Origin of the sequence: Alistipes sp. D31t1_170403_E11 (genome assembly GCF_015553985.1) — a bacterium.
GTDB lineage: Bacteria > Bacteroidota > Bacteroidia > Bacteroidales > Rikenellaceae > Alistipes > Alistipes montrealensis.
The window spans coordinates 148739-206409 of record NZ_JADNHQ010000004.1; the positions used below are offsets into that span (position 1 = coordinate 148739).

Below are 57671 nucleotides of genomic sequence, written 5' to 3' on the forward strand. Positions count from 1 at the left end.
GCGGAGGTTGCCCTCCTAAAACTACTAACCCAAACTTAAATAAATGAAGAAACCTCACTGCGGTTGCTGTTCCGCAGTTGACTGAAGCAAGTACAAAGTGCGTGCCGAACCCGTAGCCGGGGCGTGCCGCAGACCGTTTGGTCGATTATCGGGACTTGTAATGGAATTTTCACCGGAATAATTTTGTTTTTATTTCTTTTATTGTTTTATTTGTGACGGATATTCAATGATAATAGCTATAAAAGAAAATATATAGCATCCTGATATGGAAGATGAGAAAGATATTTTACGGCGGATGAGCGGCGGGGACAGTGATGCCTTCCGGCTTGTCTTCCTGAAATACGCCCCGCGTGTGGAGGCCTTCGCCATGAAGATGCTGAAGAATATCCACGAGGCGCAGGACGTGTCGCAGAATATCTTCACCAAACTGTGGATGCAGCGCCGTGAACTGGCCCAGGTTCAGTCGCTCAACGCTTACCTGTTCCGCATGACGCGCAATGCCGTGCTGGACATCTGTAAGCACAGCCGGATCCGGATGCAGTTCGAAAACAGCGCCCGGGTCGACGGGCAGATTCTTTGCGACGACGTTACGGAACGGATCGACACGGCCGAACTGTCGCGCCAGATCGAAGCCGCCGTCAGCAAGATGCCTGCCCGGAGGTATGAAATCTACCGCCTGTCGCGCGAGTGCGGCAAGAACAACCGTGAAATTGCCGAGGAGTTGAATATCAGCCCCAAAAGCGTTGAAAACCAGATTACGAAAGCGCTCGGCAGCATCAAAAAGGAAATTTCCTGAATTTTATTTTCATTTCGGCGTAGGGGTGTTGCGCCGCTGGATCGTCTAGTATGTGTAAGAGGATGACAGCGGACTGCGGCGCCCCGGCATTTTGCCGCACGATGCTTCCCCACGGAAAAAAGCCATGACTAAAAAGACCAAGAACATAGTTTCCGATTTCGCGAACAACGACATGCCCGCCGAGGTGCAGGAGCAGTTCCGCTGCTGGCTGGACGAGCATGCGGGCGGCGAGGCTGCGGAGGAACAACTGCTCGAGGAGTGGAACGCGGCGAAGCTCGGCCCGGTGAACGGCGCTGCCTATGAGCAGTCGTTCGAGCGGCTGATGCAGTCGATGCCGGCGGTTTCGTCTGCCGCGGCTCCGAAAAAGGGCCGCATTGCCCGTCTGGCTGCATCGTGGCGGCGTATGGCGGCCGTTGCAGCCGTCTGCGGGGTGGTGCTGGGACTCGGCGCCCTCGGCGCCCGCCTGTTCCTGAAACCCGAAAACGGGGTGTTTGTGGTTACGGGCGAGGACAGCAAGGGCCGCTTCGTGCTGCCTGACGGTACGCAGGTCTGGCTCAACTACGACAGCCGCCTCTACTATCCCGAGTCGTTCGACGGCGATTTGCGCTCCGTACGGCTCGAAGGCGAGGCGCTCTTCAACGTCGTGCGCGATGCTTCGAAACCGTTCCGTGTCCGGACTTCGCTGATGGAGGTCGAGGTGCTGGGGACGGTCTTCGACCTGAAATGTTACGAGCACCTGGACTATGCCGAGTTGGTGCTTGTCTCCGGCTCGGTCAAAGCCACCTGTGCCGGGCAGTTGCCCGTCACGCTCTGTCCCGACGAGCGGCTGGTCGCCTACCGCAATTCGAAAAAGATCGACTACCAGGCTGTCGATGCCAATAATTACAATAAGTGGATGTTCGAAACGCAGAAACTCGATGAGATGCGTCTCGACGCCGTTTTCGTCAACCTCGAACACCGCTATAACGTCGAGTTCGACATCGCGGACGATGTCGGGCTCGAGGCGCGGCTCACGCTTTCGCTGCGCAGCGAGCCGCTCGAGGAGATTCTGGATGCCATCGCACTGGTGGTTCCGATCCGTTACGAATCCTCCGGGGGAACAATTTTCATAACACGCAGATAGACCGTTTTGTACGATGTCCTCTTTGGGACAACGTGGGATAACTCATTTATTGCTGAAATGTAATATGCTGATAGTCAATATTATATAAAATAACTCTAAAACTTTCATCGCTATGACAAGACCTTTACGCATTCCTGCTTTCGATTGTTAGGCCTTCTCCGGCGGCCGCAACCGACGGTTGTCCGGAACGTGTGAACCTTTTTTCGTGCATTCAAAAACCTTATTGCCTTGAAACTTCAAACTTCCATTCAGAAACGGGCGTACCGTGCCCGTTGCGGTCTGCGGCGTGTCCTGCCGGTTTTGCTGGCGTTGGTGGTCGCTACTGCTGCCGTTGCAGTGCCTCCTTCCTCTTCGCGCGACGGTAAACTGACGCTTAACGTCAAGAATATTACGGTAAAAGAGCTGCTGCAAACCATCGAAAAGCAGAGCCGCTACACTTTCGTGTATAACATTTCGGATCTCGATCCCGCCCGCCGGGTCTCGCTCAGCGTGACCGACGCCTCCGTCGAGGCGGTCATCGCGCAGGCGATCCCCGAGGTGACGGCTACGGTGCGGGGAACACAGGTCGTGCTCGTGCGCAAGGCGGCCGACAAGGCCCGTCCCAATGTGAAAATAACCGGTACGGTGCGTGATGCCGACGGCGTGCCGCTCGTCGGTGCGACGCTGATCGTCGAGGGTACGACCCTCGGTACGAGCACCGGCGCCAACGGCGAATATACGCTGAATGTTCCGGCAAACGGCAAAATTGTCTGTTCCTATCTGGGTTACGATTCGGTGACGGAGACGGTGAACGCCCGTACGCGTATCGACTTCCAGCTCCGGGCGGCGGCCAACAGCATCGAGGACGTGGTGGTGACGGCCCTCGGTATCACCCGTAAGGAGAAGAGCCTCGGCTATGCCGTCTCGAAGATCGGCTCCGACGACATCACCAACAATGCCAGCGGCAGTTGGCTGAGCGGTATGGCCGGTAAGGTTGCCGGTCTGAATCTCGACCAGTCGGCCGCAGGACCCGGCGGATCGGTCCGTGTCACGCTGCGCGGCGAGGGCTCGCTCTCGTATAACAACAATACGGCCCTGTTCGTGGTCGACGGCGTGCCCATCGGCAGCGGCATGGATTCCAATACGTCGTCGGGTTCTTACGAATCGGACGATGCCCCGATCGACTACGGCAATGGCGCCGGTGACATCAATCCCGACGACGTGGAGTCGATCTCGGTGCTGAAGGGCCCGGCTGCAACGGCGCTTTACGGATCTCGCGCCGCCAACGGCGCCATCATCGTTACGACCAAGTCGGGGCGCAAGCAGAAGGGCATCGGGGTTACTTTTACCACCTCGGTAACCTTCGACAAGGCGGGTTACTGGCCCGATTTTCAGAATATATACGGCGCCGGCGACTTCCGCAAGACGACCATCAATACGGGGCATATGACCAACGGCCTGAATCCCGACGAATATTCGTTCTACACGGTCGATGCCGATCATTCGGACACCGGCAAAAAAATCAATGCATTCCATTCGCGTTACCAGTTCGGCGAGAAAATCCAGGGGCAGATGCGTTACATGTATGCCTCGTTCGATCCGGCGACGGGGACCTATACGCGGCTTCCGTACGAAGTATGCGACTGGTACAAGGGATTCTTCCGGACGGGCGTCACCTACACCAACAGTCTGGCGGTGGACGCCAGCGACGGCCATGGCTCGTCGCTGCGCGTGTCGGTCAAGGATACGCGCAACGACTGGATCGTGCCCAATACGGGTTTCAGTACCCAGAACTTCACGCTTTCGGCTATCAGCAAGCGGAACAAATACATCGAGGCCGGATTGAAACTGAGCTACTACCGCAAAAATTCGGACAACCTGCCCGTGGGCGGATACAGCAATTCGTCGCCCCTGAAAACGTTGCTCTGGCAGCCTGTGAGCGCTTCGGCCCGCGATGCATACAACGAATGGAACAGCGGCCGGCTGGTCGACTACTATTCGGGCAGCGATTCTTCGGTGAAGTTGATTAACGGATCGATGGACAATCCTTATTTCATTGTTTACGAATGTCTGAATACGCAGGCCAAAGACCGTGTTTACGGCAATGCCAGCGTGACGGGGCATATTATTCCCGAGAAACTGTCGCTGACCGTGCGTTCGGGCATCGACTTCAGCAACGATTTCCGTACGCAGCAGAAACCGCAGTACACGCATGCCTACCTCGACGGAATGTACCGCGAACAAACGATCCGCAACATCGAGCTCAACAACGACTTTCTGCTGAGCTACCGCGATACGTTCGGCGATTTTTCGCTCAACGCGTCGCTGGGCGGTAACAACATGCTCTATAAGTATCATTCCGTGCGGTTGACGGCCAATATGCTCGAAGAACCCAACGTGTTCATTTTGCAGAACGTCAACGGAAAACTCGATGTGGACAACCTGCGCAAGACCAAGTCGATCAATTCGTTCTACGGGTTGGTTTCGCTCAGTTGGCGCGACATGCTCTTTCTCGATGTTACCGGCCGCAACGACTGGTCGAGTACGCTGGCTCCCGGTTACAACTCCTATTTTTACCCCTCGGTGAGCGCCAGCGTGCTGCTCGACGAGGTGTTCAATCTGCGCAACAAGGCCAAGTGGATCGACATGCTCAAGATTCGAGGTTCGTGGGCTAACGTGGGTAACGATACGGAGCCTTACCAGCTCCTGGGTTCCTACTCCAATTCATCGGTTTTCACCGGGGCTTACAAACTGCCCGGATCGACCAAAAACTACCGGCTCAAACCCGAAAATGTCGAGAGCTGGGAGGTCGGTTTCGAAGGCCACTTCCTGCAAAACCGCATCTCCTTCGACTTTGCCTATTACAGTTCGGAGACGACGAACCAGATCATCAACGTCCCCTCCGACTGGGCGACCGGCGCTTCGTCGATGGTCATCAACGCCGGCTGCGTGCGTAACGAGGGTATCGAACTTTCGGCGCGGTTCCAGCTTGTGAAAACCAAAAACTGGCGTTGGAATATCGATGCCAACTGGTCGAAGAACTGGAATGAACTGGTCGAATTGGCGCCGGGCGTCAATGTCTGGCAGCTCAACGCGAGCAATACCATCGGCAGCAAAGTCTTCATCTACGCCTATCCGGGCGGAGAGTTGGGGCGTATCTACGGATACGGGCTCGAAACAGCGCCCAAAGGTGCTTTTTACTACGATGCAGACGGGCATAAGATCGACTGTTCGGGACAGCATATCGTCGATGCCTCGACCGGAAATCCCATCCTCGACGCTACCAACCTCAAGGACCTGGGCAGTATTTACCCCCAGTGGAAGGCCGGCCTGACGACGACGGTGAGTTATAAAAGCCTGACCGTTTCCGCTTCGTTCGCCGCCTCGTATGGCGGCAAAGCCTACTCGCTGACCAATTCGATCCTCTCCTACATGGGTAAGCTGACCAATTCGCTCGAGGGACGTTACGACGGCCTGATTCATCCGGGCGTCAACGTCTCCGCCGACGGCGTCTATTCGCCGAACAACACCATCACCACCGATGCGGTCGATTACTACAATACGGTCATTTATCCGCGCGGCAACACCGAATCCAATGTTTTCGACACCTCGTATCTGAAAATGAAGGAACTGCGGGTCGAATATTCGCTGCCGAAGAAACTTTGCTCCAAGACCAAGGTGTTCCAGAACGTCTCGCTGTCGTTCTTTGCCACGAACCTGTTCTGCATCACGAATTTCCCGCAGTTCGATCCGGAGGTGGCTTCGCTTTCGGGATCGTCGCTCTACCGCGGCGTCGAGACGGGCGCTTACCCGATGACCCGTTCCTACGGATTCAGTCTCAAACTCGGATTCTAAAACTGACGCGATTATGAAAATGCTGAAATATATCTTGATCCCGGCCCTGCTGCTCACGGCGGCAAGCGCCTGTATGACCAAATTCGAAGAATACAATACCAATCCCAACGAAATGGAACAGTGGAAGATATCCCCTGCGGGCATGATCCAGGAACTGCTCTATTCGGGGACCGAGGTATTCCTCTACCGGACCTGGCAGCTCAACGGCGAGCTGATCCAGTATACGATCGCCGGCTCGGGCAACAACACCTACCACCGTTATGTGATCGAGAATTCGGTGGGTGCGTCGGCCTGGAGCAATCTCTACATGCAGGCGGCCAATGCCGACCACATGCGCCAATTGGCTGTCCGGAAAGAAGACCCCAATTACGAGGCTATTGCACTCACGTTGCGGACGCTGTTCCTGCAGAACATTGCCGACCTGTTCGGCGACGCTCCCTATTCGCAGGCTTTCAAAGGTTCGTCCGAGGGTATCAAACAGCCGGTGTTCGACTCGCAGGAGGCGGTCTACCGGGCGCTGCTTGCCGACCTGGAGCATGCCAATTCGCTTTACGACAGTTCGTTGAAACTACCCAGCGCCGAGCGTGACCTGCTCTACAAAGGCGATATTTCGAAATGGCGCAAGTTCAACAATTCGCTCTACCTGCGCCTGCTCATGCGGTTGAGCAACCGCAATGCGGCCATGGGCGTCGCCGCGAAGATCGCCGAAATCTTCAATAATCCGGACCGGTATCCGGTTTTTGCAAGCAACGGCGACAATGCCAAAATGTCTTATGAAAGCGTGGAGCCTTTCGTCAACTACTGGGGCACGAAGCTGAATACGCAGTTCACCACCTCGACCGGACGCCGCCCTGCGGAGCAGATCGTCGACATGATGAATCATTCGGGCGATCCGCGCATCGGTATCTGGTTCCAGCAACCGTCGGGCGCCGAGGGTTGGAAAGGCGGCCAAAGCGGTATCGAATCGCAGGAGGCCGATTTTACGGGTATCGCAAACCTCAACAAAGCCAATCTGGGCGATTATGCTTCGCCTTACGCGCTGATGAAGTACGACGAAGTGCTGTTCATCCAGGCCGAAGCCATCCAGCGCGGCTGGATCGCGGGGGATGCCGCCGCCTGTTACCAGAACGCCATCCGGGCTTCGATCAATTACTGGAAAGAGGTGGATACGACGGGACTGAACATCACCGACAAGGTGATCGAGAATTTCCTGGCGAATGTCCCCTACGACGGAACGCTCGAATCGATCATCAACCAGAAATACGTGGCCCTGTTCTGGGTCGGTTACGAGGCGTGGGCCGATTATCGCCGCACGGGGTATCCGGTGTTGACGATCGGCAGCGGTACGTTCAACGACCACATCCTGCCGACGCGTCTGGTCTATCCGACCAATACGATGGAGACCAACAAGGAGAATTACAATGCGGCCGTCGAACGCCTGAGGACCTACTACGGCGGCGCCGACGACATGAAGACCCCCGTCTGGTGGAGTAAGGCCGCCGTCGACAAAGGAATCAAATAACCGAAAAAGACTGGACTATGAAAACGATGATAAAACGTCTTTGCATCTTTGCCGCCGGGGCGGCCGCCTTGGTTTCGGCGGCACTGGCCACGTCGTGCGAAAAGGACGAGACGCAGGAGAAATATGTCTATATCCTCGATAACGACAAAAACGGGATTCAGGAGGTGTCGTTCAATACGGCGGGCGGGACACAGGATTTTCTGATGTACTCCAACTACGGAAGCTGGAAACTCGTACCCACCTACGAAGAGGACCTCGAATGGCTGTCCTACTGGCCGACGGAGGGTGTCGGCGACGCCCGTTTCTCGGCCATGGTCGAGAAGAATACGACGGCCTACCAGCGCCACGGGACATTGAATATCGTGGTCGACGGCCTTTCGGTGGCGACGATCCGGTTCAACCAGGCGGGCGACGAGCCCAAACTGAAGGTCAACGTCAAGGAGTCGGGCAAGACCGTTTCGGTCAAGGGCGAGACCTTCACCGTGGGCGTCGAGTCGAATATCGACTGGGTGGCCGAACTGGTCGATCCGGCCGATGCCTCGTGGGTTACGATCGGCGACTTCACGCCTGTGAGCCAGACTTTCACCTGTGCGGCGAATCCGGGCTCCGAGCCGCGTGAAGCGCAGGTGCGTATCCGGGCTTACGGCACTTCGGTGTCGTGTGTGTTTGCCATCATGCAGGCCGACCGGTCGAGCGCCTTCGAGGAGGCCGAAAAGATCACGGTTGCCGACCTGCTGGCGATGGGCGAGGGTAAGATCGCGCGCAACGTCTATGTCGCGGGCAGCGTGATCAGCGACCGCACGACGCGCAACTATCCGGTGGCCTATTCGACCGGAGGCGGCGAGCAGGTGAACAACACGATGTTCATCCAGGACGAGACCGGAGGCCTGTGGATCGAATTCGACGATGCGGCGGACAATACCTGCGACCTGAACCAGGTCGTTACGCTCCACATGTACGGACAGCATATCGAACGCGACGCCTATACCAACGGATTGAAGATCGCCGGGCTCTCCTCGACGGCCGTACAGAGCGCCGTGGCGGGAACACCCGTCGAACCGGTCGTGATCGACGACCTGACGAAGCTGCCGGCGTATGAGAACCGGCTGGTGACGCTGCGCAACGTTGAATTCGCATTGCCTTACGGGACGCTGGTCAACATCAACGAAGGGGTGTCGTACCTCGGTATCAAACAGGGAGCCGCCTATCAGGCTTCGGCGGATTACAACGACCTGACGATCGAGTACGGCCATTACCTGCGCGACGCCAAGGGCAATACGGCTAAACTCTACACCACGTGGTCGTTCACCGAGCGGGCGCTTTCGATGATTCCCGAAGGGGCCGGCGATATCACGGGTATCGTCAACAAGCGTTACAAATGCGACGTTTACGATGGCCGCGACCAGATGCGCCGTCCGGTCGAGAGTTGGTGCGTGCGCATCCGCCGCGAGTCGGACATCACCAACTTCAAGGCCCCGGCCGCAAGCCGCCTTTCGAAGACCGTCATGCAGATCGGTCCGTGGACCGACAATGCAGGCGCCATGCAGTCGGTGACGGCGTCCGTCGGACAGGGACAGCTCAAACATTCGGTCGGCGAGGACGTGCTGGGATCGACTTCGGGAAATACGCAGCAGATGTACCTGGCGTGGGCGCATGCCCGTTGTACGGCGGCGACATGGGATGCGGTGAAGAATGCATGGCTCCCGGCTTACGGCAACACCAAGGGGGTACAGTATGTCGCCGTGATGGCGCAGGGGTGGTGGAAAAATACCGCTGCGGTCAATACCGATACGGACGGTTGCTGCTGGATTCTCTCGAACCTCTCGACGAAAGGCTTTACGGGGCAGATTTCACTCCAGTTTACGGCCTCGAGCAACACCGCAGGCCCGATGTACTTCCAGATGGAGTGGGCCGATACGGACAATGCCAAAACCTGGACGCCGATCGGCAACGAATACGTGGCTTCGAACTGGCACAACAGCATCGCAGCGCCCGAATACCTCTTCGTGCTGCCCGACGAGCTGAAAGACCGCGAAAGTTTCTCGATCCGTCTGCGGGCTACCCGCCAGCGCAATGCCAGCGACACGGAGAACACCGCTTCGGGAACCAGCCGCATCGGTGTCGTACGCATGTCGTGCCTCGATTTATAAACCGTTAAAAATCCGAACGATGAAAATAGGTCAATTCAAATTGAAAATGCTCTTCGTCCTGTTCGCGGGCTTCCTGCTCGCGGCAGGGTGCTCGGAGAGCGATTCCCCGGAGTTCGAACAGTCCCGGAGGCTGGTGCGCAATCTCTACCTCGCGCCCGTTATGAGCGTGTATGCCGGGCAGACGCTGACCCTGCAGGGAGTGGGCTTCGAGGCGGGCGACGTGGTTTCGTTCCGGGCCGACGCCGCTGTGCTCGACCTGCCGGTAAGCGGCGTTACGGTCAAGACGGCCCGTGTGGTGATACCTGCGGCGATCGCCCGGGAGAGCTACGACGTTTATGTGGTTCGCGGTGCGCAGGAGCAGTATGTCGCCACGGTGAAAATCTACCTTACGACCGACCAGGAAGTTCCCGACAAGGAGGGCATGAACATCAAGGGCATTGTTTTCTGCGGTGACAAAGGCGTGCCGGGCGTCCGCGTGTCGGACGGGTTGCAGACGGTCACCACCGATGAGAACGGTTACTACTGGATTCCGTCGCTCAAGACGCTGGGGTATGTCTTTATCACGATTCCCCAGGGTTACCTGCCCGCTGCGCTCGATAACAATATGATGGGCTTCTGGGCCGGACTGACCGACGAGGCCGGGGTGTGCGAGACGCATAACTTCGAGCTGGTGGAGGCCGATACCGAAAACCACGTCATGCTGGTGGGCGCCGACCTGCACCTGGCCGACAAGCAGAACGACCTGCGCAATTTCAAAAACGGGTTTATCGCCGAAACGCAGGCTTTTGCCGATGCCAGCTCCGTGCCGGTTTTCTGCCTCATGGCGGGCGACATGACCTGGGACAGGTATTGGTACGACCGTAATTTCCGGCTTCCGCACTACCGGCAGTGGCTTTCCCGGAACGGATATTCCGTGCCCGTATTCCACGCGATGGGCAACCACGATAACGACCCCTATGTGCAGGGCGACGCCCCGGGGCAGCTTTCCTATTGCAGGACGCTGGGGCCGAACTACTATTCGTTCAACCTCGGCAAGGTGCACTACGTGGTACTCGACGACATTGACTGGATCAATACGGGCGGCAGCGACGGCGTGCTGGGCAGCCGCGACTACAACCGCGTCGTGTCGCTGGCGCAGATGACTTGGCTGGCCGAAGACCTGGCTGCCGTCGAGGATAAGACGGCGCCGCTGGTGGTCTGCCTGCATGTCCAGCTCTACGAAAATTACAACGCTTCGTTCGCCAACACGGCCAAGATGCCGAGCGCCACGGGTGGAACCGGGGCGCTGATGAATGCCGTCCGGGATTTTTCCGAGGTGCATTTCATAACGGGGCATACGCACCACAACTCCACGATGGTCATCAACGACAAGGTGATCGAACACAACACGGCCGCCGTCTGCGAAACATGGTGGTGGAGCACTTTCTTTTCCGACCGGGCCATCTGCGTCGACGGGTCGCCTGCCGGTTACGGAATCTATACGGTCAATTCGACCGACGTGAAGTGGAGCTACAAGGGCATCGGCGAACCTGCCGGATACCAGTTCCGCACGTACGACATGAACACCGTGAAAAAGCACCTCGACAACAGCACCTACAAGGCACTGCTGGCCCAGTATGCGAGCCGTGACAACAAGGGCGACGACTATGGAAAAGTGGGCGATAACGTTGTTTATATCAATGTCTGGAACTACGATCCGGCCTGGAAGGTCGAGGTGCGGGAGGATGGCTCGCCGCTTGAGGTGAAGCGTGTCTTCGACCGCGACCCGCTGCACACGATCACCTTCGACATTCCCCGCGTGGAGGCCAAATACGAAGCCAATGCCGACTGGGCGTCGTGCTGCTCGTCGCACATGTTCAGCGTGACGGCGTCGTCGCCCGTGTCGGAACTCGAAATCACGGTCACCGACCGTTTCGGCAATGTCTATTCGGAACGGATGAAGCGGCCGAAGGCCTTTGTGAAGACCTCGAAATAACCTGAAAAACGAAGAGCATGAAAAAGTACAGTATATGGCTGTTGGGACTCGCGGCGCTGGTCGCCGGGGCCTGCAGTACGGACCGGACCGGGGATGAGACGCTCGCACTCAGCGCTTCTTCGGTCAGCGCCAACAAGCGTGGAATGACCTACGAAGGCGGCGATGTCACGTTCGATGTCCTGTCGAATGTCTATTGGGTGATCAACCTCGACGAAGATGCCGACTGGCTGACCGTCGCGCCCCGTGCGGCGTACGGCAACCAGACGGTGAAGGTCACCGCGGCCGTGAATCCCGGGGGCAGGCGTTCGACGACGCTTCGGTTCGATTCGCTGGACGGCGTGACCGCACAGATCGAGGTGACGCAGGGTTCCTCCGATGAACTTATCTACTACATCCGCACCGGGGCCGGGGCTTCGGCCGTTGCGGAGCCGGTCGCCGTGGGCGGCTATACGGCGTGGGAACCGGAAGGCGTCGGCGCTTCGGCGGTGGGATTCTCCGGCGTAAACGCTTTCGTGTCGGCCGACACGCCTTCGTCGGGCTACGACGAGGCTTCGGGCGGTAACAATATCGTGCTGGAGGCTCCCGGAGAGGGCCCGGAAACTGTGACGCCCTCGTTTTCCGTGCGCGACGTGGCGACCCGGGACGACTCCTATTTCCGTCTGAAGATGGGCGTGCTGGCTCCCGGCGGCGAACTGACGCCCGACCGGTTCCGGGTGCTCGTTGGGAACGGCGGCGACGAACTGATCGCCCTGCAATACGAAGTGATCGACGGCGCAGGCGACTGGAAAGAGGTCCTGGCGCGGTTCTGGGTCGGCGAGGACAATCCCACGCTCGATTTTAAGGTCGAAGCCCCCGCAGGCGGTTACCGCATCGACGACTTCCGCCTTTACGAGGGCAACTTCGGAGAGGGACAGGAGGTTGCTTTCCAGGTCGGCGGCGACGACGGCAAGCCGGAAGGTTACGTCTATTTCGAGGACGATTTTTCGTGGGTGACCGACGTATACGGCGGAACCGATTACATCGGGACGTATCCTACGCCGCTTACGGCAGAAACCTACTGGAACGGCATAACGGCGGCAAGCCACGGGCAGGAGGCCTATAACACCCTCGTCGGATCGGGGTGGAAGACCGATGACAACAAACTCAAGGAGCGCGTTTACCTGCGTATCGGCTATGTCAAGATGGGGCGCGGTTCCAATGCGGCGGGTTGCGGCGGAGGCCTGGTAAGCCCGACGCTGGACATCCGGAAAAACCGTGCGGCGGATCTCAAGGTTACTTTCAAATGCTGTATTTACGTCGCTGCCAACGGCACGTGGGATCCCTCGACCATGCAGGTGCGGGTGATCGGTCCGGGTACGGTCAACGACGGTGTGTCGACCGAGAAGGTGCTCGTCATGCAGACCGAAACGCCGGTGCAGTGGGAAGAGAAGACGCTGATCGTCTACGGCGCGACCGACGCCACACAACTGGTCTTCGAATCGGTGGAGGAAACCAAGGCCAACCGCTGGTTCCTGGACGACGTGCGGATCGTCAAGGCGGGCCCGGACGACAAACCTTCGGTAGACCTGATACCGCTGGCGGTTCCTGCGGTGACGTTCGACCAGGATGCCGCTACCGAAAGTTCCGTGAAGTTCACCTGGACCGAGGTTCCGCAGGCTGCGGAGTACGAGTATTCCTACACCTGTCTCAACTGCGGCGAGGTGGTCGCCTCGCGCAGCGGCAAGACGACGGAGCTGTCGGCCGAATTTACCGGACTGATCGCCGGGACTTCGGCCCGCCTGACGGTCCGCGCCCTGCCCGCCGAAGGCGACAAGACCTATAAGGAATCCGCCTGGAGCGATCCCGTCGAGGGCGATGTAAAGTCGTCCGGAGGCGGATTGCCCCAGCTCGCGACGCCTTCCGGTGTGACCGTTTCCGCCAACAGCGCCTATGGTTTCGAGGCTTCCTGGGCCGAGGTGTCCGATGCGACGGATTACACCTATTTCGTGGAACTGCCGAACGGACAGGTGGTCGCTACGGGTAAAACGTGGGAACCCCGCGTACATATCGGCGGGCTGGCCGGGAAGAATTTCGGCAATTACCCCTATTTCAATTTCCGCGTGGTGGCCAACCACATGAACTACAACAGTTCGAAGGTGGAGATTCCGCAGACGTTCCGCTCGTCGGAGCCTTCGGCGGCGGTCCGGGCCGATATCCTTCCTTCGACGGCCACGGTCTACTTCCAGGACGATTTCTCCTGGGCCGATCCCTGGAGCGGCAGTGCCCTGCTGGCGACCAACACCGACTGGATCAACACCTATTGTACGGTGGATACGATGGTGCGCCTCGACCTGCTGGAAAAGGAAGGGACCGTGTCGCTCAACGGCTGGGGTTACGATGCGACCAACAAGAGCGTTTACACCCGTCCGGGGTATATTCACCTCAATTCGTCGTCGGCGTTGGGCAACCTGATCACCCCGGCATTCACCGGCATTACCGGTACGGACGACGTGAAGGTCAGCTTCGACGCCACCTATTTCTTCCAGTATTTCTCCGGTGCGGCCGATACGAACAAGACCCTGACGGCCAGCCTGAAGGGCGCCGGGACCATCGAAGGCGCTTCGGGCGGAATCATTTCGTTCACCTTGTCGCGCGGCAATGCGTGGGAGGGTTTCTCTTTCACGATCACGGGAGCCGATGCTACGACCCGCGTGGTGTTCGCCCCGGCGGTCAAAAGCAAGAACCGCGTGCAGTTCGATAACTTCCGCGCCGAATCGTTAACCCGTTAATTTGAAAGACAATGAAAAACCTGAAACTGTTTTTGTTGAGCCTTATGCTCTGCGCGGCGCTGCCGTCGCAGGCATGGGACCGCACACGCCACGACGCCATTGCGTATATCGCCGAATGCAACCTGACGCCCCGGGCGAAGAGGAATATCGCCCGCTACCTCGACCATTCGATCGTTTACTACGCATCGTGGATGGACAAGTACCGCGATACGCCCGAATTCCGAAACGTCGAGCATGTGAGTTATGTGGATGCCGGCATGCAACTGGTCGACACCCTGCGCAAGGGGAAGACCAATTGCGTCGTCGAACTGATGCACGCCGTCGACCGGCTGAAAGACTACCGGAATATGAGCGATTCGCTCGTGCGGCTGAACCTGATGTATGTGATCCACATCGTGGGTGACATGCACTGTCCCTCGCATGTCAAATACGCCGGTTGCAAGAGCGGCCGCGCGGACCTCAACGGCAGGAAGATGTCCTACCATGCGATGTGGGACTGGGGTGTGCTGGACGGGGCCCACGGCTGGAGTTACAGCGAGTATCAACAGTTGCTGGACACCTTCTCCAAGCGCGAGAAGGCCGCCATGGCCAAGGGTACGCCCCGCGAATGGCTGCACGAAACCGCCGTCGCGTGCCGGGTGATCTACGACTGGCAGCGGGCCGACGAGACCTACGACAAGCAGTTCGTGCTGGACACCTACCTGCTGCCCGAAAGCCAGTTGATCAAGGCCTCGTACCGCCTGGCTGCGGTGCTCAACGAATTGTTCGGTTAGTAGGAGGACCTCCGGGGACAAAAAAACAGCAGGGAATCTCACGATTGCCTGCTGCCCCCGGGAGGTTGCCTTTCGAAACTGATTTTCGGTTGTAAACTGCTAACGACCGCAGGAGCAGGGCAAAGGCTCCGGCGTGTGCGGGATGCTGCGCAGCAGCAGGGTGCTAACGGCACTTCGCGTCCGGTTTCCGGGCAGGCGATGTGCCGTTTGCGCACTGTCGGCCTTCGTGCCGTTCTGCATGCGTGGGGAGGGTTGTTGCGTGAACCGGTTGAAAGGAGTTTTCGGAGGGCCGCGCGGGCACATACAAAAACAGCAGGGAATCTCACGATTGCCTGCTGCCCCCAGGAGGTTGCCCTCCTAAAACTACTAACCCAAACTTAAATAAATGAAGAAACCTCACTGCGGTTGCTGTTCCGCAGTTGACTGGAATAAGTACAAAGCGCGTGCCAGAGTTGCTGCGGTGTCAGTCGGGAAAAGGGCGCATTTTGGTCGAAACGGTCCGGCCTGTTGTGCAGAAGCGGTTTTCGTATCCTGTGCAAATAATCCGCCGGATCGTTTGCATCCTGCCGATAAAAGCTGTACCTTCGCGGTGCAATGGTTTCCCCATGGAGGGGAATTAAAAGGGAATGCCGTGTGAATCGGCAACAGTTCCCGCTGCTGTGAGTCCCGCCCGAAAGGGCATTTTCGTCGCGACAATCTGAGCCACTGGTCCTCCGGGACCGGGAAGGCGTTGCGCCGGGGGACAAGTCAGAAGACCTGCCTTGCGAGATAGGGTGTTTGCTCCTGCGGAGAAAGGGAGCGCCTGAAGTCGTTACCGGCGGTTTTCCGTACGTACTTATTTACTTCAGCCTTCTTTTTCCATTGGGAGCGAACCTCTTCGGACAGACTTTTTTACGGTCGGATGAGGAAGTCGTCGCCATGCTTTGCCGGGTCATTATGCCTGTTTCTGCCTGTGCGGTATCCACCGTGATGTTTGTCCGTTACGGACGAGACAGAACAGATGGAACCATTAACTGAAAAACAAAGCATGATGAAAAAGTTACTTATGATCTGCTCCTGGGCACTGCTCCTGGGCGGCTGCAAGAGCGAATCGGGCCCCTCGGACCCGGACGGAGACAAACCCGTACCCCCTCCCTCGGCTGAACTGTTACAGAAAATCGAAGACCTGAACGCCGGACTGGTCTCGCTGAAAGCGCTGGCTGAAGCCGTGTCGCGTTCGGAAGTGCGGGCGCTGGACGAGGCCGAAGGCAGCGTGCTGCTTACGTTTCGCGACGGTACGCAGATTACGGTAGCCTGCGATGCAGAGGCCGCGGCGGCGCCGCTGGTGGGCATTGCCGCCGACGGAGACGTTTATTACTGGACGCTGGCCGCGGAGAAGGATACTCCCTGGCTGAAAGATGCCGCCGGAGCGAAAATGCCTGTTTCGGGACCTGTTCCCGTCATGGGGCGCGATGATAAAGGTTTCTGGACCGTGACGACGGATGCCGCCGCAACGCCGTGGCAGATCGTGAACGCCGCCGGAAACCCGATCGAAACCACGGGCGACGAGCGGGTGGCCCTGTTCCGGTCGGTAACGGCCGGGGACGGCAAGGTGGAGATACTGCTGGCGGACGGCGGGACGCTTTCGGCTGCGCAGGTCAACGACCTGAGTGCCGCGGGAACGGCCAACTGCTATGTGGTTCCGGCTCCCGGAAAGTATGTTTTCAATGCCAAAGTGCGCGGAAACGGCGCCGGTGAGGGTGTCGGTTTCGAGCCGGCGATCTCCCTGACGGACGGCATGACGGCCGACTGGCTGTGGACCGATTCCGAGGGGCTTGTTTCGGACGTTGCCTTCGACAAGACCTCCGGCGACATCTCCCTGACGGTCGGCGACGGCAGGGGCAACTCCCTCGTCGCCCTGATGGAAGACGGCGTAATTGTATGGAGCTGGCACGTCTGGGTAACGGATGCCCCGCAGACGATGACCTACAAGAACGGCACGGTGTTCATGGACCGCAACCTGGGCGCCGTTGGCACGACCGTCGGCGGTACGGATGCCTACGGCATGTATTACCAGTGGGGCCGCAAGGACCCGTTCTACGGCGGCAAAAAAGCCGAGGCTTCGGCCAACGCTTTCCTCGAGGCGAAAAACGGCACGGTGCTGAATCCGGCCTATCCAGCCTTGGGCTGGGCTTTCAGCAAAAGCACGACGACGACAGCCGGGGCTGCGGCCAATCCCATGACATTCTATAACAATACGGTCGGAACCGGCTACAACTGGCTCGCCTCGCCGAATCCGAAACTCTGGGGCGAAAGCAAGACGCTCAACGATCCCTGTCCTCCGGGATATAAGGTTCCTAAAACCGATGCCTGGGAAGATATGAGCGCAGGCCGCCAGTATATCGACGGCGTTTCCGTATGGGACGGGGCGAATTACGGCATGACCTACACCCACGAGGGGCAGACGGCCTGGTATCCGGCGCAGGGTTATCGCAATTACAGTTCGGGCGCCATTGTGGGCCTGCGTGCCTCGACCGGCGGTTCGGGCGCTTACTGGTCGGTGGAAGCATCTTCGGTGAAGTCCTATCACCTCTTCTTCCGCAGTAAGTTGTCGAGCGGAACCGGCTCGATCAATATCGAACTGGACAAGGAGCGTTCCTACGGCTACACGGTGCGTTGCTGCAAGGAGTAACGAACCGTTCCGAATAAACGAAGGCAGGACCCGTCGGGTCCTGCCTTTAGTTTTCGGTGTATATGCCGGCCTACCGGAATACACCCGTATAGGTCGAGGGCGAAAGCGCACGCAGTTCCTCTTTGACGCTTTCGGCGACGTTGAGCGTCTCGATGAACGCTGCGATCGACTCGCGGGTGATGTGGGTGTTGGTGCGCGTGAGGGCCTTCAGCGCCTCGTAAGGCTTGGGAAAACCTTCGCGGCGCAGGATGGTCTGGATGCCTTCGGCTACGACGGCCCAGTTGTTCTCAAGGTCGCGCGCCAGCGCTTCGGGGTTGAGGATTACTTTGTTCAGCCCCTTCAGCAACGACTGCAAACCGATCACCGCGTGGGCCATGGGCACGCCGATGTTGCGCAATACGGTCGAGTCGGTCAGGTCGCGCTGGAGGCGCGAAACGGGCAGTTTCGACGCGAGGTGCTCGAAGACGGCGTTGGCGATGCCGAAGTTTCCTTCGGCGTTCTCGAAGTCGATGGGGTTGACCTTGTGGGGCATGGCGCTCGATCCGACCTCCCCGGCCTTGATCTGCTGTTTGAAGTACTCCATCGAAATGTAGGTCCACATGTCGCGCGAAAGGTCGACGAGAATGGTGTCGATGCGCTTCATGTTGTCGAAGATGGCAGCCAGGTTGTCGTAGTGCTCGATCTGCGTGGTGTACTGCGAGCGGCAGAGACCCAGCGTCTCGCCCACGAACCGGTTGGCGAAAGCCACCCAGTCGTACTGCGGATAGGCTGCGCGGTGGGCGTTGAAGTTGCCCGTGGCGCCGCCGAACTTTGCCGGAACGGCGATATCGTGGAGCATGGCCAGTTGCTTTTCGATACGCTCGACGAAGACCATGAATTCCTTCCCGAGCGTCGTCGGCGAGGCGGGCTGTCCGTGTGTGCGTGCCAGCATCGGAACTTCGCGCCACTGCTCGGCAAACGACGCCAATTTGTCGCGGACCTCCTCGACGACGGGATAGTAGACGCCTGTCATCGCCTCTTTCAGCGAGAGCGGGATGGCCGTATTGTTGATGTCCTGCGAGGTGAGGCCGAAATGCACGAACTCCTTGTAGGACTCCAGTCCCAGGGTGTCCATTTTCTCCTTGATAATGTACTCGATGGCTTTTACGTCGTGGTTCGTTACCGACTCGATTTCCTTCACCCGCTCGGCGTCGGCGGCCGAGAAATCGAGGTAGAGGGCGCGCAGGGCGGCGAATTTCGAATGGTCGATGCCGGCAAGCTGCGGAAGCGGCAGTTCGCACAACGCGATGAAATACTCCACTTCGACGCGGATGCGGTAGCGGATAAGTGCCTGTTCCGAAAAATAATCGGCTAGTTTCTCCGTTTTATTACGGTAACGCCCGTCGACGGGCGAAATGGCTGTGAGAGGGCTCAGGAGAGTTGACATTGTTTTGTTATTTTTTACGTATCGTTTTGTGCGCTGTTTCCGGCGGGGCATCACGGCCGGCGGGCGGGCCTGCAAATCCGATCCGCCTCCGAACCTTCGCCCCGGACAGGGGGTTGTTCCGCCGCCTGCGGCGGGAAGTGCGGCCCGGGAGCAAACGGACGATGCCGGGAATTTTCAAACGCCAAATTTACGACATTTAATTGAAATACGCATAATTTTCCCTACCTTTGCAAAGATAAACTTTGCTCGGACAGGCTGCACGCCGGCAGCGTCGGATAAATTTGCCGCTGCGCCCGGCTTGCACTGTCTTTGCAGGGATGTAAACCGAAATCGGAATGAATTTTATACTGGCAATCATCGACTCCCTGGTGAGGTTCGTACAGCGCAATCCGCTGACGATGCTCGTCATTGTCATACTGGCGCTCGGCGCCCCTGCGCTGCTCAAAGGCATCGCACTGTTTATTTTGTACTTTTTTATGGGACTTATTTTATTGATCGTCGTGCTGATGCTGGCCTTCCGCTGGCGGATCTACAAGGTTCGCAAGCAGATGGAGGAGCAGTTCGGCGAAGGCTTCGGGCAGCGGTCCGGGCCGGAAGGTTTCAGCGGGTTCGGCTCGCCCTTTGCGGAACAGCAGCGCAAACAGCGCGAAGGCGAAGTGAAGGTGCACAAAACCCCGGGAACGCCCGAGAAGCGCGTGTCGAAGGACGTGGGAGACTACGTCGATTTCGAAGAGGAAAAGGAATAGCATGCTGAAAATTTTCGAACTCATAGGGCGCTACTTCATGCTGATGGGAAAGGTCTTTTCCCGTCCGGAGAAGGCCGCGATCTACCGTCGGCGGATCGTCTACGAAATGGAGGCCCTCGGTATCAATTCGATCGGCCTGACGGCACTTATTTCGGTCTTCATCGGCGCGGTTATCACATTGCAGATGTGCATCAACCTCGACTCGCCGTTCATTCCCCGTTCGCTGGTGGGTTATGCCACGCGCGAGACGATGATCCTCGAGTTTTCGTCCGCGGTCGTGGCGCTGATCCTCGCCGGAAAGGTCGGGTCGAGCATTGCCTCGGAGATCGGTACGATGCGCATCACCGAGCAGATCGACGCCCTCGAAATCATGGGCGTCAACTCCGCCTCGTACCTCATTCTCCCGAAGATCGTCGCCGCGATGATCTTCTTTCCCTTCCTGACGATTCTTTCGATCCTGATCGGTATTCTGGGCGGATACCTGATCGCCGCCGCGACGGGCATCATGATCCCCGCCGACTATGTCGACGGCCTTTTGATGGATTTCAAGCCCTATTCGATCACCTACACGCTGATCAAGACCGTCTTTTTCGCCTACATCATCACCTCGATTTCGGCCTTCTACGGCTACAATGCCCGGGGCAATTCGCTCGAAGTCGGTACGGCCTCGACGCGCGCCGTGGTGGCCAGCTGCGTGGTGATCCTGCTTTTCGACCTTATCCTGACACAAGTCCTGCTCATATGATACGCGCCGAACATATCGTCAAGTCGTTCGACGGCCGGGTGGTGCTCGACGACATCTCGGTGGAATTCGAAACCGGGAAAACAAACCTCATCATCGGCCGCAGCGGCTCGGGAAAGACCGTGCTGCTCAAGACGCTGGTGGGACTGCACGAGCCCGATTCGGGCGACGTGTGGTACGATGACGTGAACTTTACCCGGCTGGGTTTCCGCGAACGCAAAGCCATCCGCAAGGATATCGGCATGATTTTCCAGGGCGGGGCCCTGCTGGACTCCTCGACCGTTGTGGAGAATGTCAAACTGCCGCTCGACCTCTTCACTTCGCAGAGCGAGGCGGAGAAGATGGAGCGCGTGAATTTCTGCCTCCAGCGCGTGCGGCTCGACAATGCCAACAACCTTTATCCGGCCGAATTGTCGGGCGGTATGATCAAACGCGTGGCCATTGCCCGCGCTATCGTGATGAATCCCCGTTACCTGTTCTGCGACGAGCCGAACTCGGGCCTCGACCCGCAGACCTCGATCGTCATCGACAACCTGATTCACGAAATCACCGAGGAATACGGCATCACGACGATCATCAATACCCATGACATGAACTCCGTGATGGAGATCGGCGAGAAAATTGTATACATCCACGACGGCCGCAAATGGTGGGAGGGGACGAAGGACGACATCCTGCATGCCGACAACCGCGAACTCAACGATTTCGTCTTCGCTTCGGCCATGGCTAAACGGGCGAAAAAAGCCGTGCAATAGGGGCGGAACCGGCTGTGTGGTCGGGGAAACGACAGCCTGCGGCAGTCCGGGGCGGCCTGAAAAACAGGTGCGTCCGTGGTTCGTAAAAAAATTTAATTTTTTATTTGCGAAAATTGTATAAAGTGTGTACTTTTGTGCTGTTAAAAAAATAACGCAATTTTTTACTAACAAATAATTCAAAATCTTATGGCAACTATTAAAATCGGTATCAACGGCTTCGGTCGTATCGGCCGTCTGGTGTTCCGCGCAGCGTGCAACAACGCAAACGTTGAGGTTGTAGGTATCAACGACCTCGTACCCGTAGACTACATGGCCTACATGCTCAAGTACGACTCGGTTCACGGCCGCTTCAACGGTACGGTTGACTACAACGTAGAGAAGAGCCAGCTGATCGTAAACGGCAAGGCTATCCGCGTAACCGCCGAGAAGGATCCCGCAAACCTGAAGTGGAACGAGGTAGGCGCCGAGTACGTCGTTGAGTCGACGGGTCTGTTCCTGACCAAGGAGAAGGCCGAGGCCCACATCGCAGCAGGAGCCAAGTATGTCGTAATGTCGGCTCCTTCGAAGGACGACACCCCGATGTTCGTATGCGGCGTCAATACCGACAGCTATGCCGGCCAGACGATCGTTTCGAATGCATCGTGCACCACGAACTGCCTTGCTCCGCTTGCCAAGGTTATCAACGACAAGTTCGGTATCGTCGAGGGTCTGATGACGACCGTTCACGCTACCACCGCAACGCAGAAGACTGTCGACGGTCCCTCGATGAAGGACTGGCGCGGCGGCCGTGCTGCCGGCGGCAACATCATCCCTTCGTCGACCGGTGCTGCCAAGGCCGTAGGCAAGGTGATCCCCGCCCTGAACGGCAAACTGACCGGTATGGCATTCCGCGTTCCGACCCTCGACGTTTCGGTAGTCGACCTGACCTGCCGTCTGGAGAAGGGTGCTTCGTACGACGAGATCAAGGCTGCCATGAAGCACGCTGCCGAGAACGAGTTCAAGGGTATCATCGAGTACACCGAGGACGACGTGGTTTCGACCGACTTCACGGGCGACGCCAACACCTCGATCTTCGATGCCAAGGCCGGTATCGCGCTGAACGCCAACTTCGTGAAGCTCGTAGCCTGGTATGACAACGAGTGGGGCTACTCGAACAAGGTTGTGATGCTCATCGAGAAAATGGCTGCATTCAACAACAAATAATCGAGCCATTCGATAAACGGGAGGGAACCTGCAAAGGTTCCCTCTTTTTTTGCGCCCGGTATTGATGCGGCATTCGCATGAATCGGAGACCGGAATTTCTTCCCGGTTCGTATTTGAAACACCGTTGGACGGCCCGCTGAATGCTCCCGAAGTTTCGGTTCCGGAGGTTGACAGTGACGGCAATCTGATATCGGGGAGTTTTTGCATGGTTCCTTTTGTCCCCGATGAGGTTTATACGGATAACTGGATCCGGATGACGGTTACGGCCGGCCCGGATTTACCGTCCGGTACACAGTATCGGGTGGTTGTAACTCATATTACCTATGACGTTACGGCTCCGTTCGTGTGCTCGCTCCGGAATAATAGTTCGGGGGAAATCGAGCAGGTTCACGGGTGCTGGTATGGAACGCGGCGTCATGGCACTAAGACGGAGGGCTCCTTTTCAGCTATCGAATAATCTTATTTTCCCGACTCCACCCGCATTTCGACCGAGGCGCCCGACCACTGGTTGATCGCCCGCTTTTCGGTTCGCAGGCGTCGCCCGGCGTAGGAGATGCGCAACTCGATCTCGAAAGGCTTGTTCGCCTCGATGTCGTTGCCCGCGGGCAGCGTATTGGGAATAATATATAGGTAGAGCACGAGGTGGTCGCACGGCATGGTCTCCAGCACCGCGGAGCGGTCTGCGGCGATGCCGTCGGGGCGTTCGGTGAGGTTCGAACCTACGTCGGCCACGTCGGAGGCCGCCGAGGCGAAGCCGATGCGCTGGTTCGCGGCGTCGAAACAGCCGCACATCAGTGCTGCATTGTAGCGCCACCACCCTTCGTAGCGGCTCGTGACTTCGATTGTAAATCCTTTTTCGCTCATATTCTGCCGGGGCTGCGCAGGCGGGATGCCGGGCCGGATTGGCTCCAACGAACGTGCGCAGGCTATTTTTCCGTAAAAATAATACAACTGTCGTGCAACGCCAAATTTATTTGCACCCTGCCGGGCCGGGAGTGCTAAAACTCGTGGTTTTCTTTGCATATGTCTTATTTTTTCGTAACTTTGCGCACTAAATGTGCTCAAATGGAGGTAGCTCAGCGATATTCGATTGCTTACAAAGGGCTGAAAAATGGTCGTCACGACTTCCGGTTCGAAGTCGACGAATCGTTGTTCGAGGCCTTCGGGAGCACGGAGATCAAAGACGGACGGTGTGAGGTCTCGGTCGGCATGGACCGCTCGGAGACGCAGCTCATACTCGACGTACGGATCACGGGTTATGTCGTCGTCGAGTGCGACCGTTGCCTAGAGGATTGCCGCGTACCCATCGATTTCGAGGGGCAGCTCGTGGTGAAATTCTCCGACGAGGTGCACGAATACGACGGCGAAGTGATGTGGATGCTGCCGGGCGAGGACCGGGTGGAACTCGCACAGTACATCTACGAGAGCATCGTGCTGTCGCTGCCCTACCAGCGGGTGCATCCCGACGGGGAGTGCAATCCCGAAATGCTCGAACGCTTCCGGATCGTTTCGGACCGGGAGTTCGCTTCGATCGAAGCTGCGGCCGAGGCCGTAGGGGAACACAATGACGGCGAATGGGCCAAGCTGGCGGCTCTGCGCGAGCAGATGGAAGCCGAAGGCGCGGAGAGCGGCGAGGGAAAAGACCCCGACGCCGCGAAATAAACACGGAAAAGAAACGTTTAAACTTATAAATTATATTTTAAAATGGCACATCCTAAACACAAAGTCTCGTCGACGCGACGCGATAAGCGCAGAACTCACTACAAAGCTGTCGTTCCGACGGTCGTAACCTGCTCGAACTGCGGCGCAGCCGTGCTGTACCACCGCGTATGCCCCGAGTGCGGTTTCTATCGCGGAAAGCTCGCTATCGAGAAGAAAGCTGCCGAATAAATCCGGCGCTCAAAAGAGTGCATCCTCTCGGGGAGTGCCTCTTTTTTAATTTATGAAGGTCTCCTTCCGGCCGTTTGCATCCCAGTTGCGTGTGTTTTCCGGGAGCCGGGGCGGAGCGAGACGAAGATATCAACCAACACTCGTACGAGTATGATAAAGATTGGTGTAGATGCCATGGGCGGCGATTACGCTCCCGAAGCGGCCGTCAAAGGGGCCGTCATGGCACTCGATGCGATTGGGGCGGACAGCCGGATCGTGCTGTTCGGCGATGAACAGAAGATTAAATCCGTACTCGCTTCGGAGGGGTGTCCCGCCGAGCGGTTCGGAATCGTTGCAACCACCGAGGTAATCGAGATGGGCGACCATCCGGCCAAGGCTTTCCAGGCCAAGGCCGATTCGAGCATTACGGTCGGTTTCGGCCATTTGGCAAAAGGCGCTATCGACGGATTCGCAAGCGCCGGTTCGACCGGAGCCATGATGGTCGGTTCGATGTATGCCGTCAAACCGATCGAAGGAGTGGTTCGTCCCACGATTTCGTCCGTTGTTCCTACGGTTGCAGGCTCTCCTGCGCTGTTGCTGGACGTGGGACTGAATGTGGACTGCAAGCCCGAAGTACTGGCGCAGTACGGCCTGATCGGCTCGATTTACGCCGAGGCGGTGCTGGGCATCGAGCGTCCGCGCGTAGCGGTGCTCAACATCGGCGAGGAGGAGACCAAGGGCAACGCCCAGAGCAAGGCCACGTACGAAATGCTGAAGGAGGATAATCGAATCAACTTCGTGGGCAACGTCGAGGCTTCGTATATCTTCTCGGGCAAAGTGGCCGACGTGGTCGTTTGCGACGGATTCGTCGGCAATACGATCCTCAAAATGGCCGAAGGCCTCTACCGCATCAACATGGCCCTGGGCTGCCGCAACGCCTTCTGGGATGCCATGAATTACGAAAATGTGGGCGGAACTCCCGTCCTGGGCGTCAATGCGCCCGTCATCATCGGTCATGGATGCTCTTCGCCCCAGGCCATCAAGAGCATGATCCTCTCGACCGAGCAGGTCATCAAAGCCGATCTGACAGCGAAACTGCAACGTGCGTTTCAAAACTAATCAAAACACGAAAAGCCAAAGCTAATGGGTAAGATAACAGCAGCTATAACAGGTGTAGGGCAATACCTTCCGGAATACATCCTCACCAACGACGAATTAAGCCGGATGGTCGACACCAACGACGAGTGGATCATGTCGCATACGGGAATCAAGACGCGCCATATCCTCAAGGGCGAGGGTGTAGGAAGTTCCTACATGGGCGCCCGTGCAGTCATCAATTTGTTGGATAAGACGGGTGTCGATCCTATGGAGATCGACGTGGTGATTTGCGCTACCGTGACTCCCGATATGTTCTTCCCCTCGACGGGTAACTTGATTGCCGACCAGGCCGGTTGCAAGAATGCCTTCGCATTCGACGTTTCGGCGGCGTGCAGCGGTTTCCTGTTCGCTCTGACCGCCGGTGCTAAGTTCATCGAGGCCGGCACGAGCAAGAAGGTCATCGTCGTCGGCGCCGACAAGATGTCGAGCATTGTCGACTACACCGACCGTTCGACCTGCCCGCTCTTCGGCGATGCCGCCGCCGCTGTGTTGCTGGAGGCGAATACGGAAGGTTACGGAGTCGTGGATTCGATCCTGCGTTCCGACGGTTCGGGTGAGATGCAGCTCTACATGAAGGCGGGCGGTTCGCGCTTCCCGGCTTCGATCGAGACGGTGCAGAACAACTGGCATACGATCATGTGGGACGGCCACGCCGTGTTCAAGGCTGCCGTATCGAAGATGTCCGACGTTTCGGTGGAGATGATGGAGCGTCACAACCTCAAGGGCGACGATGTCCGCTACCTGGTTCCCCACCAGGCCAACCTGCGTATCATCGACGCTACGGCGCGCCGCATGGGCATTACCCAGGACAAGTGCATGATCAATATCGACCGCAACGGAAATACCACGGCCGCAACGATCCCGACGTGCCTCTACGATTATGAAGACAAGCTTCGCAAGGGCGACAACCTGATTCTGGCTGCTTTCGGCGGCGGATATACCTGGGGAGCTACCTATGTGAAGTGGGCCTATGACGGCTCGGAAGCATAAACGGGACGATCCCGATAAAAGGCGGAAACGGATGTTTCCGCCTTTTTTTATTCCTGTTCCCGGAATTTTTTTATCTTTGTTGTTTTAAACCGATTGATTGCCGATGAACCGTCTGAACCGTATTTTCCACAACAAGCAGATTAAACTGTTTTGGTTCCTGCGGAGTTTCGGGCGCTATGCGACGCCGAAACGGTTGCTGCAGTCGCGCCTGGAACGTGTGCTTGAAGCGGCCGAGAGCCGTGCCGACTGGGAATATATTTGCCGCCGGGCGGATTATTACAACAAACTCGATCCGGCAGTTGCGGCGTCCTCCCTCGAAGGACTGCATCCGTTGGGAGATCATAAATTCCGCAAGGGCGTCCGGACGGCCTATTTCTTCGATACCTACGAGTTCACCCGTTGGTTCAGCGACAGTTTGCTGTGGAATACCATTCCCGGCGATGTGACGACGGTTCCCGAAGTTCCGTCGATCGTCAAGAGCCGGCCCATCGGGGACGATAATGCCAATTCGGTGCTGCTGAATCTGGACAAAGTCCGCCATTTCATTTTTTTGCGGGACGACATCCCGTTCCGGGAGAAGGCCGACAGGGCTATTTTCCGGCTGGCGATCACGCGCCGTCCCCATCGGGAGCGCTTCATGCGCATGTATTTCGGTTCGAACTGCTGCGATGCCGGGATTTCGACGCCCCGTCCCGAATATCCTGCGGAGTGGGTCAAACCGCATATTTCGATGTACGACCACCTGAAGTACAAGTTTATTCTGGCGATCGAAGGCTATGACGTGGCGACGAACCTCAAGTGGATCATGTCGTCGAACTCGCTGGCTGTGATGCCGCGTCCGACCTACGAAACGTGGTTCATGGAGGGAACGCTCATTCCCGATTATCACTATGTGGAGATCAAGCCCGACTACTCCGACCTGGAAGAGCGGATGCGTTACTATATCGAGCACCCCGCCCAGGCCGAGGCAATCATCGCGCACGCGCACGAGTATATTGCACAGTTCCGGGACCGTGAGCGCGAAAAACTCATCGCGCTGCTGGTGCTGCGGAACTATTTCCGGCGAACCGGGCAGTGCTGATACGGGTATTTCAGTTTCCTTTCGGATTCCAGCCGTAATTTTGCCCGCCTAAGAGGCGGGTTTTAAGAGGCGATGACATGTCGGAGCGTTTCGAAGGAACCCGGCCGGGAAATAGGACTATTTTATGAAAATACTCATCATCGAAGACGAACCCTCCCTGCGGGAGATTATGGCCCGGACCCTTGTCCGGGAACATTACGTCGTCGAGCAGGCGGCCGATTACGCAGCTGCGCTCGACAAGATCGCTGCGTACGACTACGACTGTATCCTGTTGGATATCATGCTGCCCGGCGGGAGCGGACTGCGGCTGCTCGAAGAGCTGAAAACGCGGCGTAACCGTGCCGGGGTAATCATCATTTCGGCCCGCGATTCGCTCGACGACAAAATCGAAGGGCTGGAACTCGGGGCCGACGATTACCTTCCCAAGCCGTTCCACCTGGCGGAGTTGAGCGCCCGTATCCGCAGCGTCCTGCGTCGCAACCAACGCGAAGGGCAGGAGAGCCTCGATGCGGGCAACGTGCGCCTATGGCCCGACAGCCGCCGGGTCGAGGTGGCAGGCCGCGAAGTCGAATTGCTGCGCAAGGAGTACGACATCCTCCTCTATTTTATGAATCGTCCGAACCATACGGTCGACAAAACCGCACTGGCCGAAGGGGTCTGGGGCGATCACATCGACCAGGCCGACAATTTCGATTTCGTCTATGCGCAGATGAAAAACCTGCGCCGCAAGCTCCACGACGCGGGCGCCGATATCGAGATCCGCGCCGTCTATGGTTTCGGCTATAAACTCGTACAGCCGTGAAACTGGTCTACCGCATCCTGCTGCACCTTTCCTGGGCGTTGTCGCTGCTGCTAGCGGCATGGGCCGTGCTGTTCTACTTTACGCTGGTCGACGAGATCAACGACGAGGTGGACGATGCGCTCGAAGCCCGCGCCGAGGTGATCGTCAAACGGGTCCTCGCCGGGCGGGAGCTCCCCGAGCCGGCCGCCGAGGGCAATAACGGCTATTTCCTGCACGACGTGTCGGCCGAATACGCCGCCGCACAGCACCATGAACGCTATTCGGACGAAGAGATTTTCATTCCCGAACGCGACGACGAAGAGCCGGCCCGCGTGCTGCGCAAGGTTTTTCGCGACGGCGCGGGACAATGGCGCGAACTGACGGTGATGACCCCGACGATCGAGAAAGACGACCTTCGGGAGTCGATTCTTTACTGGATGGTTTGCCTTTACCTGTTCCTGCTGCTGATGATCCTGCTGGTTACGGTCGTCGTGCTCTACCGGACGATGCGGCCCCTTTATGCCCTGCTGCGATGGTTGGACGGCTATACCGTGGGGGCGCAGAACGCGCCGCTGACAGTCGAAACCTCCGTTACGGAGTTCCGGCGGCTGAACGACGCCGCGCGGCGCTATGCCGAGCGCGCCGAGTCGTCGTTCGAGCGGCAGAAACAGTTTATCGGCAACGCCTCGCACGAGATGCAGACTCCGCTGGCGGTATGCCGCAACCGGCTGGAGATGCTGGTCGACGATGCACAGTCGCTCACGGAGGAGCAGTTGGGCGAGATCGCCAAGGTGCAGCGGACGCTGGACTACCTCGTGCGGCTCAACCGCTCGCTGCTGCTGCTGTCGAAGATCGACAACGGTCAGTTCCCCGAGGCCGAAGAGGTCGACATGAACGCGCTGGTGCGCCGTACGGCCGAGGATATGGAGGAGATTTACGCCTACCGCAACATGCGTTTCACGCTTGCGGAACAGGGGCGGCTTACGGTCCGGATGAATCCGTCGCTGGCCGGGAGCGTGGTTGCCAATCTCGTGAAAAACGCTTTTGTCCATGGCGACGAGGGCGGCGAAGTGACGGTGGATATTACCCCGCAGCGCTTTACGGTTTGCAACAGCGGAGCCGGCGGCCCGCTCGATGCCGGGCATATCTTCGACCGGTTCTACCAGGGGGCGAAGAAGGAGGGTTCGACGGGGCTGGGCCTTGCCGTGGTCGATGCCGTTTGCCGGCTCTACGGCCTGAAGGTTGCCTACTCCTATATGGATAAGCGGCATTGCTTCACGATCGATTTCCGGACAGCGAAAAAATAATTGCAGAAAATAGGATTTTTCAGATTCGTTTCAGTTTCGGGCCGCATCTTTGCACTATGAAACTTAATTAAAAGATTACGATTATGAAAAAGCTCACGATTCTTCTCGCTTCCCTGGCTATCATGGCCTCTTCGGTTCCCGCTTTTGCCGGTAAAGACCGGATGATTACTGTCAACGAACTTCCTGCCGTGTCGCAGCAGTTTGTCAAGACGCACTTCACGGGCGTTGATGTCTCCTACGCCAAGGTTGACGAGGAGTTGTTCAGCAAGGATTACAAGGTGGTCTTCGTCAACGGTGCAAAGGTCGAGTTCGCCAAGGACGGACAGTGGACGGAGGTCGACTGCAAGTACGGCGAAGTTCCTGCGGCGATCGTTCCGCAGGAGATCCGCAACTACGTCGCCAAGAACTTCGCCGGCCGCAAGATCGTCTCGATCGACCGTGACACGCGTGACTACGAGGTAAAACTCGACAATGGCCTTGACCTGAAATTCGACCTAAAATTTCGCCTGATCGAGATCGACGACTGATCCGCATCCGATTGACTTCCAGTAATGACGCACGACCCATCGGGCCGTGCGTCGTCTTGTAGGCAGATATAATCAGGCGTTATTTATGTATAAAATAATATGATAGCTATTTTGATACAAATCACGAAAAACTATTGTATATTTGTATCACAAACGATCACAAAACGCAAACTTAAAACAATACCGTTATGTTAAGCAAGAAATTACACGAAGCGATGAACGCGCAGATCAATGCCGAGCTCTGGTCGGCTTATCTCTATCTTTCGATGTCGATGGACGCCGAAGCCAAAGGGCTGAAAGGCGTTGCCAACTGGTTCTACGTTCAGTTCCAGGAGGAGCAGGACCACGCGCGCATCTTCATGAACTATATCCTTTCGCGCGATGCCGAAGTGAAGCTGCTTCCCATCGAGGAGGTGCGTAACAAGTGGGCTTCGCCGCTGGAAATGTTCCAGGATACGCTGAAGCACGAGAAGGAAGTTACGGCCATGATCAACAACCTGGCCGCCATTGCCGCAGGGGACAAGGACTACGCTTCGTCGAACATGCTCGTCTGGTTCGTCGACGAGCAGGTCGAGGAGGAGGAGTCGGCACGCGACATGATCACCGCCTGCGAGGCTGTCGAGGGCAACAAGTTCGGGCTCTACATGCTCGACAAGGAGCTGGCTGCCCGCACCTATACACAGGCTTCGCCCCTGGCGAACGCTAACGCCTAAATAAAAGTTTTTGTCATAGTTATTTTCAGAGGGTCCGGCTTCCGCGAGGAGGCCGGGCTTTTTGCGTTTTCGGGAGGACGGCGTGGCGATCTGTTCGTGCAACGACGGATTGCGGCCCGTGATCATGACGATCGAACGCACCGACGAGGAGTCGACGATCGCTTACGATCCGGTGCGCTGACGCTTCAGCGTTTCGGATTGTAGTCGATGCCCGCTTTGCGGGCCTGCGCGTGCTGGTAGCAGCGGCGGATGCGGTAGAGGCGTCCGTCCTTGACCAGCCGTGCCCCGGTCTGGTGGAACCAGAAGGAAATGCCTGCGGCGACGCTCTGTTCGCGCAGCCCGAGCACCCATGCGTAGTCGCACGGCCGGGCTTCGTTGCCCGATTCGCCTCCGGCCGCGACCTCTTCGATGGCAGGTGAAAGGTAACGGACGATGTCGAGCGGTCCCAGCAGCGGGGCGCAGATGACGATCCGGTGGCGGACCGGGGTTTTCAGGAACAGCGGCAGCCGGTAGTCGGCCATCGCCTGATTCTCGACCGTGCAGCCGATGACGACGTTTTCATAACCGTCGCCCCAGTCGGGCGGCAGCACGGCCGCCAGCCGGTCGATGCGTTTGGTGAAGAAGATGAACCGCAGGTCGCTGCGCATGCGTATCATCTCCCATGCGTCGACACGCCACGCATCGGCCTCTTCCAGGAGGAAATCCGACGTAAAACAGGTATAGACGGTCTCTCCCGCGGGGACTTTGAAACGTCCGTCGCGGCTGCGGCGGATCGGGAGGTTGAACGCCGCCGTCTGCCGCACTTCGCGGCTGTCCTTGTCGTGCTGTCCGTCCTGCCGGTAAACATAACAGTTGCGGCAGCCTTCACTGATCTTGCGGCATCCGTGCCAGGGATTCCATGAAACGGACATGGCTACATGAACTCCATGCGTAATCGGACCATGTGGCGGCATTCTACGCCGTTCTCGAAGATGGGGGCGGGGCTGTGTTTGCGGAAATAGTCTTCGTCGATGCCGCAGCGGACGAATCCGCAACGTTCGTAGAGGGCGATTTGCCCGAAACCCGAATCGCCTGTGCCGATTTCGAGAAGGCGGAATCCCGCACTTCGGGCCGTTTCGGCGGCGTGGCGGAGCATCGCCGTGGCGATGCCCTGCCGTTGGCGGTCGGGCGCCACGGCAATGTTCACGACCTCGGCCGTGAAAGGCCGTGTATGGATCAATACATATTGTCCGACGATCCGCCCGTTGTCATAGGCGGCATAGCATGTTCCGCGGCCGATGTAATCGGCCACCGAGGCTTCCACTTCGTCGGCCAGCAGCAGCAGTTCCCGCGAGGGAGTTTCCGTTTTGCGGATTTCCATATCAGAAAAGAGATAGGGCGCCCTGGAAGGTCGCCAATACGACAATGTAACGCACGGTCTTGCCTGCGAGCATCGCGCCGCTCGTCAGCCACACGTTGCTGCGCATCAGGCCCAGCATGATGGCGATGGCTTCGCCGATGGTGGGTAGGAAGGCGAAGAAGGCCATCAGCGCTCCGCGTCCGGCGAGGAACTTCCGGGCCCGGGCCAACTGGCGCGTCGAAACGCCGAGCTTGGTGATCCATTCGGTTTTGCCCAGCGTTCCGATCCAATAGCAGGTCATGCCGCCCAGCGTGTTGCCCAGCGCGGCCGCGACGATACACCACACAGGGTCGAGGCCCATGCCTACGAGTACCACCATCACCGCTTCGGAACTGAACGGCAGGACGCTCCCGGCGATGAGCGCCGAGAGGAAGAGGCCCCAGTAGCCCCAGTCGATAAGAAATTGGGTGATCGCTTCCATACGTATCCGGTCGGGCCCTTTTGCAGGCCCTCCGGACAAAGATAGCGATTTTTTCGGTTACACCCGCTCCCCGGCCCAGCCGCGGACTGTGCGGCTGCGGACTTCGACGCCGAATTCATCGGCCCGGGCGAGAATGCGCCGGGCGAGAGCGGCTTTTTTGTCGTCGGGCGCGTAGCGGAAATAGGCTTCCGCCGCACGGACGTGCGCCGCGTCGACGAGCGGAAATTCGCGGGTCTCGGGGATTCCGAACGCCGAGGCAGGCAGTTCGTGGCGTTCTTCGGCGGTGAGCCGGTCGGATGAGGCGGTTTTTGCGGTCATGGTATTCGTTTTTTATCCAAAACGGCAAAATCCGGGCCAGCGGAATTTAGGAATCCGCTAAAAATATATCCATTTCAGCCCGTCTCCGGGGTTTTTGCCCGAATGGCCTTTGGAGGCTGTTGGAAGCCTATTTTGCGGAAAATTTGAAGAATAAATTGAAAATGTGCTTCTTTTTTTAGGGCGTAGCAGAATAATTGCTTATATTTGTGCGAGCCAAAAAGTGTTGCTTTTGGGCGAAAACCGATAGATGGGCGCAGGAGAGAGAAGTTGAAAGATAAGCCTGTCCGCGGTAGGACTTAATAATGGATGCTTAACATTACGCATGATGAAAAAACTTTTCCTGTTCTGTGCTTTGATTACCGCAGCCCTGTTCTGGGCATGCACCAGTGACGATAACGTCGTTCCGGAAGGCCCGGGCAACAAGCCCGAAGAGCCTGTTGTGACTCCCGAAGAGCCTGTTGTGACTCCCGTAGTGCCCGCTGGTTTCGGCTGGTCGACCGAGGCGAATGTAAACCTGACGCTCGAATCGCCCGTGGAGACCAGTGTCTCGGTCTATTCGGAGGAGGACTGCAAGGAAAATTCGCTGCTCGTGGAGCATGCATACCTGGCGTCGGGCGAGGCCCGTACGTTTACGATGGCTGTTCCCGCAGGCGCTGAAAAATTGTATGTGAAATATCCTGCCGCATCGGGTTCCGACGGTGTCGTTGCACTTGCCGTGAATTCGGTGAACGGCGAGGACGATGTAGACTACAAATTCCCGGTCGACGCTGTCCATTCGGTCTACCAGAAGGTCGGTAACTACCAATACTACTACAATTCGGGCGTTATCATGGTCGAGGACATGTGGCCCGACTTCGCCGCATCGGACGCCGACTTCAACGACCTGGTGGTGGAGTACGACCTCAAAACGGTCGAGTGCACCACGCCGGCCCTGCTCCCCGCACACGGATATAAGGAGGGACTTATCGTTACGCTCGACATTCGCGGCGTAGGCAGCAGCCACACCAAAAAGGCCGGCCTGCAACTGGATTTCGACACGTCGCTCATCAAGAATGTGGAGACCATCGTTTATAAGAAAGAGGGACAGGGCGTCATGACCCCGATTACCGACAACAGTTTCACCATCGAGGTGGACAAGACCCAGCCCGACAAGGTGCTGATCCTGTTCGACGGACTGGACAACCTCGTCCAGGGCAAGCACTACCAGACGACCCGGGGAGAAATCGAGGTGGGCAAGCCGATGATTCGCGCCTATGTTAAAATATCGGGTGTGCCCGACCGCTCGAAACTTACCGGCGAAGAGAGCCGCAGGCAGGCGGAGGCCTTCCGTGACGTGACCTCCTATCCTCAGAAGCACGACTTCTTCATGGTGCTCAAGTCGGCATACGGTTCGGCGGAGATTCACCAGAAAGGTTTTGCCCCGAGCTATCGTTACAAGAATTACGAGGCCGACAGTAAGGGCCTGATGTCGAGCGTGCCCTATTGCAGCAAGAACAACGATGTCTGGGTACTGCGCCTTCCCGTCGGCACGCCCCATGTTTACGACTGCGTGAGCATCTTCTCGGCTTATCCCGACCTCAAGGCGTGGATCGAAAGCAACGGCACGCAGAAACGCAGCTGGTATAAGAATTACGACCACGATCTGGTTCCGCGCTACTGGTAAGCGGACCGCAACGAATCATAAAGCCTGCATCTTTCGGTGCAGGCTTTTTTTGTCGGTCGGCCGGGCGGCTATCCGATGACGGTCGCTACGATCCGTCGGCCCGAAGCTCGGTTGCGGAACTCGCAGAGGTAGATGCCCTGCCAGGTTCCCAGCCCGGGACGGCCCCCGATGATCGGGATGGTGAGGTCGACGCCCGTAAGGGTCGATTTGGCGTGTGCCGGCATGTCGTCGTCGCCTTCGACGGTGTGCGTGTAGTAACCTTCGCGCTCGCGGACCAGCCGGTCGAAAATCGCCGTGAGGTCGTGCTGCACGTCGGGATCGGCATTTTCATTGATCGAAAGTCCGGCCGAAGTGTGGCGGATGAAGAGGTGCAGCAGGCCCGCCTCAGGCAGCGGCGGCAGGTTGCGCACGATTTCGTCTGTCACAAGATGAAAGCCCCGGCTTCGCGGGCGGAGCGTAAATTCGCGTTGAATTGCCATGCTGTCGGGATTTTCCGCCTCAGAGGCGACGTGCGATCAGGTTGTCGACGGCGTAGCGTCCCGGTCCCGCGATCCATAGCAGCACGAATGCTGCGAGGTAGAGCATGGCCAGTTCCCGTACGGCAAACGGGTCGCCCTTGTGGACCGAGAAGAAGGCGATGCACATGGTGAAGATCATCGGGATCAGCGCCAGCCGGTAGAGCATTCCGGTGATGAATCCCAGCGAACAGATCACTTCGGCGAAGATCGCCAGCAGCAGCGACGTTTGGCTTCCGATGCCCAGCGGGTCGGGAAACGTCGTGCAGAGTGTGTCGAAGTTCTGCCATTTGGCGATACCGTGGGTCATCAGCAGTACGCCGAAGACGATGCGGGCCGCCAGCAGCAGCCACGAAGCCCCGGCGCCGGAGGGCGCTGCGGGAAAGAGGATTCGGAGGATTGCAGTCATATCATTCGTTTTTTGGGTTTAATGCATGGTCATGCCGATATATACGCCGATGCAGTAGGGAATCAGCCAGATGCACCAGACGGCGACGCTGAAGCGGCTGAAGCGGCGGCGCGCCCGTTCCGATCCCCGGAAATAGGTTGCAACGGCCCAGACGGCGTGGATGAGCATCAGTACGACGGCGATAGCTCCCGTGACGGTGTGGATGCGGTCGTGGGCGTGCGTCAGGCGGGCGATGTGCTCCATGAGCGTCGTTCCGGTGATGTCGGCCGCGATGCCCAGCAGGAAAAAGACGACATGCCACAGCCGCAGGCCGTGCTGGAGCCGTTCGCCCCACACCCCGACGGTGTAGAATACGAGTGCCGAGGAGATCACGGCGATAGCTGCTGTCAGCAGGTGGATTTCGACGGAATGCATGGCATTTTCTGTTTCGGATGCTCCTGCAAATATAATACCTTCGAGGGCTTTTGCAACAGCGGCGGCCCGACAATGTGCAGGCGGGTTTGGCGTTGCGCGCTCCTTGCGCTATCTTTGCAGGGATGAATTTCAACCGTTATATCCCGGAGTCGGAATTTTCCGAACTGGCGGATTTCATTCGCCGGGAAGGTGCTGTGCGGCATTTGGCCCGCGGCGAACGGCTTTCCGCACAGGGCTTCCGCATCCATCGCTGCGGGCTGGTCGTGCGGGGCGCATTCCGTTATGTACATGCCGCTGCCGCCGGGGAAGGACATGTCGTAGGGTATGCCTTTGCCGGGGAGTTCGTCGGCGACTATATTTCGATGTGCAACGGGACGCCCTCGCAGGTTACGATCGAAGCGATGTGCGATGCGGAAACCCTGCTGGTTCCGGGCGAACGGCTCGAAGCCTTTTACCGCACCGATGCCGCCCGCGAACGGTTGGGACGCACGTTTGCCCAGCATATGCTGGCCGAGGTCTATGAGCGTCTGCTGGACCGCTGTGCCGCTTCCCCGCAGCAGCGTTACGAGGCCTTGCTGGAACGCTGCCCGGACCTGCTGCAACTCGTTCCCCTGCGTGAACTGGCCTCCTACCTGGGAGTGCGTCCCGAGACCCTGAGCCGCATCCGCCGCCGGATTCTCTGATTTCTTGATCCGCGTCAAGCCTTTTTTCGTCCGAAGCCGTTAACTTTGGCGCTATGAAACGAGCGATTGTCATAGGGGCTACCTCCGGTATAGGCCGTGCAGTGGCCGAACGTCTTGCGGCGCAAGGATACCGCGTCGGTGTGACCGGGAGGCGCGAAGCCTTGCTGGCGGAACTGGCTGCCTCGAATCCGGGAGGCTTCTGTTATGCCGCGGCCGATATTGCCGACCCTGCCGCATCCTGTGCGGCGCTGGAACGCCTTGTCTCCTGCCTGGGCGGCCTGGACCTGTGTGTGGTATCCGCCGGGACGGGCGACCTGAATCCCGGACTGGACTATGCGCTGGAAGAACCGGCTTTGCGGACCAACGTCGTGGGCTGGACGGCGGCGGTCGACTGGGCTTATGGCCTGTTCGAGCGGCAGGGCTGCGGCCACCTGGTCGTCATCACGTCGGTCGGGGGCCTGCGCGGCGGCGGTGCGGCTCCGGCTTACAACGCCTCGAAAGCCTACCAGATCAACTATGCCGAAGGCCTGCGGCAGCGGGCGGCAAAATCCAGTCGGACGGTCTGCGTGACCGATATCCGCCCCGGATTCGTGGCAACGGCCATGGCCAAGGGCGAAGGATTGTTTTGGGTGATGCCTGCCGGTAAGGCCGCCGACCAGATCGTGCGGGCCATCCGCCGCCGCCCTCCGGTGGCGGTTGTCACACGGCGCTGGCGGCTGCTTGCCTGGGTGCTGAAACACCTGCCGGAGTGTATTTACCGCAAAATGGGTTAATTATGAACTGCTGGTTCCTTGCGGCCGGAGCACTGCTCGTCGCCGCATTCTTCGTACATGTGTTTTCGGGCAATCGCTTCTATTCGGTGGCGCGGCCCGATGCGGCGACTGCACGTCCGGGAGCGTATGAGGCGTGGCTGATGGGCCGCTGCGGGGTTCAGATGATCTCGGTGGACCTGTTCCTGGCTGCGGTATTCCTGCTCCTGCTGGGAACGGGCGTCCTGCCCCGCAATTCGGCGCTCGAACTCCTGCTGTTGCTCGTGTTCGGCGGCTGGAGCGTCTTCTGGCTGGTGTCGCTCCTCTGTGAAAAAGCCGGAGGACGTTATTACCTCCGGCTGTGCCACTGGGCGTTGTTTTTCGCGCTCTTCCTGCTCCTGCTCGCAGGAATCTGCTGACGCGCCTACTCCTCCTCTTCGTAGTAGACTTTATAGAACTTGCCCTTTTCGTCCTCGCCCTGTTCCAGCAGGTTGCGGTTGCCGTGGACGTAGATGTGGAAATTGCGGTCGAGCTTGATGACGCTTTTGTAAGACCGCGCCTGCTTCTTGACCGCCGAATCCGAAATGCCGAATTCATCCTCGATGCGGATGTCGCGGTCCTGTTCGTACTCCTGCTTGAAACGTGTGAAACTCTCCACGACCTCCGGCTGGCGGATCACCTTTTCCGAGAAGTCGTCCATCGAAAAACTGTCCTGCTCCTGGAAGTACTTCATCGTTTCGTTGAGCATCTCGGCCTGGTCGGCTTTCGAAACGTCGAACTCCTTCGACAGGTGTTTTGTGACGTATTTCTTGCACATGGCCAGCGTGTTGTGCGTATTGTGGTAGTTGTCCTGCCGCTGGCGTACGCGCAGGAAATCGTCGATCCAGTAGCGGGCTTCGGTGCGGTTGGTGTTGTCGACGATGCAGACCGTAAAACCCGCTTCGCGCTCGATGTTGAAGACGACGCACCCCTTGTCCAGCCGCTTGATGTCGATGCCCTCGCGGGCTGCGATGTGTACGCCTCCGGCCTCGTGCTCGACATCGAGGAACGTGTCGCGCGTCTCGGACTTGAACAGTCCCACGGCGTCGGTGCGTTCGCCGCCGAAACTGCAATCGGCGAAGTAGACTACGTAAAATTCGCCGCCCTTGATCTGCGGGTGCATGCCGCTTTCGTAGAGGTGCTTGGCGAGGCTCACCGAGTGCTCGTGGAGCGCCCCGGGATCGTCGAATATCTTGCAGACGAAATTCCAGACCTCGTTGCACGTGAGGTCGGTCTCGTGGTAGAGGTTGTAGCACTCTTCGGACTTGAACCCGTCCAGGAAATAGGCTGTGAGCGTACGCATCAGCCCCTCGTCGGCGACCTGTGCGGAGAGTTCGGGCGAGGCCATCAGCGGTTCGTCTTTCGATTTGTTGCCGACGACGTGTACGGCCAGCGCTTCGATGCGGGTATCTTCGGTATAGAGCATTGTTCGGATTGTTTAACGGACGACAAAGATGCGCATTTTTTGTCTCTCGGGCAAGTCCCGGAGCCAATAAAAAGGCCGGAACCCCTCGGGGCTCCGGCCTTGGTTGTGTACGACAGCCTATAAGCGGGTCGCAGGTGCGATCTTCACGCGGAAGGTGTAGTCGGCATAGGGAATCCGGTACTCGGGCAGTGGCAGCGCACCCCACGAGTTGATGCACGCCAGTCCGTACTGTACCTTGTCGAGGCATACCGAAACACACTCTTGTTTTTCGACTTCGGGCGAATGCCCCTGGCGTTTTACGGCTCCTTCGTCGAGCGACTCCTGCGAATAATGGAGCGCCGAGGCCGAGAACGGCGCGTCGGAGGTCACCGTGAGCCCGCGTCCGCCGATGTCCGAGAGATGCCACCACCTCAGGTCGCTCTTCGTACCGGTCTCCTGCGGGCGGATGTAGGGGTAGAACTGATCGTCGACGCTCTGGCAGTAGAGTCCCACGAAAGCCGACGATTTGCGGTCGGCGTAGTTCTCGCCCGGGCCGCGGCCGTAGTATTGCAGGCGGTCGAATCCGGCAGGCATTTCGAGGCGCATGCCGAAGCGGAACATGTCGGGGACCTCGACGCCCGTCGCAGCGTGCAGCGACTGGGCGATGGTGAGGGCTCCCGTGTTGTCGACGGCATATTCGATCTCCAGCGTAGCCTGTACCTGCGGCATTTCGTAGCCGGCTTTCACCGTCACCACGCCGCCGGCCTCCGAGTGGGTCAGCGTCTTGAGTTTCATCTCCGGCTGTTTCCAGACCGCCATTTTGTTTTGCAGCCCGGCGCCGAAATCGTTGTCGGTCGGTGCGCGCCAGAAGTTGGGACGCAGCGTCGAACCGTCGGCAAGGTAATCCATGCCGCGGACCTCGTAGCGGGTGATGAAGCCCGTGTGACGGTTGAAGTCGAGCCGTACGCCGTTGCCCGAGACGATCAGGAAATCGTTGTGGTTGTCCGCCGCAGTGAGGGCTTCCCCTTCGGGAACGGATTTCGCCGCAGGCGCCGCGAAGGCGTATTCGCGGATCGGCAACTGGGCGCGCGCTGCGATGTGGCCTGCGGGCAGGACGCCTTCGGCGGCTTTGAGTTTATAAGCCACGTCGAGCAGCAGTTCGCCTTCGGCGGGCAGTCTCGCCGGGTCGTAGGGGAGTACGATCCGGGCAGTCTGCTGCGGTGCGGCTTTCACTTCGGCGACAACGCCCCGTTGTACGGGAACTCCGTTGCACAGCACCTCCCAGTGGAGGTCGTAATTCGCGAGGTCGCGGAAGAAGTTCTCGTTGAGGACTTCGACGGCGTTTTTCTCCTTGTCGTCGGCCCATGTGGTCCAGATCGACTGGTAGTAGTAGCATACCTCTTCCATGTGGGGATTCGGAATCCGGTCGGGTCCGATCAGGCCGTTGTCGCAGAAGTTGAAATCAGAGGGATCGTACGGGTTCCAGTCGCCTCCGTAGCCGTAAACCGTCACGCCGCCGCGGCCCTTCTTGTGCAGCGACTGGTCCACGAAGTCCCAGATAAATCCGCCCTGGTAGCGGGGCTCGCGCCGGATCAGGTCCCAATACTCCTTGAATCCGCCCATCGAATTGCCCATGGCGTGGGCGTATTCGCACTGGATCAGCGGTTTCGAAGGATTCTCGGCGAGGTATTTCTCACACTGTTCGTAGCTCCAGTACATCGGGCAGATGATGTCGGTGTTGCGGCTGCCGGGCGAATAGACGGCCCGTTCGTGGTGGATCGGGCGTGTCGGGTCGTATTGCTTGATCCAGTCGTAGCAGGCGTCGAAGTTGGGACCGTCGCCCGCCTCGTTGCCCAGCGACCAGATGATCACCGACGGGTGGTTGATGCTGCGGATCACGTTGCGTTCGTTGCGTTCCAGGTGTGCCTTGGCATAGAGCGGGTTCTTGGCCAGCGTCTTTTCGCCGTAGCCCATGCCGTGCGATTCGATATTGGCCTCGGCGACCACGTAAATACCGTATTCATCGCAGAGCGAGTACCAACGGGCATCGTCGGGGTAGTGGCAGGTGCGCACGGCGTTGATGTTGTTCTCCTTCATGATGCGGATGTCCTGCAACATGCGTTCTTCGGAGACGTAATAGCCGTAGTCGGGATCCATTTCATGCCGGTTCGCGCCCTTGATCAGCACCGGTTGGCCGTTGACCAGCAACTGTCCGCCGGCGATTTTCACGTCGCGGAATCCGATTCGGAGCGGAATAACCTCGATCACTTCGCCCGCGGCCGAGCGGAGGGTGGCTGTCAGGTCGTAGAGCACGGGTGTCTCGGCGCTCCACAGCGCGATTTTCCCGGCGTCGAGCGTGCAGCGCTCCTCCTCTTTGGCGACGCGCAACTGCTGTGAGGCGACGCTGTGGCCCTCGGCATCGGTAAGCGTCAGTTCGACGCTGCACCCCCGCGCCTGCTTGGGGAAGGTGGTTTTAACCGTCACGGTTCCCGAAGCGTAGTCCTCCGACGGTACGGCGTTGACTTGGATGTCGGTGATCCGGCGTTTGTCGCGCGCATAGAGGTAACAGTCGCGGCCTACGCCCGAAAGACGGAAGAAATCCTGGTCTTCGAGGTAGGAGCCGTCGCACCAGCGGAAAACCTGGAATGCGATCAGGTTCTTGCCGGGTTTCACGTAGGGCGTGAGGTCGAACTCGGCCTCCAGTTTGCTGTCCTCGCTGTAACCCACATAACGGCCGTTGACCCAGAGGTAGATGTTCGAGGTCACCGAGCCGAAATGTGCGACGATCTGCTTGCCCGCCCATGCAGCCGGGATGTCGATCGTGCGGCGGTAGGAACCCACGTGGTTTTGCTCGACGGGAACGTGCGGCGGATCGTTTTTGAACCAGCCCCTCCAGGCATATCCGATGTTGAGGTAGACCGGGTCGCCGTAACCGTTCAGTTCCCAGAGTCCCGGGACTTGCATGTCGTTCCAGCCTTTGTCGTTGAATCCGACCTGGAAAAAGTCCGTCGGACGCTGGTCGGCATTGCGCACCCAGTTGAATTTCCAGTTTCCGTTCAGCGTAACGAACCGTTCCGAGCGGGTTTTGTCACCGGCCTGTGCCGCCACGGGTGATTCATAGGCAAAGTAGGCGGCGTGCATCGGCATCCGGTTCACGGCATTCACGCTGGCATCCTGCCATTCGTTGTTTTGCGCGCCCGCCGTCAGCGCAGTTGCTGCGGTCAGCCAGCATAAGAGGGTTTTCTTCATCGGTTATTTTGTTTTTTAAGGTTTAAGCGGATGTCGGGCGGTTCCTGTCGCTGAACGGTCAGTGCGGCCCGATTGGGTAAATTTCGTAAAAATGAAGGGAAACTCCAAAATATGATGACTGAAAAATAGTCACTTTCGGGTATTTGCAGCAGATTTTTCCCGGAGCGTCCGTAGAGGCCTCTTTGCGGGGCACATAAAACCCAACTATATACTTTGATGTACCAAGTGTAATCGCCAAATCGGCAAGTACAGATTTTCTTTGTTTTTAGAATTATGTCTGATCCGTGTTTAGTTTACGTATGATAAACGAAAGTGCGATATGTTGCCAGTCGTTTGCTGAAAGACTGTAAGTTGCCATGGATGTACGATATGGTACTGTCCCGATGACTGTGGCTGCCCCTGGAGTAGTACTGTTTATATACAGACTACAACTGTATACTGAATAATAAATATGCTGTTCTTCCTTCGGCAAGTCTGTTTTTAATCCGGCAGCAACCTTTTTATCGACAGTTTCAAAGGTCGTGTCCTCTCCGGCACAGGCGATGAAGTGCTTCGGTGCGCTGTCCCGGTTATCCCGGTTACCAGGCGATTTCTTGTGTTGTTCAATCAGCCCCCAAAGCCGGCATATTATCCGCAACCTCTGCTACCACAGGTACATGAAGCATGTTTCCATTTTTGATTGCACAGAAACATTTTATCGTCAGCAGCCCTTGACTGACAAAAATAGTTACAAAAACGCCTTTTTCTGTCTTTTTGGGAAGCATATTTTTCGTTACTTTGTAAATAACACGCAATACTGGAAAAGTATGGTGAAAAAAACTACCATATCCCATAGTATGCTATACTCTCCCATTTCTGAGGGTAGTTTGCAAAAGGCGCATTTGATATTCTCCTTTACAGAACCGGTGGGTATGGATGAAAACTATGAGTTAAAATTATCCCGATTTACAAAATTTTCCGCTTCCCTGCCGGTTGTATCTTTCCTTGATTTTATCCATATCGACTATAAAGTGCTGGTAGTTTGTGCTTTATTCTCTTTTCTCTTCTTGCTGTCATTATTCGTGACGGCACAGGAAGCCACGGATAGCGTATACGCATTCCGTTGCGTCTCGCAAAAGGATATGTTTTTCGTTCCTTATGGAAAGAACCGTGCCGAACTGGAACGGCTGTCACGAACCATTGGCCGATACCACCGGGAAATAGCGGACGGCGGCCTGCCCCTTCGTGTGGACGGCTGCTGCAACTCGCTTCCAATGAAGCGGAGAACCTGACTGTGGCAAGACTGCGCTCCAACCGTGTAATGAGCGAACTGGTTCTGCACTACGGAATGACAGAGAAATGTTTCGTCGCCTGCAACCATTGCTGAAGCGTATTTGTCGATGCAACGGCTTCCGACAACAGCAAGCGGCTCGCCGTTGCAATGGCGGATGTGGCGAAAAAGAAAGTCGTGACAGTACGTAAGGAAATGGGCGACCGCAACTATTGGATGGCAAACACACCGACTGCCCTGCGGTGTTGGTGGAGAATTTCTTCCAGGGCAATAAGGAAGACGAGGATTTCCTGCTTTCCGAAGGGGGCAAGCAGTGCGTTACCGACATCATGGTGGAAGGTATCAAGAAATAGCTGACAAATAAAATGATAAAACGTATCCTGACATATTACGCCGAGCGGCTGGAAGAATATCTCTCACGTCTGCACCACCAGCCCGAAGGACTGGCCACCGTGGGACTTATCGGCTCTGCCGGAGAGGAATGTCCCAACAAGGTGGTTATTTCACTGGTTAACCTCGAACAGGAGACTTCGGGAGACATGACGTATATGCAGCGCAGCGGCAGCGGATTCGTCGGTAAGGGAGCACCGCTGATGATGAACATGCACATCGTGCTGGCGGCAGTCTATGACGGCAAGCGCTATGGGGAAGCCCTTTCCGTGCTTTCGGAGACATTGGCGTTCATCCGCTCTACGCCGAAGTTCCAGGTGGACGGATGCGCCTATACACTGGAAATCGTACCCATGTCCACCATGGATTTCCACAATATCTGGACGACCATGGGCGGGCAGTACTATCCGTCGGTAATCTGCAAGTTGCGCGGGCTGACAATCGATTCCACCGAGATTATCTCCGGTGGAAGCAGGACAGGAAAAATGAGTGTAAAGACATAATACAAGACATATATTGGATATCTTTCGTTCGTTATGCAACATTCGTGTAGAGCACGAATATTTCGCTCAAAACATTTGCCGTGGCATGCAGTGCCGCATATCTACCTCGACAGGATTCCATGCGGGAACAGTACGAGTTCCAGTTCCGTCTGGTATCCGCCACCGAAAGAGACAACTCCTTCAGACAGGTGTTGCTGCATAATGTGGAACTGCCCAAGCCGGGCATTTTCCTGAGCAAAGACCCGGAGCTACTCCGACAAATATCTTATTTTTAGGTTGTAATATTGTTAAACCATTAAAACGTATGGCAATAATGAGGACGCCGGGCGTTTACATCGTGGAGAAAAGCGCCTTTCCCAATTCAGTAGTCGAAGCTCCGACCGCCATCCCCGCTTTCATCGGTATTACCGAGAAAGCCGTGAACAGTGCGGACCCGCTAAGAGGCAAACCCTGGAAGATTACGTCGATGACGGAATTCCAGCAGTATTTCGGCGGAGCACCGGCTCCGGAGTTCAAGTTGTCCGTGGTGGACAATCCGGAAAAGGATGCATCGAAAACATTCTACGGCATTCCCTCTCCGGACAAGAGTAAACTCTTGCGGGTGGAAGCTCCGGAAGTGATATTCTCGCTCTATTACCAGATGGTGATGTTCTTCGCCAACGGTGGCGGCACCTGCTATATCGTGTCGGTAGGCACTTATGACGAGAAAAGCCTGATTGACAAGGAGAAAGTTGCTGCAGCACTTACTGCCTTGAAGAAGGAGCCGGAAATCACGATGGTGCTCGTTCCTGAGGCCGTATCAGTGGATGAGTGCAAAGACATTCAGAATCAGATACTGGCACACTGCGGCGAGATGATGAACCGTTTTGCCATTCTCGATGTGCAGCCCAAGAGCGGTGATGAGCGGATGGACGTTCAGATAGAGACTTTCCGCACGAATGTCGGGGCAAACTTCCTGTCATACGGTGCTGCTTACTATCCGTGGTTGAATACCTCCGTGCTCTCCGACAAAGAAATAGACGGTACGGTACTGGTCTGGGATTACAGCGCGGCTGCTCCTGACCTGTCGGCGTTCTTTGACCCGAAGTCAGGCTTCCCGAAATACTTTGCCGATTTTTTTGCGGAAATTGCAAAGGGCAAGAAAGTCGTAAGACCCGGACAGTTCGACGACACGGGTGCGGAAACGGTTCCGGCAGAAATAGCGGATTATACTTGGGATGAACTTGCTGCCATGAAGAACAACCTGCACAACGCCCTGTTGCAGAATCTCCCAGGTTATCAGTACATCGTGAACAAAGTAAGGGAAAGGCTGAACCTGCTTCCCCCTTCGGCAGCTATGGCAGGGCTTTACACGATGGTGGACAACACGCGCGGCGTATGGAAAGCTCCTGCAAACGTATCCGTGAACTATGTGAACAGTCCGACCGAGAATATCGACAACGCCATGCAGGAAGACCTGAACATGCCGGTGAACGGCAAGGCGGTCAACGCCATCCGCACCTTCCCCGGCGAAGGCATTAAGGTATGGGGGGCCCGTACATTGGACGGCAACTCACAAGACTGGCGTTATGTGAACATACGCCGTACGATGATATTCCTTCAAGAATCGATAAAAAATGCCAGCAGGGCCTACGTGTTCGAACCGAATGAGGCAAACACTTGGCTGAATATTAAGTCGATGATCAGCAGATTCTTGTGTGGCGTGTGGAAGCGCGGCGGACTGGCAGGTTCCACCCCGGAGGATGCTTACGAAGTTCACGTGGGACTGGGCGACACGATGACCGGCGACGACATGCTGAACGGTATCATGCGCATCACCGTGCTGGTGGCTATCATCCGTCCGGCAGAGTTCATCGAAATCACCTTCCAGCAGCAGATGCAGAAGAGCTGATGACAAGTAGGTATTTCGTAAAATTGGATTGATAACACTTTAATACTGATATTATGGCAGACGAAAATGGAGATACTCAGAGCGCTCAAATATGGCCCGTACCTGAATTTCATTTCAGTGTAGAAATATCGAATGTAGGAATGATTTCCTGCAAGGAGATATTCGGAATCGATCTGGAGTTCGACGTGATAGAATACCGTTCGGGGGATATGCCGGGCTTTACCAAGGTAAAGATGCCGGGCTTGCGCAAGAGCGGTGACGTGACCTTGATGAAAGCGATGTTTAAGGATGATAAGAAACTGAGGGACTGGATCAACCAGGTGAAGATGAACATTATCCAGCGCGAAAGCGCGACCATCGCCTTGTTGGACGAGGCCGGGAACCCGGTACAGAGATGGCGTCTGATCAACGTATGGCCGAAAAAGCACACCGTGGAAAGCTTCAAGGCCGACGGAAACGGTGTCTCCATGGAAACGATCGTGTTGGTACATGAAGGCGTGACACCTGCATGACCTTGAGTTGAGATATGGCTCCTGACAGCAAGACATGGAAACCACCGATACTGTTCCATTTTCAAGTGAATTTCCAGTGGGATGGCGACAAGATGTCTGCCTCTTTCGCAGAAGCGGACGGTCTTGGTCAGGAGTTTATGTTCGACGAGCAGGCGGCTAAGTCTGAAAGAATACCTGGATTTCCCAAAGGTATCAAAGCAAACGACATCGTGCTGAAACGCGCGCTCGAACCGCTCGATGAGAAGATCACCACTTGGTTGGAGGACTGCTTCTCTTTCCAATATACAGGATGGATAGAACCGCGTGTGGTGATAATTTCTTTGTTTGACGAGAATCGCGGGATTATCACAAGGTGGGTCTGCGAACGTGCCATTCCACTAAAATGGTCGATGGCTCCGTTCGCATCTGAGAGCAAAGTGGCTATGGAAACTATCGGCATACGCTGCTGCAACTGTCTATGATTAAGATCGGACGTGGTAAGAACGAAACTGAAGACAGACAATCCGCAGATGAAAAAGAAGCTGAAATATCCCCGTATTCAGTTGCACCGGTTGCCCAAAGGGAGCATATCGGGTTTTTCGAGGAGTGGCTGGAGAATACGGAACTGTCCGAAAGTACCAAGAGAACATTTCTGCTACGGCTTGCCGAAGAGGACCCGGAACTGTTGGTGCGGAGGCTGAAAGAACGACCGGAAAGATGATATGTGTCGCTTTTGGCGGCTTTGATGGACGAGCCGTCCGTGCTGTCGCTCACCGGGCAGGTTTCGCTGCAACTGGCGGAGGCGATTTCCGCCGTGTCCGCAGTCCCCTGCGAGGCTTCCACTTCCGTTTCCTGGTTAAAAGATACGGACCGAAGGATAGTTCCGGTATCGCGGCATTGTCGGCGGACGGTCATTTATCGGTAGAAAAATCTATCGGTTCCGCTGCAAAGGGAATGCCTCTGTTGATGGATAATGGAGGACAGACACGTGAGGCGCAGATTCAAAAGAATCTTCCTGCTGGGGACAGTTCCGATATGCAGCGGCTTTCTGTTTTACATGCCGTTTTGTTGAAAGGAGATATTCCCGACGAAGCCCAAAGAATGTTTGTCCTGCGATGGTTCGATACGTGTCATGGCAGGGAGAGCGAACTGGTTGTCGCTTTGCAATCGGAAAAGTTGCTGGAAAAGGTTATCGGCTTGCTTGATGGCAGCATCCTTCGGTATATTACAATACGGTTAGCCGGGCATGCTTTCGGGACAGGCTGTCTGAATGCGGTTACTTTCGGCTATAGCAGGTAACGACAAAGTCAAAGCAGTCGTTGAGTTATTTATCGGAGCTTCTGAAGAATAAACTGCAGATGAAAGGAACTTCTGTTCAGGCCTTGGGAATAATGCATTATTGGTTATGCTGATTCGGATACGGGAATATATCCGTTCGGGAAAACTGGATAGTCGTGTATCGGAGCCGGCATACGGGGATGCCACGCCGAATAGCGTTAGTATAATGAGCGGAAGCAGCATCGCCGATAGCAATAATCCGGGTGCATCCGATAACACAATAGGTGAAAATTTATCAATACAGACAAACGATATGGATTTGAACGAGTCCCGAACGGCATTTGAACAGCATTTGAATGATATTTCCGGAATCACCGAATGGCTGCGGAACAAAGTATTTACACCATCACAGAAACGGGATGTGTTCCTCCGTTACATCAATGACAATCCGGAAAATGCGATGCGTATAGTGAAAGAGACTGTCGCATCGGAAGAAAGCATAGTTGCTCTATGGGCTGAGATTACCGACAGAGAAGTGCTTTCGGACTTTATCCGGTACACGCATAATGCCCTTTCGGAAACTCTGATGCAGGTCATAAGGATTGTGGAATCCACGCCTATAGGGACCAATCTGTTTACGGGCGGCAGTGCGGAACGGGACAGTTCCGTGACGAAAGCCCTTCTGCTTCTGATGGCTGCGGGACAGTGTCCGGGTGATCTGGATACAGAGGAGATTATCCGGCAGTTCCTTTCTCATTGGCATTATGTCCTTACCGGAAGCAAGGAATATACGGCTGCAGACCGGGAGCAATGGAGAACGGCTGAAAGGCAAGTTGTCGATACGGTCGCATCCGGAACCCCGGTAACTGCCGATGATGCTGAAACAAATGCTTTTACAGAATCCGGTATGCCTTCAGTGACGAATCGGCAGGATAATCCGAATGAAGAGACATACGATGATTTAGTGACCTGGCTCATGTCCCCTTCAGTCAGCGATACGACAAAGTCGCAGATGCTCCGGCACTATGCCCGGTGGCAACCGAAATTGCTGTGGTCGCTTGTCCGTCATGCTCCTGGCGGTACAACCGGGAAAACCATTCCGTTCCGACAATGGAGCGGTTGGCTCGGCAAGGAGGTCTGGCTGGAGATGGTTGCGGGTGCATCGCTCTCTTTGGGCGAGACATTGCGCCGGATTACCGGAACCTTTTCTGATAAATACGAAGTTCCTGAATCCGTGTTGTCAGAAGGATTGGTTCGGTTTATTGCTGGTTATCCGGCAGAACAGATGGCTTGCGAAGATAATCGGGTCGCAGTCAGAACGTATATTTCCACACTGGCTCCACTTGCATGGGAAGGTGGAATACCGGGATCTGTACAGGAACAGGCAGGAATGACAGGCAATAATCACTCTGACCATAGGGAATCCGAAAAGACTTCACCAATGAATGAACAGCACGTACAAGGCGGCGCGGAGCCTGGAATTGCCGGAACAGGCGGTTCTGAATCCGGAAAACAGCCATCTGAAGCAGACCATAATGCTGCAGAACGACAATTTGCGTTGGATAATATCATTCAAGAGATGGAAGTTCAGTTGCACATGGCCGATGCCGAGCAATCGTTGGAAGAGGCGGTACAGCCGGAATCTATCGAGATTCTGAATGCCGGGCTTTGCCTTCTGGCAATATACTTTCCCCGTCTGTTCGGTATGCTCGGGCTGCTGACGGAAGACAAGCAGGATTTGAAAGATACTGAAGCTCGTATCAGGGCGATATTCATCCTGCAACGGTTGGTGACGTATGAGCCGCAGGAATACAAGGAGAGGGAACTGGCGTTCAACCGTATCCTGACGGGGTGTCCTTTTTATGTGCCGCTGCCCAAGACATTGGAATTAACCGATTACGAGATCAAGATTATCGAGTCGATGATTGTCGGAGTCAAGAATAACTGGGACAAGTTGAAGAATACTCCGGTTAAAGGATTGCAGTTCAATTTTATAGAGCGTCTGGGAAGACTGGAACAGCGGGAGGATAAATGGGTGCTGTATGTGGAAGAACGCAGTGTAGATCTCCTGCTCGACTTCCTTCCGTGGTCGTACCGGTTTATCCGGCTGCCGTGGCTGAAAAAGAAGATAAATGTCGTATGGCACGACAAGAAAGAATTCGATTTTGATCATCTATAAACAATCTGAAATTAGTAGTCATGGAAGCGGAAAAAACGTATCGGAACAAGGTGGCACGCATCATTCAGCAAAAGCGGAACGGTGAGGGTGTGTTGGAGTTTACGGATAACCGTCGGAACGAATTACTTCAGGCTGTAGCCGAGCCGGTGCAACGCCTCGAAGACGAGGATGAAATGTTACAAGGCAAGTTTGAGGAAACGGTGCAGAAAAAGAACGAGACCGGAATGCCTGATATCTTGAAAGCCGGTTTCGAGAAATTATCGGGCTTTGAGATGGACGATGTGCGGATGCATTACAACTCGGACAAACCGGCAGCTGTTCAGGCATTGGCGTACACGCAGGGAACGGACATTCATGTAGCGCCCGGTCAGGAACAGCATTTGCCGCATGAGGTATGGCATGTGGCACAGCAGATGGCCGGACGTGTGGAACCTACTGCCGAAGTGGGCGGATTGCCGGTGAATGACAACGCCGCATTGGAACATGAGGCGGACGTGATGGGCGCAAACAGTTACTGACTCCGATTTTATGCAGCCTATGATGACAGCGCATATCGATTGGTTCGGCAAGCTGCTGACCGCAGCCATTCAACTTTATTTCCGGCAGGAGTGCGAATACTATTCGATAGAAGATATTACGCCTCCTGCTGACGGTTGGCTGGAAAGCGTGACAGCACAGCAGGAGATCGCATTCAACGAGCGTGTGATTATCATGCTGGCACTGATGCCGCACATCAGTCCGCAGGTATTAGACATATTCTTTGTACAGAACAAGAATTTCGACCGCCAATATACCGAGTTCGGTGGTTGGAAAGGTCTGTCGCACGGCGGCTTCCTGCCCACCGGAGAAACAGTCTCGTTTATCATTGCTGGAGAGGACGTGGAGAAAAAGAAGACTGTCATCCGCATGTTCCGGGAAGACCATTGGTTTTGCACGAAGAATATTTTGCGGTTGGAAGGTGCAGGCGAAGGTGAGCCGTTCCTTAGCGGTCAGTTACGGATTTCGGAAGAGTTTCTGAGCCGTGTCCTGCTTGACAGGGAATACAAACCGGACTACAACATCGGTTTCCCGGCCAAGCGTATCACCACGCCGTTGGAGTGGGAAGACCTGGTTTGGGATTACAATACGCTGGAGGCGCTCGGCGAAATCAATAGGTGGATTGAGCACCGGCATACCATTATGGAGGACTGGGGGTTGAAACGAATCCTCAAGCCCGGCTACCGAGCCTTGTTCTACGGCCCTCCGGGAACGGGAAAGACCCTCGCCGCCACCTTGCTCGGCAAGAAGAACGAAATGGATGTCTATCGTGTGGATCTTTCGATGATTGTATCGAAATATATCGGCGAGACCGAAAAGAACCTTGTAAAAGTCTTCGATCTGGCGGAGAACCGCAATTGGATTCTGTTTTTCGATGAAGCGGACGCTCTCTTCGGCAAGCGTACCTCGACCAATACCTCCAATGACTGCCACGCCAATCAGGAAATCGCCTGCCTGCTCCAACGCATCGAGGATTTTCCCGGTACGGTCATCCTTGCTGCCAACCTGAAATCCAACATCGATGAAGCCTTCTCCCGGCGTTTTCAGTCCATCATCTACTTCCCTATGCCCGATGAGGAACTCCGCGCCACCCTTTGGCGCGGCATGCTCCCTTCGCAATGGCTCGGTGACAATGCGGAAGAACTTATCGCAATGGCTACCGAAACCGAACTATCCGGAGGTTCGATTGCGAATGTGGTGAGACGATGTGTTCCTCGTGGGATTTCCCGATCTGCCGCTGCGTCTGTTCCGGGGCGATTGCGCCACAATACCCGCCCGACGGTAAAAGAAGTTATACCGTCCGCCACGCTGAAGCCGTCCAAATCGAGGGATTTGCCCGAATTACCGCGATTGCCGACCAACCCGGTGAACGCCGACCGATAACGGCCTGCCGCTGCGGATAAATTCCCGACCGCCTGCCGAATAGCGGGGCTGCGCGACGGGTGTAACGGTCCGCTGCGCCTGCGAGAGATGACAGTCTAATTTGGAAAAGCTGAAAGCCCGGTCGAAATAGATGTTTTTGCCGTTAGACTTGTAATGCGGGATACGGCTTCCGCGGGTCAGCTTGTACATGTCCGTCCGGGAAATCCCGGTGTAGGCACAAGCCTCGCCGAAAGTGAGGACATTTTTCTGCCTTGCAAGCAGTTGCCCGATGCGGTTCAGCCGCAGCACCATACTGGTTTCACTTGCCGATGCAGAAAATCTACTGTTTTCATTATCCGGAAAGTAATGGTTTAATGCGCTAAAATAGAGTGAATTGCTTTTATGTGTGGGACTTCGGAATTATAACTCTCACTCCTTGAGTTCGTTATTCTTACCCCTTTAGTGCCATAGGGGAGGAGCGATTGCAAATCAATGGGTTATATTTTCCAAAGTCCTGATTTACGTTTTAATACAAAGGTAAAATAAAAATCCTCAAAACGGCAATAGAAACACCTGAAAATCATCAGAAATGACAGGGAATTGTTATTTGATTGCTACGTTTCAGTGTTTTTCCCGTATGCTAACCTATAAAAAAAGAATGAAGGCAGATGCCTTCTATCATCTGCCTTCCTACGTTTACGGTCATAAACCTTTTTCGACTTATGCACCCTGCTGAAACTAATCGGGTGGCTATGATTTTCAATCTCCGCTTCGGGGGTTCATTTGCGACTAGCTTTTGATGTAATAACGCTCGGTGATTTTCTTTGCATGTATAGCTATGAAACATTGGATTGATTAGAAAAAGAGTGTTGAATTATCTCATTGCTAAAAATAAGCCAATAATTGTTCCTATCCATCCTATCAAAGAGAAAAGAGGATGTGTAATTATGTCTATAAATATGGCATATGTGTTTTTATTGGGTATATTTAATTTTTTTGTAATTAAGCGATTTGCAAATCTGTCAATATAATTTACTTTTAAATCTATGGATTCAGCTACGGGTTTGTAATTGAATTTGTTAAATTCCTCTTCTTCTTGTGAGATGTTTAGATACCCGTCTTTGGTATGATAGTTGAATTCAAGGAGTTCAAGAAATCGGTCTGCATGTGTGGCATATTTTTCTCCGTACATATTCTCGAGTATTTTATTTAGATCAATTTTTTTATTATTGGGAATCTCGTAGAAATCGACCCCTTTCTTTTCTCCTGCCAATTTAACATATCTATGCTTAATAGCCTGAAAACCATAATTAACATTGACCATATTCCAATGTATCCAGTAACAATTAGAATGTCTCTTCATAAAAGAGTTAAATTTCTCTAACATTGATAGTTCTAATTCTGGATAATAGTCTTTGCTATCTGATTTTGAACAATTTATTAGATCTGCCTCAATGTGAATTCCAAAATGCTCATATACATTGCTCTTTAAAGACTTTACAACGATACAAGTGATCATAGGAGATATTTCATCATTCTCACTGAAACAAGATGCATGTGAATAACAAATTGCAAGTGTATCATATTGCGCTCTGATAATTTCTTTAACATCATTACGTGCCTGACGTCTTCTTTTTATAACAGAGTCCATAGCCACTAACTTTTTAAATGACTTTTAATGTTGTACATTAGTCTGTTAGGACATATGGAATTTTGAAAGCATTCTTCGCAAGTGCTTTTATGTGAGCATTTACGGAATTCCAGAGTTTTGATTTTTGTTGCAGACTCAGTAATCTTTTCTTTTATTGCGTCCAGATCTTCTGGATTAAGGACACTACGAACCATTGAATGAGGGTCATCTGTTCCTATGATGTATGTCATTAAATAGTTAGCAACTTCTCCTGTCAATTCTTTGTGCCCTAATGCATATAACTTTAATTGATCATCGGTTAATTTTTTGCTTTGAGAATCTTCTTTAGATTTAAACTCAATAATTGTGGTTTCATAGGTATTAGCTTCTGTCTTTTTCTTGATAAGATCAACCCGACCCGTAACAAGCAGTCCTTCATCTAATTTGAGTTGAATATCTTGTTCGACGAACGCAATATCTTTCATTGTTGCCTTGTTGTCGTTATAATATTTAATTAGATTGTCTTCTATCATTTGTTCGAAAGGCTCTTTCAGCTTGGGAGAGTCTGCAATATATGGGAAATACATTTGCCTTTGAGCTATAGCTTTGATTTCCTCAATATTTAGGTCTTCTCCATTTTTGGCTCTTTTATGTAATTCCATAAGAGCATTGTGAAAAGACTTTCCCAGTCCCATACGCTGCTCTAGAGGATAGGTAAATCCAAACATCGAAACAAGCTTAAATCTATATGCACAATCAAAGAAATCTTTTAGGACGGTGAAGTCTAATGTCATGCCATTTACCTTCTCAAGTGGCTGCGATTCCATCCGAGACAAATTGGTAAAAGCTTCTTTTTTATTTGAAAACAAAATATCCGATGCATCCAACTCTCGTATGAATTCGGAAGGCTTTTGATATAAACGGTTTGTTGCATCTGGAGCTCTCGATAGTAATAAAAATTTTTGTGCTCTAGTCATTGCCACATACAACAATCTTCTTTCATCTTCAATGCCACCAAGATATCGATTTTGATTCTCAATTAATGATGCATCTAAATAGTGCCATTCATTTAATCCTCCTTTCTTTTTTTGTGGAAGATAATTTCGATTCAATCCAGGGATAAATACAACAGGAAATTCTAATCCTTTGGCCTGGTGAATAGTCATGATTTGAACAGCATTGGGTACTTTGTATGGATTGTTGATCCAACCTTCTGGGTAATATTCTTGTGCTGCATAATTAATAAAACTTAAAAAGCTGAATAAGTGAAAAGAAGCTGTAGATGAATTAAAGTTTATCTCTTCAAAATCGTTAATTACTTGGCTAAATTTCCCGAGATTAAAGAAAATGATTTCAGCCTTTTCTTTCGATTGGATATCATTATCTTTGATGAAAGAATCTTCGAATATCTCGGCATCTTCGAGGAATTTCCAAAAGATACCTTGAAGATTGTATGCACGTTCTTTATCCGATAATTTTATACCACTTTTATATTTTTCTTGAATTTTTTGTGGTTTCAATGACTCTAATCGATCTATTGCAATATTAATTTTATCTATAGGAAAATTGGTAAATGGTAATTTGGACCATAAGTCAAGCATTTCATCCTTGGTAATATGCTCATTGAGATATTTAAAGATTCCAAGAGCTGCTTTTATTTCGGCGGCATCAAAAAGATGATTTACTCCAGCTGTAATATATGGAATTCCTCGTTTTTCCAATTCGTCAACGACATTTTCTGCTTTGTTCCATGTCCGTAATAGAATGCAAATATCGGAATATGCTAGACCTCTTGCAGGAGAGCCAGGATACTCATGAAATTCGACTCCAATGAGATTTTCTATAAAGTCACAAATACCTCTATTCTCGTCATCGATATTGTCATAGTCATTATATAAAATATCTTGGCTCTTGCGGAAATTTTGATTGTTGGCAGATATTATTGGTTTGGCTATTCGGTCTGTGTTATTCCGTATAAAAACCTCCGATATAGTTGTAATACCTACAGAGCTGCGAAAGTTTTTAACAATTTCAAATTTTACGCATGGAGCATATTTTTTGTCAAAGTCAATGATAAACTTATTATTACTACCTCTCCATTGATATATATTTTGGTCATCATCACCTACGACGGTTAATTTTGCTCCACTAATCCCGTGGAGTGTTTCAATTAATTTCTCCTGTTTGGGATTGATGTCTTGATATTCATCAATGATAAGATATTTAAGTTTCGTTTGAATATATCTATAGATGTTACTGTGTTTGTCTTCTAACTGCTCCAATGCTTTGTCGACAATCATGGAAAAATCGAAATAATTTTTCGCATGGAGTGTTTGTTCATATTTGTTTTTTGCTTGCTGAATGTGAACTGGAAGATTCTTGGTTAAATTTGATTCTCTGATAACTTCCATAATACGCACAAAACGCTTTGTGTCAACAAATCTACGCATTACTTCATTCGGGTTTGAAAGCTTATGAATTTCTTTCATCCCGATTCTATCATAATATTTATCGATAAAAAGTTGTAATTTTATTTCATCTAGAACATTGTATTTTTGATATTTGTATTCGTTTTCCTGTAAAGCTTTTAGGCACCATCCGTGGATGGTGCCGATATACATATCAGCAAGCCCTTTTTGAGGACCAACTTTTTCTAGCACCTTGTTTTTTAATTCTGCGGCAGCCTTTTCTGTGTATGTGAAAGCAATAATGTTTTCTGGCAGAATATTTAGCATATTTTCTGGATTGAGTAAATATGCAATTTTATATGCAATTGTGGTCGTTTTGCCAGAGCCTGCGCATGCAATTATTCGAACATTTGTATCGTTTGCCCTTATTGCATCAGACTGTTCTTGAGTAAGATTAATAGCCATTTTTTATCGTTTTTTCATTATTACGATACTTTCATAATTCATCAATGTCCGTTTCTCTCCAGATTTACCTGTAGGGCTATTTTGACGAGGCATTCTTTTATTGGCGATCCTTCTTCTAAAAGTATCTAGATATTTAAACCCATAATTTTCAAAAAAGTCCTTTGTGATAAGATCAGTTTCCATTGTTATCCCTTTGACACATCTATTGCTCACGACATAACAAACATATCCTCCAGATTTTACAATTTCTGATATATTTCTAATGGAATTGTCATAGTCTGTATAAAATGATACGACCTCCAGTGCTCTTTTTCTATCTATGTTGCTAACAGCTTCTATATTCTGATTTAATGTGTCACTCTTAAATTGTTTGATACTAGTTTCTTGTCTTCCTCCCATTAAGGTTGTGTCTATTTTGTTGGCATTATTGATTCCCAACCATTGACAGGTTAATCTCGAGAATTGACCATATGCAACTGTAGTTCGTGAATCACCGTAAGGAGGAGAGGTTACTATAAGGTCAATGGATGATTGTGGGATTATATTTGTTGGTATTTCGTCAACAGTGTTAAAGTCATAAATAATTGATTGACTTTGGTTCTGTTTTCTATTTGCATAATCTAATAATCCTAACCGATTTTTAGCCAGTATATTCTCCATTGTCTCAAAAACGTTAGGATGAAATGTTTTCATTTTGTCTGCAGGCATTCGATATAATTTGAATTCATCGTTTCTTGTCCAGGAACAGTCTCTAATAGTTTGGCTAAATGCAACCTCAAAAAAAGATCTAATACTTTTGTCATTAAGTGCTTCAATGAATCTCTTAATTATTTCTAAATCCTCTTGAACGTATTGAGCAAACCAATAATCAATATTCTGGAACTTGTTAAATATCAAATCTTTTTTCTTGAATCCATATCGATATTGAAATAAGTAGTCATTAAATTCTTTAATGTATAAGTCTACTGTTTGTTGTTCTATGATTGTAGTTTTTGATTCTGAAATTAACCGAGCAAGAGGGTTAATATCCGTTCCTATTGCATTGATTCCTCTAAGATTTGCTTCAACTAATGAAGTCCCCGTTCCACAATAT

The 57671-nt window shown here is 54.6% G+C and carries 53 protein-coding genes, 1 pseudogene and 1 riboswitch (1 of these 55 cut by a window edge); of the genes and pseudogenes, 38 read left to right on the top strand and 16 right to left on the bottom strand.

Annotation, left to right across the window (positions count from 1 at the left end; translation table 11 throughout):
* Positions 1-265: 265 nt before the first annotated feature.
* From I2E69_RS09920 to I2E69_RS09960, 9 genes are all read left to right on the top strand, one after another.
* Positions 266-796: an RNA polymerase sigma-70 factor gene (locus I2E69_RS09920; RefSeq protein ID WP_195461059.1), complete on the top strand. Its 531-nt coding sequence runs from the start codon at positions 266-268 to the stop codon at positions 794-796.
* Positions 797-920: 124 nt separating this feature from the next.
* Complete coding sequence (locus I2E69_RS09925; protein WP_195461060.1) at positions 921-1919, top strand: FecR family protein; 999 nt, start codon at positions 921-923, stop codon at positions 1917-1919.
* A gap of 228 nt (positions 1920-2147) precedes the next feature.
* Positions 2148-5753: a SusC/RagA family TonB-linked outer membrane protein gene (locus tag I2E69_RS09930; RefSeq protein ID WP_229095450.1), complete on the top strand. Its 3606-nt coding sequence runs from the start codon at positions 2148-2150 to the stop codon at positions 5751-5753.
* Positions 5754-5766: 13 nt separating this feature from the next.
* On the top strand, positions 5767-7275 hold the full coding sequence (locus tag I2E69_RS09935) for a SusD/RagB family nutrient-binding outer membrane lipoprotein (RefSeq protein ID WP_015547446.1): 1509 nt from the start codon (positions 5767-5769) through the stop codon (positions 7273-7275).
* 17 nt (positions 7276-7292) lie between these two features.
* Positions 7293-9425 (top strand): BACON domain-containing protein, encoded by a 2133-nt coding sequence (locus I2E69_RS09940; protein WP_015547447.1) that lies wholly within the window; start codon positions 7293-7295, stop codon positions 9423-9425.
* A gap of 19 nt (positions 9426-9444) precedes the next feature.
* On the top strand, positions 9445-11400 hold the full coding sequence (locus tag I2E69_RS09945; RefSeq protein ID WP_195461061.1) for a calcineurin-like phosphoesterase family protein: 1956 nt from the start codon (positions 9445-9447) through the stop codon (positions 11398-11400).
* 17 nt (positions 11401-11417) lie between these two features.
* On the top strand, positions 11418-14168 hold the full coding sequence (locus I2E69_RS09950) for a BACON domain-containing protein (RefSeq protein ID WP_195461062.1): 2751 nt from the start codon (positions 11418-11420) through the stop codon (positions 14166-14168).
* Between the two features lie 11 nt (positions 14169-14179).
* Positions 14180-14941 (top strand): S1/P1 nuclease, encoded by a 762-nt coding sequence (locus I2E69_RS09955; protein WP_229095451.1) that lies wholly within the window; start codon positions 14180-14182, stop codon positions 14939-14941.
* A gap of 578 nt (positions 14942-15519) precedes the next feature.
* Positions 15520-15720: riboswitch (cobalamin riboswitch) on the top strand.
* A 251-nt stretch (positions 15721-15971) separates the two neighbouring features.
* Positions 15972-17612: a PL29 family lyase N-terminal domain-containing protein gene (locus I2E69_RS09960; protein ID WP_229095452.1), complete on the top strand. Its 1641-nt coding sequence runs from the start codon at positions 15972-15974 to the stop codon at positions 17610-17612.
* A 70-nt stretch (positions 17613-17682) separates the two neighbouring features.
* Here the strand turns inward: I2E69_RS09960 and purB are convergent, their stop codons facing one another.
* Positions 17683-19038 (bottom strand): adenylosuccinate lyase, encoded by a 1356-nt coding sequence (gene purB / locus I2E69_RS09965; protein ID WP_195461064.1) that lies wholly within the window; start codon positions 19036-19038, stop codon positions 17683-17685.
* Between the two features lie 335 nt (positions 19039-19373).
* Between purB and I2E69_RS09970 the strand changes: the two genes are divergently transcribed.
* The 4 genes from I2E69_RS09970 to gap all read left to right on the top strand — a co-directional run bounded on the left by I2E69_RS09970 (position 19374) and on the right by gap (position 22484).
* Complete coding sequence (locus I2E69_RS09970; RefSeq protein WP_195461065.1) at positions 19374-19784, top strand: DUF4834 family protein; 411 nt, start codon at positions 19374-19376, stop codon at positions 19782-19784.
* A gap of 1 nt (position 19785) precedes the next feature.
* Positions 19786-20529: an MlaE family ABC transporter permease gene (locus tag I2E69_RS09975; RefSeq protein ID WP_195461066.1), complete on the top strand. Its 744-nt coding sequence runs from the start codon at positions 19786-19788 to the stop codon at positions 20527-20529.
* Positions 20526-21281, top strand: coding sequence for an ABC transporter ATP-binding protein (locus I2E69_RS09980; RefSeq protein ID WP_195461067.1), 756 nt, complete (start codon positions 20526-20528; stop codon positions 21279-21281). Before I2E69_RS09975 ends, I2E69_RS09980 begins: the two co-directional genes overlap by 4 nt.
* Positions 21282-21467: 186 nt before the next feature.
* Positions 21468-22484 (top strand): type I glyceraldehyde-3-phosphate dehydrogenase, encoded by a 1017-nt coding sequence (gene gap, locus I2E69_RS09985; RefSeq protein WP_195461068.1) that lies wholly within the window; start codon positions 21468-21470, stop codon positions 22482-22484.
* A 459-nt stretch (positions 22485-22943) separates the two neighbouring features.
* On the opposite strand, the gene I2E69_RS09990 is transcribed toward gap, so the two are convergent.
* Entirely contained in the window at positions 22944-23348 is a 405-nt protein-coding gene (locus tag I2E69_RS09990; RefSeq protein WP_195461069.1) for a hypothetical protein, read from the bottom strand.
* Between the two features lie 201 nt (positions 23349-23549).
* On the opposite strand from I2E69_RS09990, the gene I2E69_RS09995 reads away from it, so the two are divergent.
* From I2E69_RS09995 to I2E69_RS10040, 10 genes and pseudogenes are all read left to right on the top strand, one after another.
* Positions 23550-24146: a YceD family protein gene (locus I2E69_RS09995; protein ID WP_195461070.1), complete on the top strand. Its 597-nt coding sequence runs from the start codon at positions 23550-23552 to the stop codon at positions 24144-24146.
* Between the two features lie 42 nt (positions 24147-24188).
* A complete protein-coding gene (gene rpmF / locus I2E69_RS10000) occupies positions 24189-24374 on the top strand; it encodes a 50S ribosomal protein L32 (protein WP_141427982.1) in 186 nt (61 codons plus the stop codon).
* A 150-nt stretch (positions 24375-24524) separates the two neighbouring features.
* Positions 24525-25472, top strand: a complete 948-nt coding sequence (plsX, locus tag I2E69_RS10005; protein WP_195461071.1) for a phosphate acyltransferase PlsX — start codon at positions 24525-24527, stop codon at positions 25470-25472.
* A gap of 24 nt (positions 25473-25496) precedes the next feature.
* On the top strand, positions 25497-26501 hold the full coding sequence (locus I2E69_RS10010) for a beta-ketoacyl-ACP synthase III (RefSeq protein WP_195461072.1): 1005 nt from the start codon (positions 25497-25499) through the stop codon (positions 26499-26501).
* 103 nt (positions 26502-26604) lie between these two features.
* Positions 26605-27582, top strand: a complete 978-nt coding sequence (locus I2E69_RS10015) for a glycosyl transferase family 90 (protein ID WP_229095453.1) — start codon at positions 26605-26607, stop codon at positions 27580-27582.
* Between the two features lie 124 nt (positions 27583-27706).
* Positions 27707-28384, top strand: a complete 678-nt coding sequence (locus tag I2E69_RS10020; RefSeq protein WP_195461074.1) for a response regulator transcription factor — start codon at positions 27707-27709, stop codon at positions 28382-28384.
* The gene (locus tag I2E69_RS10025; RefSeq protein ID WP_195461075.1) at positions 28381-29670 is read left to right on the top strand and encodes a sensor histidine kinase; all 1290 of its coding nucleotides are present in this window, start codon (positions 28381-28383) and stop codon (positions 29668-29670) included. The genes I2E69_RS10020 and I2E69_RS10025 overlap by 4 nt, the downstream gene beginning before the upstream one ends.
* An 83-nt stretch (positions 29671-29753) precedes the next feature.
* Positions 29754-30197, top strand: coding sequence for a PepSY-like domain-containing protein (locus tag I2E69_RS10030; protein WP_195461076.1), 444 nt, complete (start codon positions 29754-29756; stop codon positions 30195-30197).
* Positions 30198-30385: 188 nt separating this feature from the next.
* Positions 30386-30910, top strand: a complete 525-nt coding sequence (locus I2E69_RS10035; protein WP_195461077.1) for a ferritin — start codon at positions 30386-30388, stop codon at positions 30908-30910.
* A gap of 70 nt (positions 30911-30980) precedes the next feature.
* Positions 30981-31091, top strand: a pseudogene (locus I2E69_RS10040) (TIGR04076 family protein); the annotation flags it as partial.
* A gap of 4 nt (positions 31092-31095) precedes the next feature.
* Here I2E69_RS10040 and I2E69_RS10045 read toward each other — a convergent pair.
* The 4 genes from I2E69_RS10045 to I2E69_RS10060 are packed head-to-tail and all read right to left on the bottom strand — an operon-like array spanning position 31096 to position 33048.
* Positions 31096-31821 (bottom strand): DUF5131 family protein, encoded by a 726-nt coding sequence (locus I2E69_RS10045; RefSeq protein ID WP_195461078.1) that lies wholly within the window; start codon positions 31819-31821, stop codon positions 31096-31098.
* A 2-nt stretch (positions 31822-31823) separates the two neighbouring features.
* On the bottom strand, positions 31824-32270 hold the full coding sequence (locus tag I2E69_RS10050; RefSeq protein ID WP_195461079.1) for a GNAT family N-acetyltransferase: 447 nt from the start codon (positions 32268-32270) through the stop codon (positions 31824-31826).
* A gap of 1 nt (position 32271) precedes the next feature.
* A complete protein-coding gene (locus tag I2E69_RS10055) occupies positions 32272-32730 on the bottom strand; it encodes a YqaA family protein (RefSeq protein ID WP_195461080.1) in 459 nt (152 codons plus the stop codon).
* A 57-nt stretch (positions 32731-32787) separates the two neighbouring features.
* Positions 32788-33048: a DUF6582 domain-containing protein gene (locus tag I2E69_RS10060; RefSeq protein ID WP_195461081.1), complete on the bottom strand. Its 261-nt coding sequence runs from the start codon at positions 33046-33048 to the stop codon at positions 32788-32790.
* Positions 33049-33373: 325 nt separating this feature from the next.
* Here I2E69_RS10060 and I2E69_RS10065 point away from each other — a divergent pair, with 325 nt between their 5' ends.
* Positions 33374-34711: an LruC domain-containing protein gene (locus I2E69_RS10065; RefSeq protein ID WP_229095454.1), complete on the top strand. Its 1338-nt coding sequence runs from the start codon at positions 33374-33376 to the stop codon at positions 34709-34711.
* 68 nt (positions 34712-34779) lie between these two features.
* Here the strand turns inward: I2E69_RS10065 and I2E69_RS10070 are convergent, their stop codons facing one another.
* The 3 genes from I2E69_RS10070 to I2E69_RS10080 are packed head-to-tail and all read right to left on the bottom strand — an operon-like array spanning position 34780 to position 36049.
* Positions 34780-35190, bottom strand: a complete 411-nt coding sequence (locus I2E69_RS10070) for a secondary thiamine-phosphate synthase enzyme YjbQ (RefSeq protein WP_195461083.1) — start codon at positions 35188-35190, stop codon at positions 34780-34782.
* Between the two features lie 19 nt (positions 35191-35209).
* On the bottom strand, positions 35210-35635 hold the full coding sequence (locus I2E69_RS10075; RefSeq protein ID WP_195461084.1) for a DoxX family protein: 426 nt from the start codon (positions 35633-35635) through the stop codon (positions 35210-35212).
* 18 nt (positions 35636-35653) lie between these two features.
* Positions 35654-36049, bottom strand: coding sequence for an HsmA family protein (locus tag I2E69_RS10080; protein WP_195461085.1), 396 nt, complete (start codon positions 36047-36049; stop codon positions 35654-35656).
* A gap of 122 nt (positions 36050-36171) precedes the next feature.
* Here I2E69_RS10080 and I2E69_RS10085 point away from each other — a divergent pair, with 122 nt between their 5' ends.
* The 3 genes from I2E69_RS10085 to I2E69_RS10095 are packed head-to-tail and all read left to right on the top strand — an operon-like array spanning position 36172 to position 37900.
* Positions 36172-36732 (top strand): Crp/Fnr family transcriptional regulator, encoded by a 561-nt coding sequence (locus I2E69_RS10085; RefSeq protein WP_195461086.1) that lies wholly within the window; start codon positions 36172-36174, stop codon positions 36730-36732.
* A 53-nt stretch (positions 36733-36785) separates the two neighbouring features.
* Complete coding sequence (locus tag I2E69_RS10090; RefSeq protein ID WP_195461087.1) at positions 36786-37505, top strand: SDR family NAD(P)-dependent oxidoreductase; 720 nt, start codon at positions 36786-36788, stop codon at positions 37503-37505.
* Positions 37506-37507: 2 nt separating this feature from the next.
* Entirely contained in the window at positions 37508-37900 is a 393-nt protein-coding gene (locus tag I2E69_RS10095; protein WP_195461088.1) for a hypothetical protein, read from the top strand.
* Positions 37901-37905: 5 nt separating this feature from the next.
* Here I2E69_RS10095 and I2E69_RS10100 read toward each other — a convergent pair whose 3' ends face one another.
* From I2E69_RS10100 to I2E69_RS10110, 3 genes are all read right to left on the bottom strand, one after another.
* Entirely contained in the window at positions 37906-38946 is a 1041-nt protein-coding gene (locus tag I2E69_RS10100; RefSeq protein ID WP_195461089.1) for a nucleoid-associated protein, read from the bottom strand.
* 117 nt (positions 38947-39063) lie between these two features.
* Complete coding sequence (locus tag I2E69_RS10105; RefSeq protein WP_195461090.1) at positions 39064-42174, bottom strand: glycoside hydrolase family 2 TIM barrel-domain containing protein; 3111 nt, start codon at positions 42172-42174, stop codon at positions 39064-39066.
* A gap of 602 nt (positions 42175-42776) precedes the next feature.
* On the bottom strand, positions 42777-43007 hold the full coding sequence (locus tag I2E69_RS10110) for a hypothetical protein (RefSeq protein WP_195461091.1): 231 nt from the start codon (positions 43005-43007) through the stop codon (positions 42777-42779).
* Between the two features lie 78 nt (positions 43008-43085).
* Here I2E69_RS10110 and I2E69_RS10115 point away from each other — a divergent pair, with 78 nt between their 5' ends.
* The 11 genes from I2E69_RS10115 to I2E69_RS10165 all read left to right on the top strand — a co-directional run bounded on the left by I2E69_RS10115 (position 43086) and on the right by I2E69_RS10165 (position 52096).
* Complete coding sequence (locus I2E69_RS10115) at positions 43086-43445, top strand: hypothetical protein (RefSeq protein ID WP_195461092.1); 360 nt, start codon at positions 43086-43088, stop codon at positions 43443-43445.
* Positions 43446-43656: 211 nt separating this feature from the next.
* Entirely contained in the window at positions 43657-43797 is a 141-nt protein-coding gene (locus I2E69_RS10120) for an N-acetylmuramoyl-L-alanine amidase (RefSeq protein WP_195461093.1), read from the top strand.
* 12 nt (positions 43798-43809) lie between these two features.
* Positions 43810-44337, top strand: a complete 528-nt coding sequence (locus tag I2E69_RS10125) for a DUF4255 domain-containing protein (RefSeq protein ID WP_195461094.1) — start codon at positions 43810-43812, stop codon at positions 44335-44337.
* Between the two features lie 304 nt (positions 44338-44641).
* On the top strand, positions 44642-46228 hold the full coding sequence (locus tag I2E69_RS10130) for a phage tail sheath family protein (RefSeq protein ID WP_195461095.1): 1587 nt from the start codon (positions 44642-44644) through the stop codon (positions 46226-46228).
* A gap of 53 nt (positions 46229-46281) precedes the next feature.
* Complete coding sequence (locus I2E69_RS10135) at positions 46282-46740, top strand: phage tail protein (RefSeq protein ID WP_195461096.1); 459 nt, start codon at positions 46282-46284, stop codon at positions 46738-46740.
* A gap of 14 nt (positions 46741-46754) precedes the next feature.
* Positions 46755-47201: a phage tail protein gene (locus I2E69_RS10140; protein WP_195461097.1), complete on the top strand. Its 447-nt coding sequence runs from the start codon at positions 46755-46757 to the stop codon at positions 47199-47201.
* On the top strand, positions 47198-47440 hold the full coding sequence (locus tag I2E69_RS10145) for a hypothetical protein (RefSeq protein ID WP_195461098.1): 243 nt from the start codon (positions 47198-47200) through the stop codon (positions 47438-47440). The genes I2E69_RS10140 and I2E69_RS10145 overlap by 4 nt, the downstream gene beginning before the upstream one ends.
* Positions 47437-48018 (top strand): hypothetical protein, encoded by a 582-nt coding sequence (locus I2E69_RS10150; protein ID WP_195461099.1) that lies wholly within the window; start codon positions 47437-47439, stop codon positions 48016-48018. Before I2E69_RS10145 ends, I2E69_RS10150 begins: the two co-directional genes overlap by 4 nt.
* A gap of 292 nt (positions 48019-48310) precedes the next feature.
* The gene (locus tag I2E69_RS10155; protein WP_195461100.1) at positions 48311-50176 is read left to right on the top strand and encodes a contractile injection system tape measure protein; all 1866 of its coding nucleotides are present in this window, start codon (positions 48311-48313) and stop codon (positions 50174-50176) included.
* 20 nt (positions 50177-50196) lie between these two features.
* Positions 50197-50694, top strand: coding sequence for a DUF4157 domain-containing protein (locus I2E69_RS10160; RefSeq protein WP_195461101.1), 498 nt, complete (start codon positions 50197-50199; stop codon positions 50692-50694).
* A 22-nt stretch (positions 50695-50716) separates the two neighbouring features.
* Complete coding sequence (locus I2E69_RS10165) at positions 50717-52096, top strand: ATP-binding protein (RefSeq protein ID WP_195461325.1); 1380 nt, start codon at positions 50717-50719, stop codon at positions 52094-52096.
* Here I2E69_RS10165 and I2E69_RS10170 read toward each other — a convergent pair.
* From I2E69_RS10170 to I2E69_RS10185, 4 genes are all read right to left on the bottom strand, one after another.
* Positions 52055-52387 (bottom strand): helix-turn-helix domain-containing protein, encoded by a 333-nt coding sequence (locus tag I2E69_RS10170; RefSeq protein ID WP_195461102.1) that lies wholly within the window; start codon positions 52385-52387, stop codon positions 52055-52057. The genes I2E69_RS10165 and I2E69_RS10170 overlap by 42 nt on opposite strands.
* A 562-nt stretch (positions 52388-52949) precedes the next feature.
* On the bottom strand, positions 52950-53726 hold the full coding sequence (locus tag I2E69_RS10175) for a hypothetical protein (protein WP_195461103.1): 777 nt from the start codon (positions 53724-53726) through the stop codon (positions 52950-52952).
* Between the two features lie 5 nt (positions 53727-53731).
* Positions 53732-56578, bottom strand: coding sequence for an ATP-dependent DNA helicase (locus I2E69_RS10180; protein ID WP_195461104.1), 2847 nt, complete (start codon positions 56576-56578; stop codon positions 53732-53734).
* Positions 56579-56581: 3 nt separating this feature from the next.
* A protein-coding gene (locus I2E69_RS10185) for a DNA methyltransferase (RefSeq protein WP_195461105.1) crosses the window boundary here: on the bottom strand, positions 56582-57671 show its 3' portion. 149 nt of this gene lie beyond the right edge of the window; the window shows 1090 of its 1239 coding nt (coding positions 150-1239); its start codon lies beyond the right edge, outside the window; the stop codon is at positions 56582-56584.

Bases quoted from the DNA above. Each gene is read 5' to 3' on its own strand.
- I2E69_RS10015 (WP_229095453.1), top strand. From the start codon at position 26,605: ATGAACCGTCTGAACCGTATTTTCCACAACAAGCAGATTAAACTGTTT.
- I2E69_RS10050 (WP_195461079.1), bottom strand. From the start codon at position 32,270: ATGGAAATCCGCAAAACGGAAACTCCCTCGCGGGAACTGCTGCTGCTG.
- I2E69_RS10115 (WP_195461092.1), top strand. From the start codon at position 43,086: ATGGATGAAAACTATGAGTTAAAATTATCCCGATTTACAAAATTTTCC.
- I2E69_RS09955 (WP_229095451.1), top strand. From the start codon at position 14,180: ATGAAAAACCTGAAACTGTTTTTGTTGAGCCTTATGCTCTGCGCGGCG.
- I2E69_RS10085 (WP_195461086.1), top strand. From the start codon at position 36,172: ATGAATTTCAACCGTTATATCCCGGAGTCGGAATTTTCCGAACTGGCG.
- I2E69_RS10140 (WP_195461097.1), top strand. From the start codon at position 46,755: ATGGCTCCTGACAGCAAGACATGGAAACCACCGATACTGTTCCATTTT.
- I2E69_RS10020 (WP_195461074.1), top strand. From the start codon at position 27,707: ATGAAAATACTCATCATCGAAGACGAACCCTCCCTGCGGGAGATTATG.
- I2E69_RS10090 (WP_195461087.1), top strand. From the start codon at position 36,786: ATGAAACGAGCGATTGTCATAGGGGCTACCTCCGGTATAGGCCGTGCA.
- I2E69_RS10070 (WP_195461083.1), bottom strand. From the start codon at position 35,190: ATGGCAATTCAACGCGAATTTACGCTCCGCCCGCGAAGCCGGGGCTTT.
- I2E69_RS09940 (WP_015547447.1), top strand. From the start codon at position 7,293: ATGAAAACGATGATAAAACGTCTTTGCATCTTTGCCGCCGGGGCGGCC.
- I2E69_RS10165 (WP_195461325.1), top strand. From the start codon at position 50,717: ATGACAGCGCATATCGATTGGTTCGGCAAGCTGCTGACCGCAGCCATT.
- I2E69_RS10075 (WP_195461084.1), bottom strand. From the start codon at position 35,635: ATGACTGCAATCCTCCGAATCCTCTTTCCCGCAGCGCCCTCCGGCGCC.
- I2E69_RS09990 (WP_195461069.1), bottom strand. From the start codon at position 23,348: ATGAGCGAAAAAGGATTTACAATCGAAGTCACGAGCCGCTACGAAGGG.
- I2E69_RS10125 (WP_195461094.1), top strand. From the start codon at position 43,810: ATGATAAAACGTATCCTGACATATTACGCCGAGCGGCTGGAAGAATAT.
- I2E69_RS10010 (WP_195461072.1), top strand. From the start codon at position 25,497: ATGGGTAAGATAACAGCAGCTATAACAGGTGTAGGGCAATACCTTCCG.
- I2E69_RS09945 (WP_195461061.1), top strand. From the start codon at position 9,445: ATGAAAATAGGTCAATTCAAATTGAAAATGCTCTTCGTCCTGTTCGCG.
- I2E69_RS10155 (WP_195461100.1), top strand. From the start codon at position 48,311: ATGGATTTGAACGAGTCCCGAACGGCATTTGAACAGCATTTGAATGAT.
- I2E69_RS09975 (WP_195461066.1), top strand. From the start codon at position 19,786: ATGCTGAAAATTTTCGAACTCATAGGGCGCTACTTCATGCTGATGGGA.
- I2E69_RS09970 (WP_195461065.1), top strand. From the start codon at position 19,374: ATGAATTTTATACTGGCAATCATCGACTCCCTGGTGAGGTTCGTACAG.
- I2E69_RS10030 (WP_195461076.1), top strand. From the start codon at position 29,754: ATGAAAAAGCTCACGATTCTTCTCGCTTCCCTGGCTATCATGGCCTCT.
- I2E69_RS10035 (WP_195461077.1), top strand. From the start codon at position 30,386: ATGTTAAGCAAGAAATTACACGAAGCGATGAACGCGCAGATCAATGCC.
- purB (WP_195461064.1), bottom strand. From the start codon at position 19,038: ATGTCAACTCTCCTGAGCCCTCTCACAGCCATTTCGCCCGTCGACGGG.
- gap (WP_195461068.1), top strand. From the start codon at position 21,468: ATGGCAACTATTAAAATCGGTATCAACGGCTTCGGTCGTATCGGCCGT.
- I2E69_RS09920 (WP_195461059.1), top strand. From the start codon at position 266: ATGGAAGATGAGAAAGATATTTTACGGCGGATGAGCGGCGGGGACAGT.
- plsX (WP_195461071.1), top strand. From the start codon at position 24,525: ATGATAAAGATTGGTGTAGATGCCATGGGCGGCGATTACGCTCCCGAA.
- I2E69_RS09935 (WP_015547446.1), top strand. From the start codon at position 5,767: ATGAAAATGCTGAAATATATCTTGATCCCGGCCCTGCTGCTCACGGCG.
- I2E69_RS10145 (WP_195461098.1), top strand. From the start codon at position 47,198: ATGATTAAGATCGGACGTGGTAAGAACGAAACTGAAGACAGACAATCC.
- I2E69_RS10110 (WP_195461091.1), bottom strand. From the start codon at position 43,007: ATGGGATATGGTAGTTTTTTTCACCATACTTTTCCAGTATTGCGTGTT.
- I2E69_RS10180 (WP_195461104.1), bottom strand. From the start codon at position 56,578: ATGGCTATTAATCTTACTCAAGAACAGTCTGATGCAATAAGGGCAAAC.
- I2E69_RS10130 (WP_195461095.1), top strand. From the start codon at position 44,642: ATGGCAATAATGAGGACGCCGGGCGTTTACATCGTGGAGAAAAGCGCC.
- I2E69_RS10100 (WP_195461089.1), bottom strand. From the start codon at position 38,946: ATGCTCTATACCGAAGATACCCGCATCGAAGCGCTGGCCGTACACGTC.
- I2E69_RS10045 (WP_195461078.1), bottom strand. From the start codon at position 31,821: ATGTCCGTTTCATGGAATCCCTGGCACGGATGCCGCAAGATCAGTGAA.
- I2E69_RS09980 (WP_195461067.1), top strand. From the start codon at position 20,526: ATGATACGCGCCGAACATATCGTCAAGTCGTTCGACGGCCGGGTGGTG.
- I2E69_RS10105 (WP_195461090.1), bottom strand. From the start codon at position 42,174: ATGAAGAAAACCCTCTTATGCTGGCTGACCGCAGCAACTGCGCTGACG.
- I2E69_RS10080 (WP_195461085.1), bottom strand. From the start codon at position 36,049: ATGCATTCCGTCGAAATCCACCTGCTGACAGCAGCTATCGCCGTGATC.
- rpmF (WP_141427982.1), top strand. From the start codon at position 24,189: ATGGCACATCCTAAACACAAAGTCTCGTCGACGCGACGCGATAAGCGC.
- I2E69_RS10150 (WP_195461099.1), top strand. From the start codon at position 47,437: ATGATATGTGTCGCTTTTGGCGGCTTTGATGGACGAGCCGTCCGTGCT.
- I2E69_RS10160 (WP_195461101.1), top strand. From the start codon at position 50,197: ATGGAAGCGGAAAAAACGTATCGGAACAAGGTGGCACGCATCATTCAG.
- I2E69_RS09960 (WP_229095452.1), top strand. From the start codon at position 15,972: ATGAAAAAGTTACTTATGATCTGCTCCTGGGCACTGCTCCTGGGCGGC.
- I2E69_RS09925 (WP_195461060.1), top strand. From the start codon at position 921: ATGACTAAAAAGACCAAGAACATAGTTTCCGATTTCGCGAACAACGAC.
- I2E69_RS10095 (WP_195461088.1), top strand. From the start codon at position 37,508: ATGAACTGCTGGTTCCTTGCGGCCGGAGCACTGCTCGTCGCCGCATTC.
- I2E69_RS10170 (WP_195461102.1), bottom strand. From the start codon at position 52,387: ATGGTGCTGCGGCTGAACCGCATCGGGCAACTGCTTGCAAGGCAGAAA.
- I2E69_RS09995 (WP_195461070.1), top strand. From the start codon at position 23,550: ATGGAGGTAGCTCAGCGATATTCGATTGCTTACAAAGGGCTGAAAAAT.
- I2E69_RS09950 (WP_195461062.1), top strand. From the start codon at position 11,418: ATGAAAAAGTACAGTATATGGCTGTTGGGACTCGCGGCGCTGGTCGCC.
- I2E69_RS10055 (WP_195461080.1), bottom strand. From the start codon at position 32,730: ATGGAAGCGATCACCCAATTTCTTATCGACTGGGGCTACTGGGGCCTC.
- I2E69_RS10060 (WP_195461081.1), bottom strand. From the start codon at position 33,048: ATGACCGCAAAAACCGCCTCATCCGACCGGCTCACCGCCGAAGAACGC.
- I2E69_RS10175 (WP_195461103.1), bottom strand. From the start codon at position 53,726: ATGGACTCTGTTATAAAAAGAAGACGTCAGGCACGTAATGATGTTAAA.
- I2E69_RS10135 (WP_195461096.1), top strand. From the start codon at position 46,282: ATGGCAGACGAAAATGGAGATACTCAGAGCGCTCAAATATGGCCCGTA.
- I2E69_RS10065 (WP_229095454.1), top strand. From the start codon at position 33,374: ATGAAAAAACTTTTCCTGTTCTGTGCTTTGATTACCGCAGCCCTGTTC.